Annotated in this window: 53 protein-coding genes (2 of these 53 cut by a window edge); 29 read left to right on the top strand and 24 right to left on the bottom strand. The window is 69.2% G+C overall.

All coding sequences use genetic code 11. From position 1 onward, the window contains the following. Positions 1-366, top strand: partial view of an HNH endonuclease signature motif containing protein gene (locus tag FQ137_RS04960; protein WP_149291406.1) — the end only. It extends 1,170 nt beyond the left edge of the window; only the last 366 of its 1,536 coding nucleotides appear in the window; the start codon falls outside the window, past its left edge; it ends in the stop codon at positions 364-366. A gap of 16 nt (positions 367-382) precedes the next feature. Here FQ137_RS04960 and FQ137_RS04955 read toward each other — a convergent pair whose 3' ends face one another. Further along, positions 383-1,819: an NYN domain-containing protein gene (locus FQ137_RS04955; protein ID WP_149291405.1), complete on the bottom strand. Its 1,437-nt coding sequence runs from the start codon at positions 1,817-1,819 to the stop codon at positions 383-385. Positions 1,820-1,918: 99 nt separating this feature from the next. Between FQ137_RS04955 and FQ137_RS04950 the strand changes: the two genes are divergently transcribed. Continuing rightward, entirely contained in the window at positions 1,919-2,779 is an 861-nt protein-coding gene (locus tag FQ137_RS04950; RefSeq protein ID WP_149291404.1) for a mycofactocin-coupled SDR family oxidoreductase, read from the top strand. A gap of 98 nt (positions 2,780-2,877) precedes the next feature. Here FQ137_RS04950 and FQ137_RS15525 read toward each other — a convergent pair whose 3' ends face one another. Beyond that, entirely contained in the window at positions 2,878-3,006 is a 129-nt protein-coding gene (locus FQ137_RS15525) for a hypothetical protein (RefSeq protein ID WP_255583643.1), read from the bottom strand. A 301-nt stretch (positions 3,007-3,307) separates the two neighbouring features. On the opposite strand from FQ137_RS15525, the gene FQ137_RS04945 reads away from it, so the two are divergent. Both FQ137_RS04945 and FQ137_RS04940 read left to right on the top strand, forming a co-directional pair. After that, positions 3,308-4,543 (top strand): acyl-CoA desaturase, encoded by a 1,236-nt coding sequence (locus tag FQ137_RS04945; RefSeq protein ID WP_149291403.1) that lies wholly within the window; start codon positions 3,308-3,310, stop codon positions 4,541-4,543. Between the two features lie 195 nt (positions 4,544-4,738). Further along, the gene (locus FQ137_RS04940; RefSeq protein WP_149291402.1) at positions 4,739-5,338 is read left to right on the top strand and encodes a TetR/AcrR family transcriptional regulator; all 600 of its coding nucleotides are present in this window, start codon (positions 4,739-4,741) and stop codon (positions 5,336-5,338) included. Here FQ137_RS04940 and FQ137_RS04935 read toward each other — a convergent pair. From FQ137_RS04935 to FQ137_RS04925, 3 genes are all read right to left on the bottom strand, one after another. Next, the gene (locus FQ137_RS04935) at positions 5,335-7,899 is read right to left on the bottom strand and encodes an FtsX-like permease family protein (protein WP_255583642.1); all 2,565 of its coding nucleotides are present in this window, start codon (positions 7,897-7,899) and stop codon (positions 5,335-5,337) included. The genes FQ137_RS04940 and FQ137_RS04935 overlap by 4 nt on opposite strands. Continuing rightward, entirely contained in the window at positions 7,899-8,669 is a 771-nt protein-coding gene (locus FQ137_RS04930) for an ABC transporter ATP-binding protein (RefSeq protein WP_149291401.1), read from the bottom strand. The genes FQ137_RS04935 and FQ137_RS04930 overlap by 1 nt, the downstream gene beginning before the upstream one ends. Positions 8,670-8,748: 79 nt before the next feature. Then, positions 8,749-9,693, bottom strand: a complete 945-nt coding sequence (locus FQ137_RS04925) for a pseudouridine synthase (RefSeq protein ID WP_149291400.1) — start codon at positions 9,691-9,693, stop codon at positions 8,749-8,751. A 258-nt stretch (positions 9,694-9,951) separates the two neighbouring features. On the opposite strand from FQ137_RS04925, the gene FQ137_RS04920 reads away from it, so the two are divergent. The 5 genes from FQ137_RS04920 to FQ137_RS04900 all read left to right on the top strand — a co-directional run bounded on the left by FQ137_RS04920 (position 9,952) and on the right by FQ137_RS04900 (position 12,592). Next, positions 9,952-10,848, top strand: a complete 897-nt coding sequence (locus tag FQ137_RS04920) for a universal stress protein (RefSeq protein WP_149291399.1) — start codon at positions 9,952-9,954, stop codon at positions 10,846-10,848. After that, positions 10,845-11,135, top strand: coding sequence for a GNAT family N-acetyltransferase (locus FQ137_RS04915; RefSeq protein ID WP_149291398.1), 291 nt, complete (start codon positions 10,845-10,847; stop codon positions 11,133-11,135). Before FQ137_RS04920 ends, FQ137_RS04915 begins: the two co-directional genes overlap by 4 nt. A gap of 161 nt (positions 11,136-11,296) precedes the next feature. Beyond that, positions 11,297-11,575, top strand: coding sequence for a GlsB/YeaQ/YmgE family stress response membrane protein (locus FQ137_RS04910; RefSeq protein ID WP_149291397.1), 279 nt, complete (start codon positions 11,297-11,299; stop codon positions 11,573-11,575). A 91-nt stretch (positions 11,576-11,666) separates the two neighbouring features. Further along, positions 11,667-11,933 (top strand): antitoxin, encoded by a 267-nt coding sequence (locus FQ137_RS04905; protein WP_149291396.1) that lies wholly within the window; start codon positions 11,667-11,669, stop codon positions 11,931-11,933. A gap of 56 nt (positions 11,934-11,989) precedes the next feature. Next, the gene (locus FQ137_RS04900; protein WP_149291395.1) at positions 11,990-12,592 is read left to right on the top strand and encodes a TetR/AcrR family transcriptional regulator; all 603 of its coding nucleotides are present in this window, start codon (positions 11,990-11,992) and stop codon (positions 12,590-12,592) included. Positions 12,593-12,640: 48 nt separating this feature from the next. Here FQ137_RS04900 and FQ137_RS04895 read toward each other — a convergent pair whose 3' ends face one another. Then, a complete protein-coding gene (locus FQ137_RS04895) occupies positions 12,641-13,189 on the bottom strand; it encodes a DUF2020 domain-containing protein (RefSeq protein ID WP_149291394.1) in 549 nt (182 codons plus the stop codon). Between the two features lie 94 nt (positions 13,190-13,283). On the opposite strand from FQ137_RS04895, the gene FQ137_RS04890 reads away from it, so the two are divergent. The 8 genes from FQ137_RS04890 (at position 13,284) to FQ137_RS04855 (ending at position 21,806) form a co-directional block, all read left to right on the top strand. Continuing rightward, on the top strand, positions 13,284-13,874 hold the full coding sequence (locus tag FQ137_RS04890; protein ID WP_149291393.1) for a TetR family transcriptional regulator: 591 nt from the start codon (positions 13,284-13,286) through the stop codon (positions 13,872-13,874). 63 nt (positions 13,875-13,937) lie between these two features. Then, entirely contained in the window at positions 13,938-14,756 is an 819-nt protein-coding gene (locus FQ137_RS04885) for a hypothetical protein (protein WP_149291392.1), read from the top strand. A 551-nt stretch (positions 14,757-15,307) separates the two neighbouring features. Beyond that, positions 15,308-16,231, top strand: a complete 924-nt coding sequence (locus FQ137_RS04880) for an Ig-like domain-containing protein (protein ID WP_149291391.1) — start codon at positions 15,308-15,310, stop codon at positions 16,229-16,231. A gap of 119 nt (positions 16,232-16,350) precedes the next feature. Next, complete coding sequence (locus FQ137_RS04875; RefSeq protein WP_149291390.1) at positions 16,351-17,292, top strand: Ig-like domain-containing protein; 942 nt, start codon at positions 16,351-16,353, stop codon at positions 17,290-17,292. A 113-nt stretch (positions 17,293-17,405) separates the two neighbouring features. After that, complete coding sequence (locus FQ137_RS04870) at positions 17,406-18,395, top strand: carbohydrate ABC transporter permease (RefSeq protein WP_255583636.1); 990 nt, start codon at positions 17,406-17,408, stop codon at positions 18,393-18,395. Next, on the top strand, positions 18,392-19,231 hold the full coding sequence (locus tag FQ137_RS04865; protein WP_149291389.1) for a carbohydrate ABC transporter permease: 840 nt from the start codon (positions 18,392-18,394) through the stop codon (positions 19,229-19,231). Before FQ137_RS04870 ends, FQ137_RS04865 begins: the two co-directional genes overlap by 4 nt. A 65-nt stretch (positions 19,232-19,296) precedes the next feature. Next, the gene (locus FQ137_RS04860) at positions 19,297-20,622 is read left to right on the top strand and encodes an ABC transporter substrate-binding protein (RefSeq protein WP_149291388.1); all 1,326 of its coding nucleotides are present in this window, start codon (positions 19,297-19,299) and stop codon (positions 20,620-20,622) included. A 119-nt stretch (positions 20,623-20,741) separates the two neighbouring features. After that, complete coding sequence (locus tag FQ137_RS04855; protein ID WP_149291387.1) at positions 20,742-21,806, top strand: ABC transporter ATP-binding protein; 1,065 nt, start codon at positions 20,742-20,744, stop codon at positions 21,804-21,806. Positions 21,807-21,816: 10 nt separating this feature from the next. Here FQ137_RS04855 and FQ137_RS04850 read toward each other — a convergent pair whose 3' ends face one another. The 7 genes from FQ137_RS04850 to FQ137_RS04820 all read right to left on the bottom strand — a co-directional run bounded on the left by FQ137_RS04850 (position 21,817) and on the right by FQ137_RS04820 (position 30,138). Then, a complete protein-coding gene (locus tag FQ137_RS04850) occupies positions 21,817-22,788 on the bottom strand; it encodes a triacylglycerol lipase (RefSeq protein ID WP_149291386.1) in 972 nt (323 codons plus the stop codon). After that, entirely contained in the window at positions 22,785-23,780 is a 996-nt protein-coding gene (locus tag FQ137_RS04845; RefSeq protein WP_149291385.1) for a triacylglycerol lipase, read from the bottom strand. Before FQ137_RS04845 ends, FQ137_RS04850 begins: the two co-directional genes overlap by 4 nt. Beyond that, complete coding sequence (locus tag FQ137_RS04840; protein WP_149291384.1) at positions 23,777-24,853, bottom strand: diacylglycerol kinase; 1,077 nt, start codon at positions 24,851-24,853, stop codon at positions 23,777-23,779. Before FQ137_RS04840 ends, FQ137_RS04845 begins: the two co-directional genes overlap by 4 nt. Before the next feature lie 67 nt (positions 24,854-24,920). Next, positions 24,921-26,681, bottom strand: coding sequence for a cytochrome c oxidase subunit I (ctaD, locus tag FQ137_RS04835; RefSeq protein WP_149291383.1), 1,761 nt, complete (start codon positions 26,679-26,681; stop codon positions 24,921-24,923). Positions 26,682-26,850: 169 nt separating this feature from the next. Then, on the bottom strand, positions 26,851-28,857 hold the full coding sequence (locus tag FQ137_RS04830) for a M13 family metallopeptidase (protein WP_149291382.1): 2,007 nt from the start codon (positions 28,855-28,857) through the stop codon (positions 26,851-26,853). Positions 28,858-28,972: 115 nt separating this feature from the next. Next, complete coding sequence (locus tag FQ137_RS15435) at positions 28,973-29,521, bottom strand: hypothetical protein (protein ID WP_223146490.1); 549 nt, start codon at positions 29,519-29,521, stop codon at positions 28,973-28,975. A 104-nt stretch (positions 29,522-29,625) separates the two neighbouring features. Next, complete coding sequence (locus FQ137_RS04820) at positions 29,626-30,138, bottom strand: DUF4395 domain-containing protein (RefSeq protein ID WP_149291381.1); 513 nt, start codon at positions 30,136-30,138, stop codon at positions 29,626-29,628. A gap of 104 nt (positions 30,139-30,242) precedes the next feature. Between FQ137_RS04820 and FQ137_RS04815 the strand changes: the two genes are divergently transcribed. Further along, positions 30,243-30,932 (top strand): pentapeptide repeat-containing protein, encoded by a 690-nt coding sequence (locus FQ137_RS04815; protein ID WP_149291380.1) that lies wholly within the window; start codon positions 30,243-30,245, stop codon positions 30,930-30,932. 7 nt (positions 30,933-30,939) lie between these two features. On the opposite strand, the gene FQ137_RS04810 is transcribed toward FQ137_RS04815, so the two are convergent. Beyond that, a complete protein-coding gene (locus FQ137_RS04810; protein ID WP_149291379.1) occupies positions 30,940-31,212 on the bottom strand; it encodes a hypothetical protein in 273 nt (90 codons plus the stop codon). A gap of 222 nt (positions 31,213-31,434) precedes the next feature. Here FQ137_RS04810 and FQ137_RS04805 point away from each other — a divergent pair, with 222 nt between their 5' ends. Continuing rightward, positions 31,435-32,424 carry a glycoside hydrolase family 25 protein gene (locus FQ137_RS04805; RefSeq protein WP_149291378.1) on the top strand — a complete coding sequence of 330 codons (990 nt, stop codon included), beginning with the start codon at positions 31,435-31,437 and terminating at the stop codon, positions 32,422-32,424. Here the strand turns inward: FQ137_RS04805 and FQ137_RS04800 are convergent. The 5 genes from FQ137_RS04800 to trmB form a co-directional block, all read right to left on the bottom strand. Continuing rightward, a complete protein-coding gene (locus tag FQ137_RS04800) occupies positions 32,421-32,792 on the bottom strand; it encodes a DUF3054 domain-containing protein (RefSeq protein ID WP_149291377.1) in 372 nt (123 codons plus the stop codon). The two genes, FQ137_RS04805 and FQ137_RS04800, sit on opposite strands and share 4 nt — an antisense overlap. Positions 32,793-32,797: 5 nt before the next feature. After that, on the bottom strand, positions 32,798-34,120 hold the full coding sequence (locus FQ137_RS04795; protein WP_149291376.1) for a YbhN family protein: 1,323 nt from the start codon (positions 34,118-34,120) through the stop codon (positions 32,798-32,800). Between the two features lie 64 nt (positions 34,121-34,184). Next, on the bottom strand, positions 34,185-36,569 hold the full coding sequence (locus FQ137_RS04790; protein ID WP_149291375.1) for an MMPL family transporter: 2,385 nt from the start codon (positions 36,567-36,569) through the stop codon (positions 34,185-34,187). 10 nt (positions 36,570-36,579) lie between these two features. Then, on the bottom strand, positions 36,580-37,254 hold the full coding sequence (locus tag FQ137_RS04785; protein ID WP_149291374.1) for an NYN domain-containing protein: 675 nt from the start codon (positions 37,252-37,254) through the stop codon (positions 36,580-36,582). A gap of 47 nt (positions 37,255-37,301) precedes the next feature. Then, entirely contained in the window at positions 37,302-38,042 is a 741-nt protein-coding gene (gene trmB, locus FQ137_RS04780) for a tRNA (guanosine(46)-N7)-methyltransferase TrmB (protein WP_149291373.1), read from the bottom strand. Between the two features lie 146 nt (positions 38,043-38,188). Here trmB and FQ137_RS04775 point away from each other — a divergent pair, with 146 nt between their 5' ends. From FQ137_RS04775 to FQ137_RS04745, 7 genes are all read left to right on the top strand, one after another. Continuing rightward, positions 38,189-38,851 carry a hypothetical protein gene (locus FQ137_RS04775; RefSeq protein WP_149291372.1) on the top strand — a complete coding sequence of 221 codons (663 nt, stop codon included), beginning with the start codon at positions 38,189-38,191 and terminating at the stop codon, positions 38,849-38,851. Further along, the gene (locus tag FQ137_RS04770) at positions 38,848-40,176 is read left to right on the top strand and encodes a hypothetical protein (protein WP_149291371.1); all 1,329 of its coding nucleotides are present in this window, start codon (positions 38,848-38,850) and stop codon (positions 40,174-40,176) included. The genes FQ137_RS04775 and FQ137_RS04770 overlap by 4 nt, the downstream gene beginning before the upstream one ends. Then, entirely contained in the window at positions 40,173-40,580 is a 408-nt protein-coding gene (locus FQ137_RS04765) for a DUF6802 family protein (protein WP_149291370.1), read from the top strand. The genes FQ137_RS04770 and FQ137_RS04765 overlap by 4 nt, the downstream gene beginning before the upstream one ends. 113 nt (positions 40,581-40,693) lie before the next feature. Continuing rightward, a complete protein-coding gene (locus FQ137_RS04760; protein ID WP_149291369.1) occupies positions 40,694-42,520 on the top strand; it encodes a phosphoenolpyruvate carboxykinase (GTP) in 1,827 nt (608 codons plus the stop codon). A gap of 162 nt (positions 42,521-42,682) precedes the next feature. Then, positions 42,683-42,955 (top strand): hypothetical protein, encoded by a 273-nt coding sequence (locus tag FQ137_RS04755; protein WP_149291368.1) that lies wholly within the window; start codon positions 42,683-42,685, stop codon positions 42,953-42,955. Continuing rightward, complete coding sequence (locus FQ137_RS04750) at positions 42,952-44,523, top strand: cell wall metabolism sensor histidine kinase WalK (RefSeq protein WP_149291367.1); 1,572 nt, start codon at positions 42,952-42,954, stop codon at positions 44,521-44,523. The genes FQ137_RS04755 and FQ137_RS04750 overlap by 4 nt, the downstream gene beginning before the upstream one ends. Positions 44,524-44,630: 107 nt before the next feature. Beyond that, complete coding sequence (locus FQ137_RS04745) at positions 44,631-45,293, top strand: response regulator transcription factor (RefSeq protein ID WP_149291366.1); 663 nt, start codon at positions 44,631-44,633, stop codon at positions 45,291-45,293. A gap of 126 nt (positions 45,294-45,419) precedes the next feature. Here FQ137_RS04745 and FQ137_RS04740 read toward each other — a convergent pair whose 3' ends face one another. After that, on the bottom strand, positions 45,420-46,904 hold the full coding sequence (locus tag FQ137_RS04740; RefSeq protein WP_149291365.1) for an aldehyde dehydrogenase: 1,485 nt from the start codon (positions 46,902-46,904) through the stop codon (positions 45,420-45,422). An 83-nt stretch (positions 46,905-46,987) separates the two neighbouring features. Continuing rightward, positions 46,988-47,794, bottom strand: coding sequence for a class I SAM-dependent methyltransferase (locus FQ137_RS04735; RefSeq protein WP_149291364.1), 807 nt, complete (start codon positions 47,792-47,794; stop codon positions 46,988-46,990). Positions 47,795-47,849: 55 nt separating this feature from the next. On the opposite strand from FQ137_RS04735, the gene FQ137_RS04730 reads away from it, so the two are divergent. Continuing rightward, positions 47,850-49,106, top strand: a complete 1,257-nt coding sequence (locus FQ137_RS04730; protein ID WP_149291363.1) for a glycosyltransferase family 4 protein — start codon at positions 47,850-47,852, stop codon at positions 49,104-49,106. Here the strand turns inward: FQ137_RS04730 and FQ137_RS04725 are convergent. Beyond that, on the bottom strand, positions 49,087-51,024 hold the full coding sequence (locus FQ137_RS04725; RefSeq protein ID WP_255583633.1) for a hypothetical protein: 1,938 nt from the start codon (positions 51,022-51,024) through the stop codon (positions 49,087-49,089). The genes FQ137_RS04730 and FQ137_RS04725 overlap by 20 nt on opposite strands. Positions 51,025-51,107: 83 nt before the next feature. On the opposite strand from FQ137_RS04725, the gene FQ137_RS04720 reads away from it, so the two are divergent. Beyond that, the gene (locus tag FQ137_RS04720; RefSeq protein ID WP_149291362.1) at positions 51,108-52,364 is read left to right on the top strand and encodes a polysaccharide biosynthesis protein; all 1,257 of its coding nucleotides are present in this window, start codon (positions 51,108-51,110) and stop codon (positions 52,362-52,364) included. A gap of 272 nt (positions 52,365-52,636) precedes the next feature. Here the strand turns inward: FQ137_RS04720 and FQ137_RS04715 are convergent, their stop codons facing one another. After that, on the bottom strand, positions 52,637-53,941 hold the full coding sequence (locus FQ137_RS04715) for a DUF3068 domain-containing protein (RefSeq protein WP_149291361.1): 1,305 nt from the start codon (positions 53,939-53,941) through the stop codon (positions 52,637-52,639). A 103-nt stretch (positions 53,942-54,044) separates the two neighbouring features. On the opposite strand from FQ137_RS04715, the gene FQ137_RS04710 reads away from it, so the two are divergent. Continuing rightward, the gene (locus FQ137_RS04710; RefSeq protein WP_149291360.1) at positions 54,045-55,313 is read left to right on the top strand and encodes an acyltransferase; all 1,269 of its coding nucleotides are present in this window, start codon (positions 54,045-54,047) and stop codon (positions 55,311-55,313) included. Here FQ137_RS04710 and FQ137_RS04705 read toward each other — a convergent pair. Beyond that, on the bottom strand, positions 55,211-56,802 hold the end of the coding sequence (locus FQ137_RS04705) for an alpha-(1->3)-arabinofuranosyltransferase (RefSeq protein WP_149291359.1). It continues 2,941 nt past the right edge of the window; the window shows 1,592 of its 4,533 coding nt (coding positions 2,942-4,533); its start codon lies beyond the right edge, outside the window; the stop codon is at positions 55,211-55,213. The genes FQ137_RS04710 and FQ137_RS04705 overlap by 103 nt on opposite strands.

Here is a 56,802-nt window from a genome sequence, read left to right as displayed (position 1 = left end):
AACCCCACCGCCGGCGGCCTCACCACCGAGGGCAACCTCATGTGCCTATGCCGGCAACACCACCGCTTCAAAACCTTCCACGGCTGGCGCTACCACCTCAACCCTGACGCCACCCTGACCGTCACCACCGACACCGGCCACACCATCACCACCAACCCCGACGGCCCCCTGGCCCGCTGGCGTCACCACACCACCAGCTCCCCAGACACCGACCCCAACATCCCGCCCCCACGACGCCCCTGGCTCAACCCCCATCCACACAGCACCCACTGGCACCGCCGAGCCCAACGCCTCGCCGCCGAACGCAAAGCCAACGCCACACCACCACCCGCCACCAACCCCGACCCCGACCCGCCGCCGTTCTGACGGGAACGGAGCCGAGTCAGCGTTGCTTGAGTAGGACCGCCCTGATCCCCTCGTGGAATCCGTCGCGCAGGCGCACTCGCTGAGCTTCTGTCAGTGTGAACTCGTTGAGCATCTGACAGGCGAACTGCAGTAGTGGGCGGTCAATCACAGGGGGCAGCACGCCGCCCGACAGAAGGTGCGCCTGGTCCCGCTGCTCATCGGTAGCGGCCCGCTCGTACCACCACGCGGCGTACTGCTGACCCACGTCAAAGGGCGTCTGCTCGCCGGAGGAGGTCCAGACCTCGTTGGGCAGCGGCACGAACTTCGACCGCAGCGGGCGACGATGAGGAGCCATCATCGACGGGTTCGGCCGGGACGAATTATCAGTCTGAGCCCCCGTGTCCGAGGACGCGGGGGCCTCGGGCACCGAGCCAGGCTGAAGCGCGCGTTCGGCCTCGCCACCCTTCTCGCTCCCACCGGCCTGCTCGTCGTGCCCAGCCTGCTTGGCCAACTGAGCAGGCGACGGCGCCGATGCCTGCTTGGGTGCCGGTGTGGGTGCCGGTGTGGGTGTTGGCGCCCCCGCGCGGTCCGTAGTGCGAAGCGATTCGTCCGCAGTGGCCGCGGGATCCGCGGGGGCCACGGGATCCGCCGTGGTCGCGGGTTCCGCCGCATCCGATGTGTGCTGCTCGGACTCGACCCGTGCGGCACACTCCTGCTCGTCCGCGGCCAGTTCCTCCGCGTCGGCGACACGCTCCTCCTCGGCGGCGGTGAGGCGGGTTTCGTCAGCAACAGATGCAGCCGAGGCGCGGTCTGAACGTAGCACCACGTCGGCCATGCCCACCGCTTCCTCGGGTTCCGTCTCGTTTGCGTCCTCCCCGGGGTTGACCGGGGGCACCGTCGGGGTGCGGACCTTCGGGGGAATGGGTCCCTCCAGAACCCTGATCTGCATCGCGTCATGGAAATCAGTGCGGGGATCGAGCACGGTCGTGGTGTCGCAGGCGTGACGTAGCGCCGAGGAAATCGAATCCCACCCGAAGCCCACGAGGTGCATGCGGACACCGGCGTCCACGGCGACCCGCACCCCGGGGATCATGTCCGCATCCCCGGTCACCAGGACCATGTCCGAACAATGCCCCTTGTAGGCGGCCTGGATCATGTCCGCCACGAGGAGCGTGTCGACGGCCTTCTGGGTCCGGCGCTCGCCCCACTCGATCAACTGGCCGGCGCGCAGCTGCACGCCTTCGATAACGCGAAGAGTGCGCTGATAACGGTGGGGACCAGAATCCGGGATGCCGTCGTACCAGTTCTGGCGCTGGACCGGCTGGTCCACCAGACCGTGAGCTACATGGTCTAAACGGTGCACAACCGTGGCAAGCGATATCTCTAGCTGGCCGCGCGCACCCTCCTCCCAAGAATTGTAAAAACTAGCCAGTAGATACGACGTATCCACGAGGACCAGAGTCCGTTCAAGCATGATGATCACTACCTGTTCTGTTTGTTTACGTTGACTTCCAGCATGCCGCAGGGCGAGCGGCCCCGCAGGGCCCGCCGCCGAACACCGTCAGGAGCACCGATGTCGCACCCCGCCCCCACCCACGCCGATCTCAGCGGAAGGGTCGTGCTGGTCACCGGCGCCGCGCGCGGCCAGGGCCGAGCCCACTGCGAGGCGTTCGCCGCAGCCGGCTGCGACGTAATCGCCCTGGACCTGTGCCGGGACATCGACACCGTCCCGTATCCGATGGCAGATCCAGAGGACCTCGAGGCCACCGCCGAGGCCGTGCGTGCGCTCGGCCGCCGCTGCATCACCGGCGAGGTGGACGTCCGCGACCTCCCCGGGATGCGGGACGCCGTCGACGCGGCGGTCGCCGAGCTGGGCGGCCTCGACTTCGTCATCGCCAACGCCGGCGTCTCGCCGCAGCCCGCCCCGTCGTGGGAGCGCAGCGAAGAGGAATGGGATACCACGCTCGACATCAACCTCAAGGGCACCTGGGTGACGACGACCGTCGCGATCCCCCACATCCTGTCGACAGGACGCGGCGGGTCGGTGGTACTCGTCAGCTCGATGGTCGGCCTACGTGGCGGCTCGTTCACCGCCAGCTACGGCACATCCAAGTGGGGCGTACGCGGACTCGCCAAGGCACTAGCCGGGGAGCTGGGCTTCTCGAACGTCCGGTGCAACTCGATCCACCCCGGCAACGTACGCACGCCGATGATCGACAATCCATCGATGATCGCGATGATGACCGGCGGCGAGGGGACCACGCTGGAGGACACGGCGGAGACGTTCAGCAGCATGACGCAGATGCCCCAGCCGTGGGTCGAGCCGTCTGCCATCGCATCCATGGCCGTCTACCTGTGCAGTGACGCCGGTGCCGGGATCACCGGGGCGTCCATCCCCATCGACCTTGGCGGCAGCGAGAAGTTCGGACGCTGAGCCGGACGGTATAGCCGAACCCAGACGACACCGGCCCGCTCCTCAGACGAGGAGCGGGCCGGTGCGGTGCGGGCCGGGCGGTGGCCCGGCGTCTCGAATCAGAGAGCCTCGGGCTTGTTCGGACGCGGCACACTGAGGGTCGAGCCGGTGGCGCTCCACACCAGCGACCAGAAAATGTCGACGACGGGCTGGATCGCCCGAAGAAAAATGTCGTTGGCGTTGCTCATTGTGTGTGTCCCCTCGTATGTCTTGCTACTGCGTACTGAGTCGTACCGCTGTGTCTGTCATTCAGTCTTGTTCCCTCAAGACGACCACTATGTCGTCACGAACCCGCTCGACGTTACACAACCGTGATATCTAGCACGACACCGTCGCCTTCCGGCGCACGCCAGAACCACCCCGGCCCCCCGCGAACGGTCCCGGCCGCGCCCGTCGAGCGCATCGGGCCACCGATCAATCCGACATCAAATATGTGACCCACGCAACCGAATCTACCTACGCGACCGTAAGTTACGGTACCGTAGCTTTATGGCAATCACGGACATCCCGGAATTCGCACACCTCACCGAGGACGACATCGAGGCTCTCGGCACAGAGCTCGAGCAGATCCGCCAGGACATCATCGGCTCACTCGGCGAGCGAGACGCCGCCTATATCCACAACACAATCCGCTTCCAGCGCGGACTCGAGATCGCGTCCCGTGGACTACTGCTCGTGGGCTCGCGAAACCGCACAGCCTGGGCACTCGGAGCCGGCGCGCTGGGCGTGTCCAAGATCATCGAGAACATGGAGCTCGGCCACAACATCATGCACGGCCAGTGGGACTGGATGAACGATCCGGAGATCCACTCCACCACGTGGGAGTGGGACATCGTCGGGACGGCCGAGCACTGGAAGCAGACCCACAATTACATCCATCACAAGTACACGAACATCGTCGGCATGGACGACGACGTGGGGTACGGCCTCCTGCGGGTGACGCGTGACCAGCGCTGGTCGCCGTTCTTCTACGGAAACGTCGCCTACAACACGATTCTTGCGCTGATGTTCCAGTGGGGCGTCGGCATCCAGCACCTCGAGCTGGGCAAGATGGCCAAGGGTCGCGACGACCGCCCCGAGACCAAGCGCAAGATCGCGAAGTTCGCCAAGAAGGCGTCGCGCCAGCTACTCAAGGACTACGTCCTCTACCCGGCCCTGTCAGGCCCAGGGTGGAAATCCACTGCCAAGGCGAATCTCGTCGCGAACGGGATCCGCAACGTGTGGACGAACGCAGTGATCTTCTGCGGCCACTTCCCCGACGGCGCGGAGAAGTTCACCAAGAAGGCCGTGGAGGAGGAGACGAAAGCCGAGTGGTATCTGCGGCAGATGCTGGGCTCGGCCAACATCACTGGGGGACCGGTCATCGACTTCATGTCGGGAAACCTCTCGTACCAGATCGAGCACCACATCTACCCAGACATGGCGAGCAATCGTCTGGCAGAGGCGTCGATCCGCGTGCGTGAGGTGTGCCGCAAGTACGATCTTCCCTACGTCGCCGGCCCGCTGCCTGTGCAGTACCTCAAGACCTGGCGCACCATTGCCAAGCTGTCCCTGCCCAACCACATGCTCCGCGACACCGCTGACGATGCGCCGGAGACCCACTCCGAGCAGATGTTCGCCGACCTGCCCAAGCCCCTGCCGGCCACCAACGGCCAGCGGGCGGGCCTGAAGACCGCGCTCAAGCACCATCGTGCCAACCGGCGGGCCCGGAAGGTCGCCGCCTGACCAACGGCCTCCGAATCGACGCCACGGACGCCACGACGCCCCGGCACCGGACAACGGTGCCGGGGCGTCCGTGATTCCGTCGCCCACGATCCCGTACGGCGATAGGCTGACGCTCGAGTCGGCGGGACCCGTCGACCTCCCGGCACTACAGCGGTCGAGCCGAATGCCTGGTGGAAAACGACGACGGGAGCCCACATGGAGGACCGGCGCATGCTCATCGCCGATTCCGCGATCGAGGTCGTGGCGAGGGACGGTGTCCGCGCGCTAACCCACCGCGCCGTGGATTCGGAGGCTGGCCTGCCCTCGGGCTCCACCTCCTACTACTGCCGTACCCGCGCGCAGCTCCTGGCACTCACCGTCGATCGACTCACGTCGCTGCTGCGGGGGTTCGTCGAGGTCTCGGGAATCCAGGAACTGGCGTCCTCCGACGCCGACGACGTGCTGGCGATGCTCACGCGCATGGTCGACGGGCTGCTGGCCGACTACCGCGGCGAGCTGGCCGCCAGGTCGGCGTTGATCGTCGAACTCGCCGGCAAAGCGGACACCACAGACCTCGTCGCCGCCCTGCTCGACCCGAGCGACCTCGTCGGCGCGCTCGACGCCGCCGGGCTACGGGACCCGGCGACCGCCGCTGTCGACCTGTTGACCGTGTACGAGGGCCTGCTGTGGGAACGCACGGTCGGCCGCCTCGCCGACACCGAAATTGACGAGAAGCACGACGCCGACATGCTGGGAGCGGTGCTCGCCCGACACGAACACCGCGGACCCCGCAACCTCTTCGGCCGGCGCCGCTAGTCCGAGATCGCCTCGAGCGGGCCGGTCTTGGCGGCCCGGTGCGCGGGCCACAGCGACGCGAGCACCCCGACGACGGCCGACGACGCCAGCACCACACCGATGCTGCCCCATGGGATCGTCGTCTCGGTCAGACCGCTGTCGGCGAGCACCGTGACAAACGCCCAGCCCAGGTAGACGCCCACGGCTGCGCCGACCAACGCGCCGAACACGGCGATCTGCGTGGACTCGAGGTTGATCGTGCGGCGGACCTGCGAGCGTTGCATACCCACCGCGCGGAGCATGCCAATCTCGGTACGACGTTCGATCACCGACAGGGCGAGGGTGTTGACGATGCCAAGTACCGCGATCACGAGGGCCAACCCGAGCAGCGCGTAGATGATCGTCAGCAACTGGTCGATGCCGCCGGTCTGGGTGTCGATGTACTGCTGCTTGCTCTGCACCGTGGCGATGGGGATTCCGACGAGGTCGTCGGTCACCGCCGCGAGGACCTCATCCTGGCTGACTCCATCGGCCGCCGAGACGAGCACCGTGAAGGTCGACCGGAGGTTCTCCGGCACCAGGCGCTCGTAGACGTCCATCCCGGTAAAGAACGGCCCGAGGACCTGGGAGTCCTCATAGACCCCGGTGACCCGCAGGGTGCTCTCGCTGCCGTCGGGTCCGATGAGCGGGACGGCCGCGCCCATCGACCAGCCGCGGTCTCTGGCTACCGTCCGGGATACGACGAGCGAGTCGGGACCCGGGTCGATCGAGCCGTCGATCACGGTGGCGTCGATCATCTCGTCGACGGGGCCGCCCGCGGCGGTCACTGCCTGTGGTTCCCCGGCGAGCTGGCCGAACGCGAACGCCAGCCAGGCCACGTTTCCGACCTCATCGAGGCCCGCGATCTGCTTCTCGATTCCGCCGGGCAGCGGGGTAGGCGGCCCCTGGGAGGCAACGCCCTGGACCACGACGTCGGCGTTAATGTCCTGGTTTATGACGCCGCTGATGCTCTCCTTGGTGGTGGCACCGAGGGTGCCGAACGCCGCCACCAGGGTCAGTCCGAGTGTCAGTGCGAAGGCGGTCGCGGCAGTCCGGCGGGTGTTGCGCCCGGCATTGGTGGCGGCGAGTTTGCCTACCGCACCGAACGGTGCGCCGATCACCCTTCCGATGCCGCCGGCGATGGGTTTGGCCAGCGCGGGCATCACCAGGAAACTGCCGATGATCAGCGCGGCAGCGCCAACTCCGACGGTGATCGCGCCGTCCCGGGTGGTGTCTTGCCACGTGCCGATCAGCGCCAGCATGAGGCCGCTCACCACGGCGAAGAGCCCGACCGAGGTGCGCCAGCCGCCACCGGCCTCGGTGGACACCGAGCCGACGCGCATGCCCTGGACCGGGGCGACACGTCCGGCGCGCCGGGCGGGCGCCCAGGCGGAGAAGACGGTGACGACGAAGCCCAGCACGAGCGGGGTGATGATCGACATCGGCGTGAGCGCGAGGGCCCCGGACGGGATGCCCAGGTCGAATGCGTCGAGCACCACGAAGATCAGCTGGGCCAGGCCGAAGCCCGCCACCACGCCGATGGCGGAGCCGACGAGCCCGGTGACGGCGGCCTCGGCCATCACCGAGCGGGTGAGCTGCCCGCGGGACGCCCCGATCGCTCGCAGCAGTGCGAGTTCCCGCAGCCGCTGGGCGACGAGCATGGAGAAGGTGTTGTAGATGATGAACGTGCCGACCAGCAGGGCGATCAGGCCGAACGCGACGAAGAAGTAGTTGACGAAGTCGAGGACGGTCGACAACTGCCCGGATAGCCGTTCCTTGACCTCGTCGCCGGTGCTGACGCTGTACTGGGGAAATTCGGCCGCGATAGCGTCGCGAACCTCTTCCTGGCTCACGCCCGGTGCGGCGCGAACGGAGATCTTGGAGGCGTTCTCGCCGTCGGTGAACAGGGCCCGGGCGCGGTCGGAGGAGAACGCGACGCCCACGTATCCACCGACGTCGGTCTCACTGGAGTAGGCGCCGACGACGGTGACCTCGAGCATGCCCTGCCCGGGGGTGTAGACCTCGGCGGTGCCTCCGATGGACAGTCCGGACTTGGCGAGCACGGTTTCGGGCAGGACGACCTCGTTGTCGGCGACAGGGGCGCGACCGTCGGTGATCCAGTCGCTGTTGCCGACCGAGCGCTCGGGATCGACCCAGGCCAGGCCCTCCGACGGGGCCCCGCCGGACTGGTACGGCGTGCCGTCTGCGTTGAACAACACCACGGTGCCGGAGATGCCCGGAGTGGCCGCCTCGACGCCCGGCAGCGCAAGTACTTGTTCGGCCACCCCGAACGGCACCCCGGCCCCGCGCGGGTCCTCGGGTTCGATCATCGCGGCGAGGTCCTCGGTGTCCTGGTTGAGCAGCCCGTCGAACGTGCTTTTCAGGGTGGAGGTGAACACGAGCGAGCCGGTGACGAACGCGGTGCCCAGCACCACGGCCAGTACCGACAGCACTAGGCGGAGCTTGTTCGCGGCGATGTTGCGCAAAGAGACCCGCAGCATCGGCCGCGTGTGGCGAGGGGCGGAGGCGTGCCTGGGCGCCATCATCGCTCCTCGAGGGCGCCCATGGCGGACAGGATCTCGTCGGCTGTGGGGCGCTCGAGCTCGCGGACGACCCGGCCGTCGGCGAGCAGCAGCACGCGATCGGCGTAGGTGGCGGCGCGCGGGTCATGGGTGACGATGACCACGGTCTGCCCGAAGTCGTCCGCGGCGCTGCGCAGGATGGACAGCACCTCGGCGGACGAGGTGGAGTCGAGGTTGCCGGTGGGCTCATCTCCGAACAGGATGTCGGGTCGACCGACCAGCGCGCGGGCGCACGCGACGCGCTGCTGTTGCCCGCCGGACAGCTCGGACGGGCGGTGCGAGAGCCTGTCACCGATCCCCAGCCTGCCGATGACCTCGTCGAACCACGCGCGGTCGATGGGGTGACCGGCGATGTCCTGGGGCAGGGTGATGTTCTCCTCGGCCGTCAGGGTCGGGACGAGATTGAAGGACTGGAACACGAAGCCGATCCGGTCGCGCCGCAGGGCGGTGAGTTCTTTGTCCGCCAGCCCCACGATCTCGGTGTCGCCGATGCGCACCGAGCCGGAGGTCGGCCGGTCCAGGCCGGCCATGCAGTGCATGAGTGTCGACTTGCCCGAGCCGGAGGGGCCCATGATCGCGGTGAACCGCCCGCGTTCGAAGGTCGCGCTGACGTGGTCGAGGGCGCGGACCTCGGTCTCACCCTCCCCGTAAGTCATGACGAGGTCGGTGGCGACGGCGGCTGCGGAGTCCGGCGCGCCGGCGTGCTGGTGGGTCTCGGCCTGGGTGGTCATGTGCTCCCTCGGATCATGGTGGTCAACCTAAAGCTTGCAGGAATTCGGAGCGGATGCCGATAGGGGATTGCCCGGATGTTCACAGATCGTTCGCACCGGGCCAGGCGTCGAGGGTCCGCCGGGTCGTGAAGCGGCGTTCCTCGCCGGAAACGGGGTCGGTGAAGGCGATCGACGAGGCCAGCAACTGCAGGGGGGCCGAGTAGTCGCCGGGGGTCACGTCGAGCACGCGGGGGTAGAGGTCGTCGTCGAGGATCGGGGTTCCGAGTGCGTTCATGTGCACGCGCAGTTGGTGGGTGCGGCCGGTGGTGGGTTCGAGCCGGTAGAGCCCGATCCGCGAAGCCCCGGTACCGCGGGTGTCCAGGAGTGTGATCCGGGTGTGGGCGTCGGGCTCGCCGTCGACCTCGGCCGCCTGGAGGGTGCCGCGGGTCTTGACGATGCGGCTGGAACGCTCCTGGACGTCGGGGGTCCCGTCGGGGGCGGCGGCGACCGCCAGGTAGGTCTTGGTGACCCGGCGGGCGGCGAAGAGTTCCTGGTAGGCGCCGCGGTGTGAGGGGTCGACGGTGAACACCAGGACCCCGGCGGTGAGCCGGTCGAGGCGGTGGGCGGGCGCCAGGTCGTCCAGCGCGAGGTCGCGCCGGAGCCGGACGAGCGCGGTCTCGGTGACGTGGCCCGCGCGGGGGGTGGTGGCGAGGAAGTGGGGCTTGTCGACGACGACGAGGCGGTCGTCGCAGTGCAGGACCTCGATCTCGAACGGGACAGGGATCTCGGGCTCGGGCGTCCGGTACATCCACACGTCCATGCCCCGGTGCCGCCGGGTCGCTGGGGTCACCGGCGCCCCGTCGGCGGTGACGACCTGCCCGGCCTCGAGGGCCGCGGAGAGTTCCGTGAGCCGGTCGGGGAACCGTCGGCGCAGCTCCTCGACGATGCTGCGGGGCCCCTGCCCGGGGTCGGCCAGCCGGATCCGGACCGGGTCGACCCCGTCCCGCAGTGGCAGTGGCCGCCCGCGACGTCTGGAACTGGACATGTCCACGAGCCTAGTCGCTGAGCTACACTCACTCCCGCCTCATCTGTCCCTCTCGCCACTCTGGGGGACAATCATTTCGAGAACTCGGGAGCACTCATGATCGACGCAGTCGTCGACTTCTTCCTCTTCGGGCCCGGCCGCGCCATCCTCCCGGCGTTCCAGGGCAGCTTCAACCTGGCGTACCCGCCCAACGCGCCCTTTCCGGACCAGCTCTAAAACCGCCGACCTGTGTCACACCCCGGCGGTAGGGTCGGAGCCATGGCTTCTTTAGAGAACACTGTCGTCGTCGGTGTAGATGGCTCCGCTGCTGCCCTCGGCGCGGTGGTGTACGCCGCCACCACCGCCTCCGCCCGGCGCATCCCGCTACTGCTCGTGACCAGTTACACGATGCCGGCCGCGATGTTCGCCGAGGGGATGATCCCGCCTCAGTCCGTCTACGACGAGCTCGAGCGCGAGTGTCATCCCATCATCGAGAAGGCCAGGGAGACTGCGGCCAAGGTCGCGCCTGGCATCGAGGTGTCGCACGCGATCGTGGAGGGCAACCCCGCGCAGGTACTCATCGACTACTCCCGCAAGGCCAAACTCATCGTCCTGGGCTCCCGCGGTCTGGGTGGCATCAAGGGCATGGTGCTCGGTTCGGTCTCGGCCTCGGTCGCCAGTCACGCGTTCTGCCCAGTCGTGGTGACCCGCGAGGACACGGACGACCCTGCACGGACCGGTCCGGTAGTGGTGGGCATCGACGGGTCGGAGATCAGCGCCAAGGCCACCGAATGGGCGTTCGCCGAGGCCTCCGCCCGCGCCACCCCCCTCATCGCCGTACACACCTGGATGGATCCGCAGGTCCAGGCTGCGGCAGCGGGGATCTCCCTCACCGATGAGGACTGGAAACAGCTCGAGCAGCAGCAGCTCCAGACGCTGTCGGAACGGTTGGCGGGGTTCTCCGCCCGCTACCCCGATGTCGAGGTGCAGAGAGTCGTGACCCGCGACCGCGCGGTCAGGGCACTGGTCGAGCAGTCGGAGAACGCCCAGCTCGTCGTCGTTGGTTCCCACGGGCGGGGCGGATTCGTGGGCATGGTCCTCGGTTCCACCTCCCGCGCACTCCTGCAGGCGGCGCCGTGCCCGGTGATGGTCGTCCGTCCGGAATCGCACTCATGAGCGCTTCGGAGAACGTTCGGGTCCGGCGCGATGCCGCGGCCGGGCGTTTCGAGATCCTCGTGGACGAGGTCGTGGCGGGCTACACCGATTACTCCGACGGCACCGATGGTGTTCGGGAGTTCCCCCACACAGTGGTCGCCTCCGAGTTCGGCGGGCGAGGACTCGCCGGGAAACTGGTCGGCGAGGCACTACAGGTGACGAAGGACGAGGGCCTGCGCGTTCGCCCGTCGTGCTCGTTCGTCGCGGGATACATCGACAAACACCCCGGCTCCGCCGAGGTCGCCTGATCGAGCCCCTACCAACATCCGGATAGTCACGGGCCGGTAACGAGTGGGCGACGGTTGACGGCGCGCCGCGGGCCAACGGGAATATTCGTGTCGCCATCGTGTTTACCTGAGAGAGCGGCCCGTCCCGGGCCGAGTATCACTCTCGGGAAAGGACAACCACAATGCTGTGGAGCATCATCTCCTGGATCATCGTTGGTGGCCTGGCTGGCTGGATCGCCTCTATGATCATGGGCAAGAACGCGCAGATGGGCGCGGTCGCCAATATCCTGTCAGGTATCATCGGCGCCTTCGTCGTGGGCCTCATCGTCTCGCTGATCACCGGAGGCGGTGGCATGCCGGAGGCCTTCTCCATCTGGGGCTTCGTCGCGGCCATCATCGGCGCGTGCCTGCTCATCTTCATCGTCTCTGCCGTGCGTGGGCGCGGACGCACCAGGGTCTGACCTACCCCCTACCCGTACTCACTGGCCGGCCCGGTCCCCATGCGGGGGCCGGGCCGGCCGCGTAAAGAACCACGATTGAATGGAGCACCCGATGGGACTGTTCGACAAGGCCAAGGACCTCGCACGCAAGAATCCGGACAAGGTGGAGTCGGCTCTGGACAAGGTTGGCGACGCGTTCGACAAGCACACCGGCGGTAAGCACGCCAAGCACACAGACACCGCCCAGCAGAAGGCCGGCGAGTTCCTCACCGGCCGCACCGCGGACGCGCCCGGCGCGCCTGATGCCCCGGGCGGCACCCCCGGCCCGGCCACCACCCCGCACGATGGTCCGTCCACCGAGGGCCGGCCACCGGCCTGACGTGGCGCACCCCGGCCACCGTCGTGTCGACGGTCACTGCCGATAGGCTGTCACACGTGACGAGCACACGGTCGACCAAGCCCGGGCCGCGGGAGCGGCTTCTGGCGACGGCGACCCGTCTGTTCTCCTCCGACGGGATCCGGGCGGTGGGCATCGACCGGATTCTGCGGGAGGCCGGGGTGGCCAAGGCCAGCCTTTACAACACCTACGGCTCCAAGGACGAACTCGTCGTGGCCTATCTGCGCTCGGTGGGCCAGCGGGACCGCGAACTGTGGCGCCGCCGCGCAGACCTCGCCCCGGACTCACGGGGGCGCATCCTCGCACTCTTCGACATCGTCCGCGAGCAGGTCGAGCCTGCAATGCCCGGTTCGTGCCACCTGGCGGCGGCGATCGAATTCCCCAGCCCGACGACAGACGGCGAACGCGCCATCCGCGCCGCCGTGGCCGATCAACGGCAGTGGGTCGCCGAGACGCTGCACTCCGAGCTCGCCGGGATGGGCTTGCAGGACCCAGAGAACATCTCCGACCTGGCCGACCGGCTGGCGCTCCTCCACGACGGCTCGGTCACGGCCGCGATGCTCGGCGAGGTCCGGACCACAGCGATGACCGCCCGCAGCATGGCCGAGCTCATCCTGGGGATGATCACCGACCCGACGTGAGCCCCTCCACGGACAGCACCACGGAAGGCACCGCCCGTGGCGGGCCGGTCAGTCCGCGACCCGGGGCCCGACGAGCTCGGCAATCTGCTGAACGGTGACCGAATCCTCCTGCGTGGACTGCACAGCCAACACCTGCGCGCCGCGGGCCAGCACCAGTAGGGAACCGCCCGGGCCTCCAGTGCGGCCGCCACTCCAGCCGCCCTCCGCTTCCGAGGGATCGGACTCACCCGCGGGCGCCGACTCCTCCACCAACTCCGCCGCTCGCTCCGCGGAGGCGACCGAATACACGGTGGTCGTGAGCTGCACGGCCCCCTCGGCGTCGTAGAAGAAGCAGGCCGCAGGGTCCACGCCGTCGTCGATCCGCACGTCGGTGGCGGGCACACCGTTCAGTCGCGACACTTCCTCGGCGGACAGATACGGGCACTCGGCATCCGCTACCGGATCGACCCGCGGCAGTTCGGGCTCTGTGGCCTCGGGCGGGGCGGTTCTGATGGTGCCCATCTCCGCCGCGGGCTCGGAGGCTCCGCCGCAACCGGCGAGCGCACCGACCAGGACCGCGGACACCGTGGCGAGAACTGGGGAGACGGATCTACGCATGCGGCCAGGATAGATGCCGGACCGGTCGGTAATGTTGGCAGCAGTGACGACGTAGACGAGAGCCGGACACGGTGTGGTCCCCGGGAGGTGGGCGATGGGCGCGGGCTACCGCCGACGGGACCTGCGCAAGGCCATCTCCGCAGCCGCCGTCGACCTGGTCATCGAGCGCGGACTCGACGCGGTGACGGTCGACGAGATCGCCAAGGCTGCCAGCGTGTCGAGGCGGACGTTCTTCAACTATTTCCCGTCCAAGGCCGCCGCCTGCATCCCGGACACGCCCCCGGCCGGGCGCGACGCCGTGGAGGAGTTCCTCACCGACCGCAGTGTCTCGACGATGACCGCCCTGGCGCGGCTCATGTGGCACCAGGTCTCCACTGCGCGTCGACAAAGCCCCTCCTTCGACCGCTTTCACGACATGTGGCGCCTGGAGCAGGGCGTCCGGGTCCAGGTCCACGAAATCCTCGCGATGACCGAGAAGGAACTCGCGTACCTGGTGGCCCGCCGTGAGGGCCGGGCACCCGATTCCGTGGAGGCCGCCACGGTTGCGGCAGCCTCCATCGCGATCCTGCGGGTCGCCGTGGAGCGGTGGCGCACCGACGAACCCGGTTCATTGCTGGAGTACCGCATCAAGGAGTCGTTCGACGCGATCCGGGCCTCGGTGTCCGAACCGGCCGACGGGGCCTGACGCCGCTGCCGGGGCACCCGTGCCCAGGAACCTGGCCACCGGCCCGCCCCGTAGGATCGGGCCATGCGAACGCAGCGCTCCGGCCCGGCCCACGGGCGTCGTCTCGCCCCCGGGTTCGTCGCCGTCGCAACTGCGCTGACCGTGGCTGGGTGCACAGTCATCGGCTCCGACCCCGCCGATTCGGGTCCGCCGAGGCTGAGCCCGGTCCCCCAGCCCGAGGTCGCGGCCAAGATGGTCGAGGGCCGGTCCGCGCCGGAGGAGCGGCTCAACGCCTGCGAACTGCTGGGCCTGACAACCGACGAGATCATCGACCTCACCGGCGCCGACATGCCGGATGTCGAACCGACCGGCTCCGGCGACCTAGGCCTGCTGTGCACCTACGGTGGCCCGGGATCGCCCGAGAGGTACGAGGCCGGACTGGAGAGTGCCGCCGCCGACTCGGCCGCCACGACCACGCCAGAAGAGACGCCGAGTGACACAACTCCTGCGCCGGCGCTCGATCCGGACCTCGTCCCGGACACCTTCGCTGCCGGGGTCGTGGTGCCGCGCGGCGGCGCGGAGGCCGCGCTCGCCGGTCAGTCCACGTTGCTGGGCGACCGGTACGCATGCTCGGCGATCCGTGGGACGGGCGCGGGAAAGACAGGGCGGTCGGCCCCCGGAGCTCCCGAGGCGCCCGCGGTCGTCGACCCCGAGCCCGATGCGCTGTACATCGACTGTGTGGCCGCACCCACCGGAGGCGGCGTCGAGGTGCACACGATCCTGGTGTCCGGCAAGGAATTGTGGCACATCACCCTGCTCAGACCCGAGACCCCCCGATCACCCGAGGCCGAGGACTCCGCACTGGCCGGGCTGCACCGGGTGGCGGACGAGATCCTCGCCTAGAACACGCGGAAGAAATCACGGGTAAGAAATGACGGGAACGGCGCCGGAGCCCCTCAGCATCCGACGCCGTTCCTCAATCCGGCAGATCGCACATCCCGCGATCCGGCCTCCACGCCGCCCTTCAAGGCTGCGGGTCAGCACCCCCCCAGGTGCCCCGGTCTACGACCGGCCCCTCTTTGTGTGAAGTAGCAGCCCCTCAGCAACCACTTCACTTCGCCACCAACCCCTCGGCGGTGACTGAGTCGACCCTATGTTGCATCCGATCACCAAGCAAGGCCATGAACAGGCATTTCTCCGCTGACTTTGGCTCAACTAGGGGCTCTGGAAGCATCTACCAGCGGTTCTTCCCTCACTGTTACCAACGAACATTGGAAGAGTGACCGATCGCACCCGCCGCCGGACAGGAGCCCCGAAGAACCTGCGGGTGTACACGCGGCACGAGGCGGCGGTAGTGTTGCAAATGTTACTGAAGTGACGGATGTGGCTTGCTCTCTCCGTCCCGCCGCCCCCGTCGTCGCCGCCCCGACGCGGTACACGCACCGAGGAGAACGATGTCGCGCCGTAGTCGGTTCATCGCAACGCTTCTGGCCGCGGCCGGCCTCGCCGTCGTCGGCCCATCCCCAGCCGTCTCCGCGCAGTCCCTCATTGGCTCCACCGGCTCCACCGGATCGGTCGGCGCGCTCGGCCTGGAGTCAGCCCCGCTCCCGACGCCCGCGATCCCGGGACTGTCCGGGGTCCTCACCATCCCCGTCCCCGCCCCGACGCGACCGCAGGCCGAGGCCGAGGTGTCCTCGGTCTACCCCACCCACGGCGAAACGGTGGGTGTCGCGCAACCGGTGATGATCCGGTTCGACCAGCCCATCACCGATCACGCCCGCGCCGAGGCCGCGGTGGGGATCCGGACCGCGCCCCCGGTCGGCGGCAAGTTCTACTGGATCAGCGACACGGAACTGCGGTGGCGGCCCCACGAGTTCTGGCCCGCGGGCACCTCCGTCACCGTGTGGGCCGGCGGACGCGAGACCGCCTTCCGCACCGGCGACGCGGTCGTGTCCACCTACGATGACAACACCCACACCGTCACCGTGACCCGCAACGGGCAGGTCGTGCGCACGATGAGGGCCTCCGCGGGCCGCGACGCCTACGCCACCCACAACGGCATCTACTACAACGGCTGGCGCGCCCGCGAGGTACGCATGGACTCGTCGACCTGGGGCTTGTCCAGGACCGACGGCGGGTACGACACGACCGTCGAGAACGGCGTGCGGTTGAGCTACGACGGCATCTTCATCCATTCCGCGCCCTGGTCGGTGGCCGACCAGGGCGTCCGGAACGTCTCCCACGGCTGCCTCAACCTCAACCCCGAGGACGCTGCCTGGTACTTCGACAACACCCGCAACGGCGACCCGTTCATCGTGATGAACGGCCCCGGCCGGCAGCTCGGGGCCTTCGACGGCCAGGGCGACTGGAACTACTGACCGGGCGGGGTGAGCGGACCACTGCGAATGCACCGCTTCGGTTGTGGCGTGCGACAGACCCGGGTAGAAACCTGTCGTAACGCTTAGAGAATCCACCGCCGCCCCTCAGGAGCCATCTCGTGATCCGTTCCACCCGCTCCTCGGCCGCCGCCGCGACCCTCGCCGCGATCACGCTCGCACTGGGCGTGGCCGCCGGCGCCGCCTCGGCCCCGACCGCCCGGGCACAGTCCGTGATGCCACTGAGCCCTCCCGGGGTACCGCAACTCGAGAACGCCCCCCTGCCCACCCCGCCGGTCCCGGGACTTGCCGCGATGCCCGTACTCACCTACCCGGTCATCGGGCCCGAGCGTCCGGCGCCCGAGTACGGCGACGTCAACATCTTCCCCACCCCGAACGAGGTCGTGGGGGTGGCGCAGCCGGTCATGTTCTTCTTCGACCGTCCCATCACCGACCGGGCGCGGGCCGAGGCCACGCTCGGCGTCCGGACCGAACCGCCCGTAGCCGGCAAGTTCTACTGGGTGAACGACCGCGAGGTGCGGTGGCGTCCCCACCACTTCTGGCCCGTCAACAGCTCGGTGACCGTGTGGGCCGGCGGAAAACGCCAGCAGAACTTCCGGACCGGCGACGCCGTGATCGCCGAGTTCGACGACCGCACCAAGCTCGTCACCGTCACCCGCAACGGACAACACAGCCGCACGATGCGCGCCTCCGCCGGAAGGCCCAGCTGGGACACCTACAACGGCGTCTATTACACCGGTCAGCGCGGACGGGAGGTCCGCATGAACTCCGAGTCGTTCGGGCTGAGAATCGAAGACGGCGGGTACAACTCCATCGTCCATGACGCGGTCCGGCTCAGCTATGACGGCATCTACATCCACTCCGCACCGTGGTCGGTCGCTGACCAGGGCGTCCGCAACGTCTCCCACGGCTGTCTCAACGTCAGTCCGGAGGACGCCCGCTGGTACTACGACTCCACCCGCAACGGCGACCCGTTCATCGTTAAGAACGGCCCCGGGCGCCCCTTCGGCGGCTTCGACGGTCAGGGCGACTGGAACTACTGACGCGGTCGCCGGTGCCCCGACCGAGCGCGTAACGCGGTGCGGCACGGCTTTTTTCAACATCTGTACCGTTTAGCCCTCAACCGGCCACCGGTGGTCTATCGTCCGGACAAGATATGTTCATCCATGACGACGAGGCTTCCACCGTGCAGACATCGTCCTCCCCACCGGCCGAGAGGTCGGACTCCGCCGCGCCACCCGAGCGCAAGCTGCAGCGACACCGCGTCCGCCGGGGCGGATCCACGGGCGAAAAACTGTTGTTCCTCGCGCTCGTCCTTCCCAACCTCGCCCTCCTCGGGATGTTCGTCTACCGGCCGCTCATCGACAACATCCGGTTGAGCTTCTTCGACTGGAACATCTCCTCGCCCACCTCGACCTTCATCGGCTGGTCCAACTACATCGAGTGGTGGAACCGGGGCGACAGCTGGGTGGTCGTGCAGAACACGGTCATCTTTACCCTCGCCGCGGTCGTCGGATCAATGGTGCTGGGGTTGGCGCTGGCGCTGCTGCTGGACCAGCAACTGGTGGGTCGGGGCATCGTCCGCTCTGCGGTGTTCGCGCCGTTCGTGATCGCCGGAGCCGCCATCGGCGTGGCGTTCCAGTTCATCTTCGACCCGCGATTTGGCATGATCTCCGCCCTGCTCACGATGGTGGACCTGCCGGTACCGAACTTCTACCAGGACCCGGACTGGGCACTGTTCATGGTGACCGTGACCTATATCTGGAAGAACCTCGGCTACAGCTTCGTCATCTACCTCGCCGCACTACAGGCCAAGCCCGCCGAACTCTACGAAGCTGCCGAGATGGATGGCGCCGGGCAATGGGCGACGTTCCGCTCGGTCACCCTGCCGTTGCTGCGACCCACCACGTTCTTCCTGTCGATAACCGTGATGCTCAACTCTCTGCAGGTGTTCGACATCATCTACGTGATGACCCGCGGCGGGCCGCAGGGCAACGGCACCACCACGATGGTGTTCCAGGTGTACCAGGAGACGTTCCAGAACTTCCGCGCCGGCTACGGCGCCACCATCGCGACCATCATGTTCCTGGTCCTGCTCGTCATCACCGCGATCCAGGTGCGCGTGATGGACAGGAAGACGATATGAACCCGATCTCCGGCCCGTCGCGGGCGATGAAGGTGGCCGGTTACCTGGCCATGCTCCTGGTGCTCGCCATCATCGCGTTGCCCCTGTACTGGGTCATTGTCACCTCGTTTAAAACGCCCGACATGGTGTACATCCAACCGCCGGCCTGGTGGCCGGACCCGGTCACCGCCGACCCGTACTCGCGGGTCGTGGAGCAAGTGCCGTTCCTGCGATACTTCGCCAACTCGCTGATCATCACCGGCGCGCTGGTCAGCGCGAAACTCGTCCTGGGAATCCTCAGCGCATACGCGTTCGTCTACCTGCGCTTTCCCGGCCGCGGCGTCGTCTTCATGCTGGTGTTGGCCGCACTGATGGTGCCCAACCAGATCACCGTCATCTCCAACTATGCGCTGATCTCCCAACTGGGCTGGATCAATACGTTCCAGGGCATCATCTTCCCGCTCGCCGGCGTCGCGTTCGGCACGTTCCTCATGCGCAACCACTTCCTCACGCTGCCCTTCGAGATCATCGAGGCCGCACGAATGGACGGCTGCGGCCACATGAAGCTGCTGCTGCGGGTATTGCTCCCGATGAGCTGGCCCACCGTCGTGGCGTTCGCGCTCATCACGATCGTCAACGAGTGGAACGAATACCTCTGGCCGTTCCTCGTGGCCTCCGACGAGACGGTGGCCCCGCTGCAGGTCGGCCTGGCACGCCTCATCTCCACCGACGCCTACATCGACTGGCCGATGGTCATGGCCGCCACAATCCTCACCATCACCCCGATCCTTATCGTGTTCCTGCTCCTGCAGCGCCACATGATCAAGGGCCTCACCTCCGGCGCGGTCAAGGGCTGACCGCCCCGCCGCCATCCACCCGTCCACTGTCCGTCAGGTTTGATCTAGAGAAAGGCATCACCGCCATGAATCCCCTGAACCGCAGGCTATTCCTGGGTCTCCTCGGCGCGTCCGCCGCCACCGTCACCGTCGCCGGCTGTGCCGGGACCGGCGGCGACGACTCCGCCGACAGTGCCGGTGGCTCCGGCGGCGGAGGTGGAGCCGGCACCATCACCTTCTGGTCCAACCACCCCGGCGACTCGAAGGCAGTCGAAGAGCAGCTCATCGGCAACTTCCAGAACGAGAACCCCGACCTCACCGTCAACCTGGTCGACGGCGGCAAGAACTACGAGGAGGTCGCGCAGAAACTCAACGCCGCGCTGACCGGCAACGACGTCCCCGACGTCGTCGTGGTCTCCGACGTCACCTGGTTCAACTTCGCGCTCAACGACCAGCTCACCCCGCTGAACGACCTGTTCGCCGAGGCCGGGGTGGACACCAGCAGCTACGTCGACTCCCTGTTCGGTGACTACGAGCTCCAGGGCCAGACCTACGGCCTGCCATTCGCCCGCTCGACGCCACTGTTCTACTACAACAAGCAGATCTGGAATCGGGCCGGCCTGCCCAACCGCGGTCCCGAGAGCTGGGACGAGTTCATGGAGTGGGCCCCCCGCATCCAGGACACGATCGGCGACGGCAAGCACGCGATCGCCATGTACGACGGCTCCAACTACCTCGACTGGACCATGCAGAACATGGTCTGGGACTCCGGCGGGGCATTCTCCCGCGACTGGGAGGCCACCTTCACCGACCCCGGCACCATCGCCGGCGTCGAGCGGCTCAAGCAGATCAACGACGAGGGCTTCCTCGTGGTCTCCGCGGACTCCATCACCGAGTTCGGTTCCGGGCTGGCCGCCTGCGCCATCGCCTCCACCGGCTCACTGCGGACCGCCACCGAGAACGCCCAGTTCGACTTCGGCACCGCCTTCCTCCCCGGCGCGGAGGCCAAATCCTCCTGCCCCACCGGTGGTGCCGGACTGGCCATCCCGGCCAAGATCTCCGACGAGCGCAAGATCAACGCGCTCAGGTTCATCGACTCCATCACCTCCACCCAGAGCACCGCGATCTTCGCCCAGGCGACCGGCTACATGCCGGTCCGGAAGAACGCGCGCGAGGCCAAGGAGATCCGCGATTACCTGGCGGAGACCCCGCAGGCCGGTACCGCGATCGATCAGCTGAAGTTCACCCGCCCGCAGGACAACGCCCGGGTGTTCGTCCCCAACGGCGGGAACCGGATCGGCGGCGGCCTGGACAAGGTCCTCTCCGGCCAGGACGTCCGCGCGGTGATGGAGGAACTCCAGACCGAGACCCAGCAGATCATCGATTCGCAGCTCAAGCCGAAGCTCGGCTGAGCGGCTCACCTCCCGCCATCCCGGCGGAAGCCCGAGCCTGTGGGCGGGGGTCGGCGAGACCTCTCGTCGTCGTCGACCCCCGTCCTTCCATCGCCCCCGCCCCAGGAGACCCACCGACCATGGCCACCGTCCGCTTCGACCGCGCCACCCGGCGCTTCGACACGTCGTCAGCCCCCGCCGTCGACGCCCTCGATATCGACATCGCCGACGGCGAGTTCCTCGTCCTGGTGGGGCCGTCCGGGTGCGGCAAATCCACGAGCCTGCGCATGCTGGCCGGTCTCGAGCCGATCGACGAGGGCCGGGTTCTCATCGACGACCACGACATGGGTCGCGTCGCCCCGCGAGACCGCGACGTGGCCATGGTCTTCCAGAACTACGCGCTCTACCCCACCATGACCGTCGCCCAGAATATGGGTTTCGCCCTGCGTAACGCGGGTGTCAACAAGGCCGACACCCGGCGGCAGGTCGAGGAGGCCGCCCGGGTCCTGCAACTGGAGGAGCTGCTCGACCGCAAGCCGTCGCAGCTGTCCGGTGGTCAGCGGCAACGCGTGGCGATGGGACGGGCGATCGTGCGTCGCCCCAAGGTCTTCTGCATGGACGAACCGCTGTCCAACCTCGACGCCAAGCTCCGCGTCTCCACCCGTGGCGAGATCGCCGGCCTGCAACGCCGGCTCGGGGTCACCACCGTCTACGTCACCCACGACCAGGTCGAGGCGATGACGATGGGCACCCGGGTCGCCGTGCTCAACGCCGGCGTCCTGCAGCAGGTGGCCGCCCCGCGCGAACTGTACGACCGGCCCGTCAACGCGTTCGTCGCCGGGTTCATCGGCACACCCGCCATGAACCTCATCGAAGTGCCGGTCGAGGGTCGCTCCGCACGGGTGGGCGACGCCGAGGTCAGTGTCCCCGCCACCCTCGGCGGCCGCGACCGGATCATCCTGGGCGCCCGGCCCGAGGACATGCGACTGGTCGGGGCGGGCGAGCCGGGGCTCGACCTCACGGTGAGCCTCGTCGAGGAGCTCGGCGCCGAGGCCTTCGCCTACGGACACACAGCGGGCGGAGAGCGGATCGCCGTCCGCCTCGACCGCGCGCACGGCACCCGCGTCGGCGACCGGGTCACCGTGCGATACGTCGACTCCGCGACTCACGCGTTTGACGTCGAGACCGGCCTTCGCCTGGACTGACGGTGCCCGGCTACCGGGGCGGGACCGGCGCGAGCACCCCGTGCAGTTGGTCCGAAGGCACACACCGCGGCGGCTGGTCGTCCGGCCCGCCCAGCGCGTCGACCACCAGATCCACCGCCCGCGGCGATGCCAGAACCGTCAGATGTCCCGAGCGGTCGATCTCGCAGCCATCCTGCAGCCGCAACACGCGCAAATCCACGAAGTCCGGCACCTGCGGTGTCACGACCGGCCCGGTGAGCTCGTCGTAGTCCGAGGACACGGCCACGTACCGCACGCCGCGCGCGAACGGCACGCCCTCCTCCCCGAGCCATGCGCGGGTTGCTTCGGCATCCTGCCGAGCAGTGTCCGGCGACAGCACGCCGAGGAGGTCGGTGACGAACTCCGGTGGCCCCTCTCCCGACCGGGCGGGGTCGGCGCCCAGCGTGACGACGGTCCGCACGGCGTCGGCCCGGGTGGTCGCGGTGACATAGGAGGCGGTGATCGCGCCCTGGGAGTGCCCCACCAGGTCCACCTCCGGCGCCCCGGTGAGGGCGCGGACGCGGTCGATCTCGGCGGCGAGCTGCGGCGCGGAGGCCGCGGTGAGTGAGTCGATCCCACCGACCGATCCGGGCCCGCCGCCCGGCCCGGGTGGCGCGCCCACGGTCGGGGCCCACACGCAGTACCCCTCGGCGGCCAGCGCGGCGCCGAACGTAGCCCACGAGTTTCCGCCGTTGAGCCCGGTTCCGTGAACGAGGATCACCGGCACGGGTCGATCGGCGGCCGGCTGGCAGTCGTCGCGGTTGATGCCGGGCGGGTCGGCCAGGCCGTGGGTGAGTTGGTACGCCGCGCCATCCCACCACCGCCACGGGACCTGTTCCGCTCCGGGTGCGGGTGTAGCCGCCGCCGTGGGTACGGGGGCCACGTGGCCGCCGACGACGAGGGTCACCGCCGCCAGCAGGCCCGCCATCGCCGACCCCACGAAACCAGCCACGGTGCGGCTCATGATCCCAGCTGCGGCAGGGCCATCGGACCAAGGTACGGGGCTACGGCCTCGCAGCGCGGTTGGCGCGGATGGGCTGGGTCGAGCGCCTCGAGGACGAGATCCGCCGCTCGACGGTCGGCGGCGATCGCGACGTGCTCGGCGTGGTTTTGCTCGCACCCGTCCTGCAGGACCACATTGGTGGCCAACGGCCCGGCGACCACCCCAACGGTGTACGGGGTGACGAGCTGGTCGTATCGCGTGACAACATTCAGATACCGCACGCCCGGCGCGTACGGCGTCCCGCCCTCCCAGAGTTGCGTGAACGCCGCGGATTCCGGTCCGAGGTCGCTCATCGCGGGCGGCAAGATCCGGTTGACCTGCTCCGCCAATCCGGGGACGGACTCCAGGGACGCCATCCTCTCGGAGCCGTTGCCATCCCAGAGCGGCGCCAGGGATGCCACCGTGTGCACCTTGCCCGGCCGGTCGACTTTCGCCACCAGTCCCGAGACGAGCGTGCCCTGCGAGTGACCCACCAGGTCCACTTGGTCGGCGCCGGTCGCCTCCAACACGCGGTCGACGAACTCGCTGACCTGCGGCATCGACACCTCGAGGATGCTCGACAGGCCGCCGAGCTCGCTGAACGGCCACGGCTGCCCGGGAAGTGCGCCATAGGTGAGGGTGAAGACGCAATAGCCTTCGTTGTGTAGAAGGGGACCGTAGGTGGCCCAGTTCGTCACCGCGCCACCCGCGGTGCCGTGGACCAGGATCACGGGGCGGGGCTTGTCCGGCGTCGGGCGACAGGACCAGTCGTTCGCCCCGGGCAGCTCCGCGCCCGGGGCAGTGAGTGCCTGGGCGGCCCCGGCGAAGAACGACTCCGGCACGGGTAGCGGGGCTCGCGTCGAAGGATCAGTGGTGGGCTGGGGGCCGGCGGGCTGAGCGTGTACGGCGCCCACGCCCGTCACCCCGAGGATCGCCGCGGCAGTGAGACCGAGGGCAGCGCGCAGGATGTTCATGTTGTCATTAAGCCACGCCCGGTAATCATCGGCAGGTCCTTTGCGAAGGCCAGTCCGGGCTCCGCGGCCACCACGGCCTCAACAGCGTTGACCAGCCGCATCGCGGTGATGAGCATGCCGGAGACATTGTGGTCCCCGTGCTCCGCGTGGTGGCCGAACTCCACCCGCATCGTGGGCTCGCCGGTGATCTCGATGCGGTAGCAGCCGTCCCCATGGTCGGGCCGGGGCCAGTCGGGGGCCTGGTCGGCCGCGGTGCGGGTGACGTGTTCCAGCACGATGCGGTCCTTGCCGTCGACCTGCCCCACCAGCTCGAACCGCAACGCCGCCTGGGTTCCCGCGGGAACCTCGCACGCCAACAGGGAGAGGTCCCGCTCCGCGGGCAGTCGCTCGTGGCGTTCCACCAGCGGTTCATCCAGGGTCACGTCGAGCGCGGCGGCGAGCTGGCGGACCACTGACCCCCAACCGGCCGCGAGCATCCCCGGTCGCAGCAGCGGTGGCAGCGTGCCCATGGGCCCGCCGAAGCCGAACAATCGTCGCATGGTCTCGCCCTGGTGATACACGGAGTAGTCGGCGATCTCGCCCACGCGGATGTGATCGATGCGTCGGGACAGACTCGTCATGGCCAGCGGCAGCACGTCATTGGCGAAGCCGGGGTCGATGCCGTTGACGTGGAGCGTCGCGCCGCCCTCGCGACCGGCCGCGACCACCGTTTCGATCATCTCGTTGGGCAGAGTGCCGTGGGGGTACTGGAACAGGACGGGACCTGAGGCGACGACATCTATCCCCGCTCGGAGGAACTCGGTGAAATCCTCGATCGCGGCCGTGAACCGAGTTTCGGTCTCGGCGGTGTAGACCACGACGTCGGGTTCCAACGCGAGCAGCGACGCGCGGTCGTCGGTCGCTGCCACACCCAGATCCCGGTCCAGCCCGGCGAGTCGACCGGCATCCACGCCGACCTTGGCCGGATCGGAGACGTGGACGCCTACCAGCTCCAGCTCCGGCCGGTTGTCGATGGCCTCGATCGCCATCGCCCCGAGGTACCCCGTCGACCACTCCACAACACGGATCGTCATGGTCAACGACCCTATCCGTCGGCGCTTACCGGCGGCTGTCGCTTCTGCGCAACCCGGCCGCGAGTAATCAGCGTTCGGTCGGCGACGGCCCGCGTTGGGCGGCGTCCGCCGGGACCCGCGGGTCCTCGACCTTGGCGCGGCCCCCGATGTGCGCCTCCTCCCGCATCCTCTCGCTCAGGTGTGGGTGGTGCAATTCAAACGCAGGCCGCTCGGATCGGATCCGCGGCAGGGTCACGAAGTTGTGGCGCGGCGGCGGGCACGACGTCGCCCATTCGAGGGAGTTGCTCGCGCCCCACGGATCGTCGACGGTCACGATCTCCCCGTACCGCCAACTCTTGATGATGTTCCAGATGAACGGCAGCATCGCGATGCCCAGGAAGAGCGACCCAACTGTCGAGATCTGGTTGAGCACCGTGAAGTGGTCGGTCGCCAGGTAGTCGGCGTAGCGCCGCGGCATACCCTGGTTACCCAGCCAGTGCTGGACCAGGAATGTGGTGTGGAAGCCGAGGAACATCAACCAGAAGTGCCACTTGGCCAGGGTTTCGTCGTACATCCGGCCGGTGATCTTGGGGAACCAGAAATACACTCCGGCGAAGGTCGCGAAGACAATCGTGCCGAAGAGCACGTAGTGGAAATGCGCGACGATGAAGTAGGTGTCGTGCAGTTGGAAGTCCACGGGCGCGGAGGCCATCATGACTCCGGTCAGGCCACCGAAGAGGAAGGTCACGAGGAAGCCGAGCGCGAACAGCATGGGCGCTTCGAAGGTGAGCTTTCCGTGCCACATGGTGCCGATCCAGTTGAAGAACTTCACGCCCGTGGGCACGGCGATGAGATACGACATGAACGTGAAGAACGGCAGGAGAACTGCTCCGGTGGCGAACATGTGGTGCGCCCACACGGCCATCGACAGTGCCGTGATGGCCATGGTGGCGAAGACCAGACCGGCGTAGCCGAACAGCGGCTTGCGGGAGAACACTGGAAATACCTCTGACACGATGCCGAAGAACGGCAACGCCACGATGTAGACCTCGGGATGGCCGAAGAACCAGAACAGGTGCTGCCACAGGATCGGGCCACCATTCCCGGCGTCGAAGATGTGGCCGCCGAAGGTGCGGTCGTAGAACACGCCCATACCCGCCGCGGTGAGCAGGGGGAACACCAACAAGATGAGCACGCAGGTGAACAGCAAGTTCCAGGTGAAAATCGGCATCCGGAACATCGTCATCCCGGGGGCGCGGAGGCAGACGATCGTCGTGACGAAGTTGACGGCACCGAGGATGGTGCCGAGGCCACCCACGGCGACGCCCAGGATCCACAGATCGGGGCCGACACCCGGCATGTACTCCGAATTCGACAGCGGGGCGTAGAAGGTCCAGCCGAACGATGCGGCGCCACCCGGCGTGACGAACCCGCTCAGGATCAGGAAACTCGCGGAGACGAACAGCCAGAAACCCATCGCGTTGAGACGCGGGAACGCCACGTCCGGGGCGCCGATCTGCAGCGGCATGACATAGTTTCCGAACCCGATCACGATCGGTGTCGCATAGAACAGCAACATGATCGTGCCGTGCATCGTGAACAACTGGTTGTACTGCTCGTTCGACAGGAACTGCAGACCTGGTAGGAACAGTTCGGCCCGCACCATCAACGCCATGAGGCCACCCGCGAAGAACATCACGAAGCACACGATGATGTACATCACGCCGATCTTCTTGTGATCAGTCGTGGTGAGTATCTCCCATGCTGAGAATCGGAATGGCCGCCGTAGCGCCGGGGCGTCGGCGGCGGCGGTGACGACCTGCCCGCGTGGCACGAGAGTTTCCGACATGATTCCCCGTCCTCTGCGGCCGGGGCGGGACAACGTCGTCGCCGTTACCAGACCTTTCGATGGGCACTTCTATGTGATTAACCTCACCGTACTCGGGCGGGCGCCGCTGCGGAAGGGCTGTCGGCCGCCGGGAAAACCCCGGCGGCCGACAGTTCGCGCCTGTGTCAGGTCACCAGATGGTGACGCGCTCTTCGGGGGCGAGCCACAGCCCGTCACCCTCGGTCACGTCGAAGGCCACGTGGAAGTCGTCGAGGTTCTTGACCACCTGGTTGCAGCGGAACTCCGGCGGGGAGTGCGGATCCACGGCGAGTCGGCGGGCCGCCTCCTCGGCGCGGGTCTTGGTGCGCCAGACGATTGCCCAGGAGGTGATGAGTCGCTGGACGCCGGTCATCCCGTCGATCTCCGGGCCCACGTCGGCGCCCTCGGCCGGTTCGCTGTCGGTGCCGTGCGCCAGCCGATAGGCCAGCAGGGCGATCGTGAGACCGCCCAGGTCGCCGATGTTCTCCCCCACTGTGAAGGCGCCGTTGACGTGGTCCTTGGCCGGGTCCAGTCCGTCCGGGGTGAGGCCCTCGTATTGGGCGATCAGCGCCTCCACGCGGGTTCCGAATGCCGCGCGGTCGTCGTCGGTCCACCAGTCGACCAGGTTGCCGTCGCCGTCGTACTTCGATCCCTGGTCGTCGAAGCCGTGGCCGATCTCGTGCCCGATCACGGCGCCGATCGCACCGTAGTTGGCGGCGTCATCGGCGTCGGCGTCGAAGAACGGGGGCTGGAGGATCGCGGCCGGGAAGACGATCTCGTTCATCACCGGGTTGTAGTAGGCGTTGACCGTCTGCGGCGTCATGTGCCACTCGTCCCGATCGACCGGGCCACCGAGCTTGCCCAGCTCGTAGCCGTGCTCGAACTCGGCGGAGCGGCGCACGTTCCCGATGAGATCGTCGGCGCGGACCTCGAGCGCGGAATAGTCTCGCCACTTCTCGGGGTAGCCGATCTTGGGCACGAATGCCTCGAGCTTGGCCAACGCCCGCTCGCGGGTGGCCGGGGTCATCCACGGCAGGCGACCGATCGAGTAGCGGTAGGCGGCGGTGAGGTTCTCCACCAGCTCGACCATCCGAGCCTTGTGGCCGGGCGGGAAGTGCCGGGCGACGTATTCCTTGCCCACCTCCTCGCCGAGGGCGGCCTCGACCGCGCCGACGCCGCGCTTCCACCGGGCCTTGATCTCCTCGGTGCCGGACATGGCGGTGCCGTAGAAGCGGAAGTTCTCGTCCACGAGCTCACCGGTCAGGTAGGGCGCGCGGGAGGAGACGGTCCGCCAGCGGAGCCACTGCTTCCACGTCTCCAGCGGCTCGGTGGCCCACAAGTCGGCCACGGCGGTGAGGAAGTCCGGCTGCATCGCGACGAGTCGGCCGAACGTCTCCTCGGTGCCACCGAGCTCACGGGCCCACGCGTGCCAGGGGAACCCGGGCGCCAACTGGGGCAGCTCGTCCCAGGTGACCGGGTTGTACGTCTTGTCGGCATCGCGGCGGGCCACCACGTCCCAGTGTGCGCCGGCGATGCGGGTCTCCAGCGCGACGATGTTCTCTGCCCGGTCTCGGGCGTCGTCGGCGCCCCCGAGCCCGGCCAGGTCGAGCATTCTCGCGATGTGCTCGGTGTACTGCTCGCGCATCTCCGCGTACTGGTCCTCGCGGTAGAACGACTCGTCGGGCAGGCCGATGCCGTATTGCACCAGGTAGAGGATGTACTCGCTCGAATTCTTGGCGTCATTGTTGACGTAGGCACCGATCAGGCCACCGACGCCCACCTTCTCCAGCCGCGCCATGGCCAGGGCCAGCGAGTCGGCGTCGCTTGCACCGTCGATCTCGGCCAGGTCCGGCGCGAGAGCGGACACACCGGCGGCCTCAACTGCGTCGGTGTCCATGAATGAGGCGTAGAAGGCGCCGATCTGCGAGTCGACCGGGGCGTCGGTGATGATGTCGCGCACCCGCTCCTCCGACAGGTCGCGCAGGGCGAGGAACGCGCCGTCGATCGGCCGGTCGGCGGGGATCACGTGCTCCCGGATCCAGGTGCCGTTGACGTGCTGGTAGAGGTCGTCCTGTGGCCGGATGTCCTGGTCGACGTACTGCAGGTCCAGGCCCGAGGGGCGGGGGGCGTTGGTGGTGGGAATCTCGGTCGCGGTCATGTGACCAGGTTACGGAACGGCCGCAGGGTGAGCGGTCGGCTCGATTGCCACCCACGTCGGCGGCGGGAGGGGAGTGTCGTGAGGATCAGACGACGAGGCTGGCTGGCGAGGCGGCTCAGGGCAGGCCGTGGCGGGCGTTGTGGTCCTTTGCCCCCTGATAGGCATCGATCATCCCCCAGATCCAGAACCCGAACATGATCGGCAGGCCGATCAGCACGACCGACAGCACCAGCCCCACGAAGTAGCCGCCGAGGATTCCGAGTCCTTTCCCCACCCTTCCGTTGAGAATGGTCCCCAGGCCGGGCACGAGCAGCGATGCCACCAGCATCAGCGCTGGCTCCTTGCGTGCCGCGGGCGGGTACTGCCCGTACGGCTGCACCCCGTACTGCTGCATCGCTCCGTACATCTGACCATAGGGCTGCGTTCCATACGGCTGCGCTCCATACGGTTGCGCTCCATACGGTTGCTGTGCCCCGTACGCCTCGTCGGCCCCGTAGAACGACTTCTCTCCGTACTGGCCGGGCTCGAATCGTCCGCTGTATCCACCGGCCCCGAAATGCTGGGCGCCGTAGTTCGAGCCGTAGCCGGGCCACTGGTCGTTCTCCCGGCCGCCGAACGGGCCGTCGGGCCGGTCAGAGGCGTTGCCGTCAGCGGGTGTGCTCATGAATCCACACTAACGCGCTCGTACGACAGTCCGTCCGCGTCGACATCAGAACTCGCTGCCCTGTCGCCCCGCCGACCCTCCCTCTGTGCAACTCGCCGGGCAGGTCAGTGACGTGCGGTCATCCCGGGCCGCGCCCAGATGTTCGCGCAGTCCACGCACGCGTCGTCAGAGACGACGCCGGCCCGTTGAAGCGTGCCGTAGATCCAGCAGCCCAGACAAAATCCGAGCGCCGCCTCCGCGAGCGCGGCGACGACCAGCACACCCAGCACCACGCTGCCCGCCGTGGCCAGGCCGGCGAGGAAAAGCCCCAACGCGATAGAGGACATCACCAGGCCGATCGATTGCGCGAAACGTTTGGGTGCGCCGGCCACCATCCTTGGCTCGTCGCTGACCCGCGGCGCGAGCACGTGCACCGAGAGCCTGCCGAACGGTGAGTACCGCGGCCCCCCGGCCACACGGAGCACGAAACCCGCCATCAGCGCCGCTGCCAGCCAGGTCTGGGCGGGCGCGGGGACGACGACCGTGATCACCGCCAGCGCCACCACGAGGGCGGCCGTGCACCGTGCGGCGTAGTCGTTGACGATCTCGGGGAAGGCGAAGGCCTCTCGCACACTCACAGTTCTCGCTCCTCAAATACCCAACAATAGACCGATCGGTCTACGCATGGGGCAAGCGTACGCCTGTCCCGCCGCGAAGGTCAGCTCCGCCTACGCTGGCCCCCGTGTCCACCCCGTTACGCCGCCGCTCCAGCTCACCCCGTCCACCCGCCGCGCCAAGAATTCCGCGGCGGGAACAACTGGAGCCACCTCGCACCGAACTCGAGACGGACGGACTCTGGGACGGGGTGGCGGCCGCCGCCGAGCACGCACCCGACCCCGATGAGGGCCCCGCGCAGATCGGCGGGATGGAGATCCGGGAGTCCGTGCTCGAGGACCTGCGCCTGAGCGGGGCTCGCGCCGACGGCATACGGCTTACCGATGTTGTACTCAGCGGTTGCGACCTGTCAGGACTGGTGGCGGACGGAGCCTCCCTGAATCGGGTGCGGTTCGTGGGATGCCGCCTGACCGGGATCGTCTTGTCCGACGCGCGGCTGACCGACGTGACGTTCGAGGACTGCCACGCTGACATGGCCAACTTTCGGATGGCGCGACTTCAGCGGGTCCGCCTCGCCTCGACCCGGTGTCGACAGGCAGACCTACTCGAGGCCCGCGTCGCCGACCTGACCACCGAGAGCACGGACCTACGCGGGGCCGCATTTGAACAGGCGAGCTTCTCGGCCGCGGACCTGCGGGGCGCGGACCTGGAGGACATCCGCGGGGCGTCGGCACTGCGGAGCGCACTCATCTCCCCCGAGCAGGTCCTGGGCGTCGGACTGGCGCTGATCGGCGAGATGGGGATCCGCGTCGAATAAGGCGGAGTCAGACCAGGTGTGAGGCGGACTCGCGCCACTGGTTGACGGCTCGGTTGATGATCGCCTGGAGTTGGAGGATCTGGTCACGATCGGTGAGCGTGATGCCGTCGGCACCAGTGCGCAGCCGCAGTTCGGGAACCCCGCGTCCCGCACCGTGCTCGTCCAGCATCACGGTCTCGGCGACCGACACCTCCACGAAGGGGTCGTCGCCCGGGCCGTCGACCTCGGTAACGAGATCGCGGCAAAAACGAGGGGTGGTCAGATCGATCGCATTGTTCATGAGGGGCACTCCCGACTGGTCGGTGGGATTGCCTTAAGCGTAGGTGAGAAAACCACGTCGACACACCTGTGGGACAGCGTGTTACAGGTTGTAATGAACCCGTGACCCACTCCACTCTTGGGCCCGATCACCAGGACGCTTGACCACTCCCGTACTGGGCGGATGTGAAGAACGATGCGCGAGTTGCTTGTGTGACTGCAGGGGTTGCAACATACTCGGCCCATGACTTCTGCCGGACCGTTGGCCCGACGCGCTCTCCTCCCCCGCCTTCTCGTCACTCTGGCCTCTGCAGCCTCCCTGACCGTCGGCCTCCTCGTCGTCGTCATCTCCCCCCGTGCGGACGCCGAGGTCCCGCTGGCTCCCGCCTTCCACGGCCTCGCGCACGGAGTCGACGCGGCGAGTTGGCAGCACCCGCACGGTGCTGACGTGGACTGGCACGCGGCCTCCGCCTCGGGGCAGTCCTTCGCCTTCATCAAGGCCACCGAGGGCACCGGGCCCGCCAACCACCACTACCAGTCCGACGTCGAGGCTGCTCGCGCCGCCGGCATGCTCGTCGGCAGTTACCACAAGGCACGGCCCGCGATGGATCCCGCGCAGCAGGCCCATGCCTTCGCCGATCGACTGCAGTCCGTCGGCGGCCCGCAGCTCCCGCCGGTGCTGGACCTCGAGGTCGACGAGGGCCTCGACCCCGCCGAACTGGCCGAATGGACGCAGGACTTCCTTGACACTCTCGACCACCGCACCGGTCGTGCGCCGGTCATCTACACCTACCGCTACTTCTGGATCGACCGGATGGCCAACACCACCCGCTTCGCCGAGTACCCGCTGTGGCTCGCCGAGTACGGGGTCTCCGAGCCCACGCTGCCCGTGATCGGCGGCTGGAGCCAGTGGCTGTTCTGGCAACGCTCCGAGACCGGCGAGGTGCCCGGCTTTGACGACGCCGTGGACCTCAACGTCTTCGCCGGCACGCGCGCGGACCTCGACGCCTGGACCGGCCCCGTCGAGCCGGCACGGGAACCGGCGCCCGAGCCGGCCGCCGACCACCTGACCGCCGAGGCGCCCGCCGAGATCCCGCCCGAGGTGCCGGTGCCCGTCGAGCCGGTCGCGCTCACGGTCCCGGGCGACCTGCCGACGCCGGACGAGGTGCAGCTACCGGACACCATCGAGGTCCCCGCCGGAGTCGTGTCCGAGCTGCGGTCCGGGCTGCGCTAGCGGGCGGCCGCCCCCCGCCGCCGTACGATCGCGGCACGTACGGCCCGCCACCCGATGAGGAAGACCGCGGTGACGACGCCCGCCACCACGATGAAGCTCCAGTGCGGCACCCGCCCGTCACTGAGCCCACGAATCACCATGCCCACCGCGAGCGTGGCCAACCACACCAGCACGCCGGACCTGGTGGCGGCTGGCGCACGGCGGGTCGTCAGCAGGATCATCCACCCCACGGCCAGGCCGATGAGGAACGGCCACGCCGTGCCCCACACCTGCGCCACGCCAAGCCCCTCGGAGTGTGCACCCCGGCCGAAGGTGGAGAACACCACCACCAACACCGCGTCGAGCACGATCATCACCGGTACGGTCACCGGACTCACCGACCTTTCTCGTCACGCCGGTCACTGCCGCCGACCGAGCAGGAGGAACTACCGGCTTCGTCGTCCACGACCCCGTCCTCCCGGACACGCAGGAGCGGAATGGGGCCGGAATCGTGGTGGATCGTCGGGCGCCACGGCGAACCCTTGAGCGGCCACATCGCCACAAGTCCGGCCGGCGGGGCCGCCGCGATGGTCGTCTGCTGTGCTTCCGGAAGCGCCGACGGTGTGGATGACGACGACGAGGAGCTCTCCCCCGTGTCGGCAGCATCAGCCGAGTCGGCGTCGGGGTCGATGTCCACGGCACCCCGGTAGAAGAGGAAGAAGATCACCCACCCGGCCAAAGCGACCAACACGAAGCTGACGATGCGGTAGACGAACACCGTCGCGAACGCCTGATGCGCGCCGAGCCCGCCCGCTGTCAGTGCCGTGATGAGCGCGAGCTCGACGGTGCCCAGACCGCCGGGCGTGATGGGGGCGGTGGCCACGATCTTTCCGGTGACGTACGCGATGCACAGGCCGCCGATGCTGTGCTGGGCGCCGACCGCGTTGGCTGCAGCCCACAGGCAACCGATGTCAGCGACCCAGTTGAGTAGGGAGAAGACGAAGGCCTGGGACAACTGCCGCTTGCTCAGGTCGACCGCCTCGGCCTGTTCGACAACTTTGCGTACCCCGGCGGCGCCGTGGTCGGCGGGCTTGCGACGCCGAGCGTTGACCCACCCCAGGACGGACAGCAACGCGCCCTCGATCTTGTCCGGGTGGCGGGCGGCCCACTGGACCACCACGACGATTCCTACGAGTCCCAGCGCCGAGAACACCAGCAGGAACGGGTTGGACACGGACCCCACCAGGAAGAAGCCCAGCAGTGCGAGGAGCACGATGCCGACCGTCGACAGGACACCGGAGATGACGAGCTGCCACGACGCCACCACCCGCGAGGCTCCCCACTGGCGGGTCTTGCGGTAAGTCAAGGTGGTGCCGAATACCTGCCCACCGGGGATGCAGGTGGAGAACGCGTTGGCGGAGAACACCAGGCCGACGCTGGCCCAGTACCCCACCCTGACGCCGGCGGATTGCAGCAGCACCTTTTGCACGGAACCGTAGCTGGACATCGACAGGTAGGAGAACACCAGCGCGATGGCCACCCAACCCCAGTGTGGTCGGGTGACGGCGTCGAAACCCTCGGCGAAGAACGGCATCTGACCGCGGAGCCAGTACAGGATCAGACCCAAGACAGTGAGGGTCGCGATGGCCTTGAACCACGGATTGCCCAGGACCATCCGGATGCGACGCCGCGCAACAGCGCCCCGCGTCCCCGTCATTGCCCCACCATAACCAGTCCATCCGGCCCGGCCCAGGCCCCACACCGCCGGGCCCGGGCGGGCGTCACGCGTCGTGCCCCTGCTGACGTTCCCGCATCAGGCGGGCGATCAGCTCCGCCGCGGGGATCTTCCCCTCGGCGGCAGGATCGGGATCCTCGTCGTACTCGGTATCGTAGACCGGCTCGAACTCCGATTCCGGTTCCAACTCCGGGTCCGATTCCGGCTCTAATTCGGGGTCCAGGTCGGACTCGCCCTCGAGTAGGCCGACCGCTGCGGCGGGTCGGCCGGTGAGCAGCTCGACCTCGTCGTCGATCTCCGCCTCGCCCAGCCCGATCCGCTCCTGGATCCGCTTCATCCACCCAGGCGCCCACCAGTTGTCGGTGCCGAGCATCTGCATCACCGCCGGCACGAGCAGCATGCGGATGACCGTCGCGTCGATGATGAGCGCCGCGATCATGCCGAACGCGATGTACTTCATCATGACGATCTCGGAGAACGCGAACGCACCGGTCACCACGATGAGAATGAGTGCGGCCGAGGTGATGATCCGGCCGGTGTTGGCCACGCCGCTTCGGACAGCCTCCGCGGTGCGGGCGCCACGCGAGCGGGCCTCGACCATCCGTGACACCAAGAACACTTCGTAGTCCGTGGACAGGCCGTAGATGATCGCCATGAGCAGCACCACGACCGGCGAGGTGAGCGGGCCGGGCGTGAAGCCGAGCAGCCCGGACAGGTGCCCGTCGACGAAAATCCAGGTGAGGATGCCGAGGGTGGCGCCCAGTCCGAGCAGGTTCATAATCGCGGCCTTGAGCGGCAGCACCAGCGAACCGAACGCCAGGAACATCAGGATCGTGGTGGCCAGCAGGACGTACAGGACGAACCACGGCAGTCCGTCGACCAGGGCCGCGACGGAATCGCGTTCCATGGCGGGGTTGCCCCCGACGTACACCTCGGTGCCGGCGGGGATCGGGAACGACTGCAGGTACTCGACGGTGTCGGAGGACGCGTTGCGGTCGACCACGCCGGTCTGCAGCACCACCACGTCTCGGCCCTGCGCGTCCTGCTTCCCCGACCGGGAGAACTGGAACGGACCGGTCAGACCCGGCGCCTCGTTGGCCGTCGAGCGGATCTGCGACAGGGTGGCGCCGTCGGAGCCGATCACCACGAGTTTGACCGGGTCGGTGCGGGTGCCGGGGAAGTTCTCGTCGTACTGCTCCTGCGCGACACGCGTGGCGTTGTCCGGCGGGAGGTAGGTCTCATTGATACCGCCGAACTTCACGCCGGAGAACGGGATGATGAGCGCAACGAGCACCACCACGACCGGGATCGCCACGGCCACGGGGCGCTTCATGGAGAAGTCGGCGACGCGCCCGAACAGGCCGTTCTCCACTTCCTCGCGGGAGCGGTGGCGCTGGAGGCGTGCGATGCCGAGCATGTCCACGCGGTGACCGAGCAGTACCAGCACTGCCGGCAGCAGGGTCACTGACAGGATGGCGGCGAGAACCACCGCGGCGATCGCGCCGTACGCGACGGACTTGAGGAAATCCTGGGGGAAGATCAGCAGCCCCGACAGGGTCACACCCACCATGACCGCGGAGAAGACCACGGTCCGCCCCGCGGTGGCCACCGCCCTGCGGACGGCCGCGTCCGGCGGATAGCCCTCGGCCATCTCCTCCCGGAACCGGCTGACCACGAACAGCCCGTAGTCGATGGCCAGGCCCAGACCGATCAGTGTCACCACGTTCTGGGCGAACGAGTTCACGGGTGTGATCAGCGACAGCAGGTGCAGCGCCCCGAGCGATCCGAGGATCGTCAGCACGCCCACCGCGACCGGCAGGAACGCGGCCACGACACCGCCGAACACCACGATGAGCAGGACGAACACCAGCGGCAGCGCGATAAGCTCGGCGCGCACCAGGTCCGCGTCCATCCCGTCCTGCAGAGCGCCGGCGACGGCCTGCACGCCCGCGACATCGGTCTGGATGCCGTCGATGGCGATCCGGTCCTCGATCACCCGGAAGTTCTCGAGAATCTCCTCCTCCTCGCCTGCGATCTGGATGGAGGCCACCGCGACGCCCTCGTCCCGGTTGACCAGGGCCGGAGACTGGTTGAACACGAAGCTTGTGACGCCGGTGACCTGGTCGGGGAACTCGGTGCGGATCGACTCGAGCGAGGCGCGGATCGGCTCCTGGAACGCCGGGTCATCCACCGAGGTGCCCTCGGGAGCGTGATAGGACACCACGACGTCGCCGAGGGCGTCCCTCCCGTAGGCCTCCTGCTCGAGCTGCTCAGCGGTCGCCCACCCGCTCGCGGGATCCTCGAAGCCGCCCTGGCCGAAGGGGTTGCCGAACGCGGTGCCGGCGAGGCTGATGAAGGCCATGACCAGTACCGAGCACACCAGGACCAGGGCGCGGCGGTGGGCGACGAACCGCCCGAGTGAGTTGAACACCGGGTAACTCCTAGCGCGAGGTGAGCAGTGCCGTGAGCGGCCGCAGCGGCTGCAGCCAGGCACCCTCGTCGGGCAGGTTCTCAAGGCTGACCCGGGGCAGCGGCTCGCGGAACACACCGGGGATGTCCTCGAGGTCGAGGAACGTGATGGTGTCGTGTTGGACGGCCCACGCGGCGTGCTCGCGGAACCCGATCACCGCGACCGGGATGTCCCGGGCCAGGTCTTCCAGCGGCTCGCGGAACGCCTGCCCGTCGGCTGAGGCCACCACGACGCCGGCGAGGCGCCCGGAGGCTGCACGTCGGTCGATGTGTTCGAGCATGTCATCGTCGACATCGGAGTCGTCGCTGGTCTTGGGCTTGGCGAACACCGCGAAGCCGACGTTTCGCAGCGCCTCGACCCACGGTCGGACGTTGTCGGAGGTGCCCTGGACGATGTTGGTGAAGACCGTCGCCTCGGCCTCGAGGGTGTCCTCGGTCTGCAGGGAGAGGTCGGCGGTGTATCCGAGCAGCCACCGGCCGAGCGCGTCGAAGCGCGGGCGGTACACCGCGGTGGGACGGCCGCCGAGGATCGAGCCCAGGCCCATGTCGACGTTGGGCGCATCCCACACCAGGAGCACCACTCCCGGGGCGTCGGGCGTGACCACGTCCGCCGTGTCGTGGGTGCTCGTCTCGTCTGGTGGGGTCATCGGTCCGCCTCGGTTGTCGTCGTCGGGGGGCTGGTGGAAAAGGGGCGTCAGCTCTTGCGACGCCAGAGGAATTCGTTGATCACTCGCTCCTCCTGCAGCCCCTTGCCCTCGAACTTCGTCACGGGTCTGTCCAGACTGAACGGTACGTGCCCGAGGTCCGTCGCGGGGTCCAGGCGCATCAGCTCGGGCTCCGCGTCGCCGGTCTCGCCGATCCACTCGGCGTAGTCGGCGTGGTCGGTGGCCACGTGCAGCACGCCGCCGGGGGCCAGGCGCGAGGCGATGAGCTCGAACGTGCCGGACTGCAGCAGCCGCCGCTTGTGGTGGCGGGCCTTGGGCCAGGGGTCGGGGAAGAACACGCGGACGCCGGTCAGGCTCGCCGGCGCGATCATGTTGGTAAGCACGTCCACGCCGTCGCCGCGGATCATCCGGACGTTCTCGAGACCCTCCCGCAGGATCATCCCGAGCAGTTGGGCCAGCCCAGGCTGGTAAACCTCCACCGCGATCACGTCGACGCCCGGCTCGGCGGCGGCCATCGCGGCGGTCGAGGTGCCGGTCCCGGAGCCGATCTCCACGATCAGCGGGGCCCGCCGCCCGAACATCGTCTCCGGGTCCACGATCTCGTCCGAAACATTGCGCCCGTAGGTGGGCCAGTGCTCCTCCCAGTTTCGTTGCTGCCCCGGCCTCAGGGTGCCGCGCCGAAACCGGTAGGCGGTCACCCTGGGGAACAGTCGGGCACTGTCGTCCGGGGTCACGCCGGCCGCCGGGGCGGGGTTTTCGCTCTGGTTCACCCGGCCATCATCCCGTAAGCCGTGTTCGGGTTACGAATCCGATCGGTGACCCCGCCCTCACCTCGTAGCCGGTAGCCCTACCGCAGAGGCAACCCTGCCTGGGGGAAGGCCTTGCCGCGGGCGGGTCGCCGGGCCACGATGAGCGCGTGCCGACAGTGACCCACGACACCAAGCCCCCGGCCCCGGTGCAGCCCGAGAGCCCGGATCCCGCCGCTCGGGTCCGTCGCCTGGTCGGGTCCGCCCGGGAGCGCTCCGGAAAGGCTGTCGACGTCGCCGTCGGTTCTGACTGGTGTGCACCGGTGGAGGCGGCGCTCGCCCGCTTCGATGCGCCCGTCGACATCCGGATCCGCGGCGGCCTGGGATCGGGGCGGCGCACCCTCGCCGCGGCGCTTCGGGTGCGTCGCGGGTGGCACGCGCAAGTCGACGACCTGGACGAGATCGCGGCCCCCGGCGCACCGGCCACCGCGGCCCCCGATGTGGAGATCGTATGCCTGCGCACCGCCCCCTGTCGCCACGAGGAGGCGTGGGTGCGGCGACCGCGTCGGCACGCCCTGCTGGTGGTGGTCACGGGTATCGACGACGAGGTGCCGCCACGGTGGGCCCGTGGGCTGCACTCCGTGGATGCGCGGGAGCCGGAGCACCGGTCGGTCGACGGCGTCGTGGACTTCCTCGAGCGCGCCCTGGACGCCTTGGCAGCGGTCCGGGTGGCCCGTCTCGAGGCGGAGTTGGAACGACTCGCGGTCCACGACGAGGTGGGAGACCTCGCCGAGGCCGCCCTGTGCGTGCTCGCCGGGTCGGTCCCGTCGTGACCACCGCGCCCGCCCCTACCCGCGAGTTGACGATCGCAGTCCTGGGCGCGAGGGAGTCCGCCGCACCCGCCGTGGCCGACGCGCTCACCGCGGTCGCGGGACCGGCCGCGGACGCCGGGGCCCGAATTCGTGTGCTCGTCGGCGCGACACCCGAGGACCGTCCTGATGCGGTGGTCCTCGTCGTCGACGCGGTATGCCCGGTGCGCCCCGATGACGTCGAGGTCGCACGCGGCGTGGCCGCCCGCCTGCCGATGGCCGTCGCGCTTGCCGGGCGCGCAGGGCAGTGCACGGGCGAGACCCTGTCGGAGATTGTCGACGTGACCACCCGTCGCCTGGCGGATGCGGGCGTGACAGCACCGGTCCACGTGGTCGACGAGGGCCATCCTGGCGCCCCGGCCGCGCTGCTCGCCGCGCTCGTCTCCGCAGTGCGCGGACTTCCGTCACCGCGCCCTGCACCCGGTGCCGGGGTCGGCGCCGGCAGATCCGTCGCCCCCACCGGTGACGCGTCGACGCCCGACACCGCCGTGGCCACCGTCGACTGGCTCCTGGCACGCCGCACGGAGGCCATCACCACCCGCTCCCAGGCCCTGCGCCAGGACGTCCAGGCGTTGCGTATGGAGGTCGTTCAAGATCTCCACCGGTCGGTGCGCGACCTCGGCGGACGAGTCCGCGAGGAGCTCGCCGCGGCCCCCCGAGCCCGTGTCGACGGGCTGGTCCACCGGTTGGCGGCCGACGCCGACGACGCGGTGGCGGGCACCATCGCCCGCGCGGACCGGCGCGCCGATGCCCTCGTCGCCCGGCATCTCGGCGCTGCCGCTCCGGTGGTTCCCCGCATCCCTCCGCCCACCAGCGGCATCACACCGGGTCGCCCGCCGCGCAACACGGGCGAGGAGATGCTCGTCATGGTCATGGGCGCCGCCGGAGGAACCGGGGTGGGGCGCATGCTGCTGTCCCCGCTCGCCGAGATCCCCGGCGTCGCCGCGATGGTCGTCCCACTGGCACTGCTGTGCGGGCTGGTGCTGGGGCGGATCACCGTCACCGTCCGCCGGACACAGGCGCTGCGCACGCACACCGTGGCGGCGGTCGCCGACCGGCTCGCAACTCTGCGCGCCGAGGCCGAACAGTCACTCGGCTCGAGAATCCTCGCCGCCGAGGCCACCATCACCGACGGTTTCGCGCACGACCCCGGCCCCCGGGTCGCCGATCTTGAGCGGCGCATCCGAGCCACCCGCGCGCGACAACCCGCCCCGACTGGTTCACCAACGCCCGGTGCCACACCGGTCGCCCCCCGCCCGTCCGCCCCCACAGCAGGGAGCCACCCATGACCGATCCATTGTTCAGTTCGGACTCCTTCGCGCCCGCGCCCGACGTGTGCGGCCTGCAGGGCGCCCCGCTCGCAGAGGCCTCGTCGCTGGGACTGCACGTGCCCGTCGGAGAGGACGTCCTCGACCTGGGGTCCCCCGAGGCCGATCTGGACGGCGACGGCTTCATGGAGGCGGTCACCCTCGGCGACGACCGGGGACTGACCGTGTTCACCGATGCCGACGGCGACGGCACCGTCGATCACGTCTCGACCGTGCGATTCGACGGCAGTTACGACTCGTGGCGCCTGGCCAATCCCACGGAGGGTGTGCCCTTCGGGGGCTTCACGAACGAGACCCGCGGCGACGCGGGCGGCGATCCCTCGGCCCCGGCCCGCTGGGAGCGAATCGACCACGGGCACATCTGACCACCTGAGGAATCCCTCACTTCTGGGTGTGCAAAGGGGGCTGCGGCGCGGCACTCCACAGCGCATGACGATACTCTGTGACCAACAACATGCACCACGCGCGAGGAGCTGTGATGACCACCACCACCATTCCCGGCCTCGAGGGTCAGGCACCAACCGATCACGCGGAGATGCTCGCGTGGATCGCCGAGGTCGCCGAGCTCACCCAGCCGGATCGGGTCGTCTTCGCCGACGGCTCCGATGCGGAGTGGGATCGCCTCACGACCGAAATGGTGGAGGCCGGCACCTTCGTCAAGCTGAACGAGCAGAAGAAGCCCAACTCCTTCCTGGCCCAGTCGGACCCGAAGGACGTCGCCCGCGTCGAGTCGCGGACCTTCATCTGCTCGGAGACCGAAGAGGGTGCCGGACCCACCAACAACTGGCGTGACCCGGCCGAGATGCGCGCCCAGATGACCGAGCTGTTCAGCGGGAGCATGCGGGGCCGCACGATGTACGTCGTGCCCTACTGCATGGGACCGCTGGAGGCGGAGGACCCCAAGCTCGGCATCGAGCTGACCGACTCCCCATACGTCGTGGTCTCGATGAAGATCATGACCCGCATGGGTGCGGAGGCGCTCGCCAAGATCGGCACGGACGGCGAGTACGTCAAGGGCCTGCACTCCGTGGGCGCCCCGCTCGCCGAGGGTGAGAAGGACGTGCCCTGGCCGTGCAACGAGGAGAAGTACATCACCCACTTCCCGGAGAGCCGGGAGATCTGGTCCTTCGGTTCCGGGTACGGCGGTAACGCACTGCTGGGCAAGAAGTGCTTCGCGCTGCGTATCGCCTCTGCCATGGCCCGCGACGAGGGCTGGATGGCCGAGCACATGCTCATCCTCAAGCTCATCTCCCCCACGGACGAGGTCCACTACATCGCCGCGGCATTCCCGTCGGCCTGCGGCAAGACCAACCTCGCGATGCTCCAGCCCACCATCGAGGGCTGGCGCGCCGAGGTCGTGGGTGACGACATCGCATGGATGCGTTTCGGCGCCGACGGTCGGCTGTACGCCGTCAACCCGGAGTTCGGCTTCTTCGGCGTGGCCCCCGGCACCAACTACTCGTCCAATCCCAACGCCATGAAGACGCTCGAGCCGGGCAACGCGATCTACACCAATGTGGCGCTCACCGACGACGGTGACGTCTGGTGGGAGGACCTCGAAGGCACCCCGGATCACCTCATCGACTGGCTGGGCAACGACTGGACCCCGACCGGGGACGGCAACGCCGGTAACGCCGCGCACCCCAACTCGCGCTACTGCGTGCCGATCAACCAGTGCCCGGTCACCGCGCCCGAGTTCAACTCGCCCGAGGGCGTGCCGATCTCGGCGATCCTGTTCGGAGGCCGCCGCGCCGACACCGTTCCCCTGGTCAGCGAGGCGTACTCGTGGAACCACGGTGTCTACATCGGCGCGACGCTGTCCTCCGGGCAGACCGCCGCCGCCGAGGGCAAAGTCGGCGCAGTCCGGCGCGACCCGATGGCCATGCTGCCGTTCATCGGCTACAACGTCGGTGACTACTTCCAGCACTGGGTCGACATGGGCGCCCGCGGCGGCGACAAGATGCCCAAGATCTTCCTGGTCAACTGGTTCCGCAAGGGCGCCGACGGCCGCTTCCTGTGGCCGGGCTTCGGCGAGAACAGCCGTGTCCTCAAGTGGGTCGTGGACCGCATCGAGGGACGCGTCGAGGGTAACGAGACCGCTGCCGGGCTCACCGCGCGCGCCTCCGACATCGACCTCACCGGCCTCGACACCTCGGTCGAGGACGTCGAGGCCGCCTTGGCTGTGGATCCCGAGGAGTGGCGCCGCGAACTACCGCTCATCACCGAGTGGCTCGAGTTCTGCGGCCCCAAGGTCCCGGCCGAGGTCCACGAGCAGTTCGCCGCCCTCAAGGAGCGGCTGGGCTGACACCAGCCACTGCAGCACAACAGCTACGCGGAAAGGGCCACACCGTTCACCGGTGTGGCCCTTTTCGCAATTTCAATCTGGTCGAAGACCTTCCTACGGCTCATGTTGATGTCACAGTAAGAGGCTGTGTGGATATCCCGTTCCCCCGCCGGAAGGAGTGGCATGAAAGCCAGTGTGATCGCCCTCATCGCGCTTCCTATCGCGGCGGGCGGGGTGGCCGCAGCCGCCGTGGTGGGCTTCCGGTCCGCTGAGCCCCCGTCCAGCCCTCCCGGGCCGACCGCCACCGCGGGGATATCCGGGGCGGCCACTGACGAGCCCACTGTTGCCGACGAGGATGGGGGAGGAACGACCATCAACGGGGCCAAGCCGCACCTCTCGATCATCGACCGCTCGGCGCGCCCACCTCACGCCAGCAGCACCGAACGGCAGAGGTGAGCGCCTCGATCCGGAAAGCGGCCCCGGTCCGATGGTGGCATTCCGCCCGTCTCCGCATCACCCTCGGCATCACACTCGTCACCGCCGCCGTGTTCGGGGCGATGATGGTGTTCACCTTCCAACTGCTCAACCTCAGCACCGACCGGGTGATGGACTCGAGACTCCAACGCGAGACCGCTGACTTCTCCACCTTCATGACAGCGGGCATCCTGCCGGCGTTCGAGTCGGAGGACCCCACCGTCGAGCAGCTCATCCGGGCGTACCTCGCCCAGCAGTATCCGTCGTCCGAACTTCTGCTCGTCGGGACCGCCAGCGAGTCCGGCACCCAGTTCACGCTGTCCCGGTTCGGACCTGACGAGGACACGCTCTTCCCACCGGCGATCAGATCGGAGGTCCAACTGATCGGCTTGGACTCGCCTGAGAGTTCGGGGATCCTGGACGGCTCGATTCGCTGGCGCAAGACCGCTGTCGAGAGCCCCGCCGGGATGGCGAACATCGTCGTGGCCGTCAACGATCGGGGTACCCACGAGGAGACCCGGCGCGTGGTCTTCTACATGCGCTGGGCCAGTGCCGGGGGCATGGTCGTCAGCGCACTGCTGGCGTGGTTGATCGCGGGACGAATGCTCGTGCCGGTCCGCCGGATCCGAGAGGCCGCCGAGACCATCTCCGCGGCCGACCTGTCGAGGCGGGTCCCCGCCGACGGACCCGATGAGATCGTCTCACTCGCCGACACCGTCAACGCCATGCTCGAACGCGTCGAGGACGCTTACCGGACCCAACGGGAGTTCCTCGACGATGCAGGACACGAACTGCGAACACCCCTGACCGTCGTGCAGGGAAACCTCGACCTCATGCCGGATGACCCCGAAGGTCGCGCAGAGGCCACCCGCCTCATGCAGGACGAACTGTCGAGGATGACTCGCATCGTGGAGGACCTGCTCACCCTCGCCCGGGCCGACCGGCCCGACTTTCTCCGGACCGTCCCCACCGACATCGCGGAACTCATACTCGACATCGAGGCGAAGGTCGAGGTGATCGCCGACCGCGACTGGCGGGTGCTGCCCTACGCCGAGGGACTAGCTCGACTCGACAAGCAGCGCATCACACAAGCCCTCATCCAGTTCTGCTCCAATGCCGTCCGGTTCACATCACCCGGAGACACCATCGAGATCGGCTGCCGCATCATCGAACCAGGGGACGCGACCTTGCCCGACGGTTTCTCCGCCGGCCCCGTCGCCACCCCACCCAATCGGGAGGCCTACCGTCGCCGTCTGCTGTGGTGGGTCCGCGATCACGGCCCGGGCATCCCACCCGGCGAGGAGGAGAGCATCTTCCAGCGGTTCCACACGGCCCGGGGCCAGCTGCGCGACGGCCGTGGCGGGACCGGCCTGGGTCTGGCCATCGTCTCCACCATCGCCAAGGCGCACGGGGGTCGCGCCTTCGCATTCAACGCCAAGGGCGGCGGCGCGGCGTTCTGCATCGTCATCCCCCTCATCGCCCCGCCGCCGGAGAAGCGCTCCCCTGGTGACGCGGAAAACGACGCGGTCACGTCAACCAGCACCCAATAGCATCGATCCTGCCCCTCGCCCACCGCGAAAGCCCGGACACGGACCGGCGGCAGTGTCCCGATGGCGCTCTCACGTGGAATACTCCGAGTCCGGAGAAGGAGGGTTGCATGACGAATGTTCTCGTCGTGGAGGATGATGACCTCATCCGTTCGGTGTTGGTAAAGGCGCTCGGCGGCGCTGAGTACACCGCGCTCGAGGCGGTGGACGGGGAGAGCGCCCAGGCCATCCTGTCGACCATTTCCGATATCGACCTGATGTTGCTCGACATCGGCTTGCCGGACACGGACGGGTTGACCCTCCTCCGCGAGGCCCGCGACCGCGGGTTCGCCGCGCCCGTCATCATCCTCACCGCCCGCGACAGTGTCGCGAACACCGTCGAAGGGCTGGACTCCGGCGCGAACGACTACATGGTCAAACCCTTCCGGGTTCCCGAATTGCTCGCCCGTATCCGCCTGCGGCTACGCGAACACGAGGCCACCGAGGACCCGGGAATCCTCGAGCACGCGGGCATGCGTCTGGACATCCGTACCCGCCGCGTCGAGGTGGACGGCCGGATCCAGGAATTGACCAACCGCGAGTACTCGCTGCTCGAGATGCTGCTGCGCAACAAAGGCGAGACCATCAGCCGGGAGCAGCTTCTCGAGAGCGTCTGGGGCATGGACTTCGACCCGGGCTCGAACATCGTCAACGTCTACATCCGGTCCCTGCGCCGCAAGATCGGCGAGAACAAGGTGCAGACCGTCCGGGGAGTCGGCTACCGAGTGGAGTGACCCCGGCAAGGTCGACTGCCCGCCGGGCTCGCTCGAGACGCGAAGACCCCCGGCCGGAGCCGGGGGTCTTCGCGTGATGCGGGTCCAGCGCTGGGCTCAGCCTGTGACGACGCTGCCGCTGCCGGATCAGCCCGCGGTGGGCTCCCAGCCGAACGGCATGAGCACACTCTGCAGTTCGCAAAACGCCTCGAGTCCCTCGGGACCGTTCTCGCGGCCCAGGCCCGAGTTCTTGAACCCGCCGAAGGGCGCGCTCGGGTCGAAGGCGTACCAGTTGATGCCCATCGTGCCGGTGCGCACCCGCTGGGCCACGGCGAGCGCGGCGTCCGGGTCGGCGGAGTACACGGCGCCAGCGAGGCCGTACTCGGAGTCGTTGGCGATCTGCACGGCCTCGTCGACGCTGTCGTAGGCGATGACCTGCAGGACCGGCCCGAAGATCTCCTCCTGGGCGATGGTCATGGAGTTGTCGACGCCGGTGAACACGGTCGGCTGCACGTAGGCGCCCTCGGCGACGGCGGCGGACAGTCCCTCGACCTTCCCGCCGCCGTAGGCGATGGTCGCACCCTCCTCGACGCCCTTGCGGATGTAGCCCTCGACGGACTCTTTCTGCTTGTGGTTCGCCAGCGGCCCGAAGGCGGTGCTCTCGTCGGCCGGGTCGCCCACGGGCATGGCCTTGACGTTCTCCACCAGCGCCTCGACGACCTCGTCGTAACGCGAGCGTGGCGCGAGGATGCGGTTCTGGGACACGCACGCCTGCCCGGAATTCATGAGCGCGGAGAACACCATGGTGCCGGCGTGTGCCGCGATGTCGGCGTCCTCGAGCACGATGGCAGCACTCTTGCCGCCCAGCTCCAGCGAACACCGCTTAAGGCTCTGGGCCGCGATGCCGGCGATGTGCTTGCCGACCTCAGTCGAACCAGTGAACGAGATCTTGTCGACGTCCGCGTGGGAGACCAAGTGGTCGCCCACGGAGCTGGGGCCGGTCACCACGGACAGCACGCCCTCGGGCAGCCCGGCCTCACGGAACAGGTCCGCCAGCCACAGCGCGGACAGCGGCGTGGCCGACGACGGCTTGAGGACCACCGAACTGCCGGACAGCAACGCGGGCGCCACCTTGGCGGTGTTGAGGTAGAGCGGGACGTTCCAGGCGGTGATGGCGGCGACCACGCCGACGGGCTGGCGGGTAACGACGGACGCGCCGAAGTCCCCGTGCCGCACCTCGGACCACGGGAAGGACTCCGACAGCCGGGCGTAGTAGCGCAGCACGCCGAGGGTGGGCGTCACCTGGATCATGGCGGCGGTGGACGCGGGCGTGCCCATCTCATCGGACAGGATCGTGCACACCTCGGCCTGGCGCTCCTCGAGCATGTCCGCCACGCGAGCCAGCAGCGCGCCACGCTCGGCGGGCGGGGTGGATCGCCATACACCGGACTCGAACGAGTCGCGCGCCTGGCTGATCATCTCGTCCAGGTCCTCGGTGGTGGTCTCGGCGACCCGGCCCACGACAGCGTTGGTGGCCGGCGAGGTCACCTCGAGGACACCGGTAGTGATGGGGTCGGTCCAGCGGGTGCCGGAGAAGAGTTTGTCATGGATGACGACCACGGGAACCTCCATGCGGTGGGAGATAGTGCGACAGGAAAACCAATAGGAACGTGTTCCATATCACTGTAGGCGAGTGCCCGGCCCGGCGTGGGCGCCTACTTCGCGCGCAGCACCAGCACGAGATTGGACACGAGTACCTCACGCACACCGGGCACTCGCACCAGCCACCACGCCCACCGCGGGTGGTAGCGCGGGAACGCCGCGAGCAGCTCGGCGGCGTCGGTGTCGCGCGCCCATGCGAGCCCCTCGGCGCACCCCACCTCAAACAGCGACTGGCCGTAGACGTTCTTCGGCGGGTGACCATGGCGTCGCTCGTACATCCGCCTCGCCCGGTCGCCGCCGAGGTAATGGGTCAGCCCCATCTCGTGGCCGCCGAAGGGCCCGTACCAGAGCGTGTAGGAGACGACGACGAGGCCACCCGGTCGCGTGACCCGGCACATCTCCTCCGCCATCGACCAGGGCTCCGGTACGTGTTCGGCCACGTTGGAAGAGATGCACACGTCGACGGAATCCGATCGGAAAGGCAGTGCCATCCCGCTGCCCCGGACCGAACCCGCCTGGTCCAGGCCGGCCGCCGACATTTCCCCGACGTCAGGTTCGACGGAAACGTACCGCGCCCCCTCGGCGGCGTAGACGTCGGAGAAGTAGCCCGGCCCACCGCCGACATCCAGCACCGTCAGCCCCGGCAGTCGGCCCACTCCCGGCTCGGCCGGCCGGTCACCGGAGCACTCCCACAGGTCGGCGACCAGTTCGACGGTGTCGTGGGCCAGGCCGGAGTAGAAGACATCCGGGTCGGCCTGCTCGAGCGGGAACGAACGCAGCAGCCCGAGCGACCGGCCGAGGCTGGCCCGGCGGGCCACCGAGCAGAGTGCGGTCGAGCGGTGGACGGGGTCGGTGATCACGGCGCTGACGATACCGACGGGTCGTGGCCGTCCCGCCGCTGCGTACAGTGTCCGCGTGGCTCGAATCCTGCTGTTGTGCTGGCGTGACAGCACCCACCCACAGGGTGGCGGCAGCGAACGGTACCTCGAACACGTCGCTGACGGCCTCGCCGCTGCGGGGCACACCGTCATCTTCCGGACCTCCCGCTCTCCGGGCGCGGCCCGTTCCACCACCACCTCCTCCGGGGTGGTGTTCAGCCGGGCCGGCGGCCGCTTCACTGTCTATCCGCGCGCCCTCCTGGCGATCCTGTCCGGCAGGATCGGCCTAGGTCCGCTCGGGTCCCTGCGGCGGCCCGACGTCGTCGTCGACACCCAGAACGGCGTCCCCTTCTTCTCCCGCCTGGCCACCACCGCTCCCGTGGTGGTGCTGGTCCACCACATCCACCGCGAGCAGTGGCCGGTGGCCGGGTGGTTGGTTGCGCGGATCGGCTGGTGGATCGAGTCGTGGCTGTCCCCCCGCGTGCACTCGCGCAGCCAGTACGTGACCGTGTCACTGCCCTCCGCAGACGAACTCGCCGGGCTCGGCGTAGATCCCGCACGGATCGCGGTGGTGCGCAACGGCCTCGACCCGCTGCCGACGGACATCGACGCAGGCGGCGCCCCGCGGGGCGAGTCCAGCGCCGACGCCCGCACCCGCGCCCCGCGCCTGGTCGTGCTCTCTCGCCTGGTGCCGCACAAGCACGTCGAGGACGCCCTCGACGTGGTCGGCACGCTGCGCGCGAGCCGACCCGGCCTGGTGCTGGACGTCATCGGCAGCGGCTGGTGGTCCGACCGGTTGCGCGACTACGCCGCCGAACGCGGGCTCCTCGGCGGTCCGGACACAGACGACTCCGGGCGGGGCCAAGAGCCCGGGCCGAGCGGGCAGTCCGGCTCGGTCGTCTTCCACGGGCACGTCGATGAGACCACCAAGCACCGGATCCTCGCCGCCGCCACGCTGCACCTCATGCCCTCGCGCAAGGAGGGCTGGGGGCTGGCCGTGTCGGAAGCCGCGCAGCACGGCGTGCCCACCGTCGGCTACCACCACGCCGCGGGACTGCGCGACTCGATCGACGACGGCGAGACCGGCCTCCTCGTGGACGATGTCGCCGCCATGACACTGGCCACCGAGCGACTGCTCGCCGACCCCGCCCTGAGGGACCGCATGGGTGAGGCCGCCCGCCGCAAGGCCGCGGGGATGTCGTGGCCCGCCACCGGATCGGCGATGGCGCAAGTCCTCCGTGCGGTCGCCGACGGGCGGCGCGTCAGCGGCGTGGTCAGCGGCGACCGCGGTTAGGCCTCGTCCCGGCCACCCTTCCGGTTACGGCCACTGCTGCGCTTCCTGCCAACGTGGCCAGCCACAGCGCGTGCGCCGCCAGCACCGCCGCGCGGGCCGGCGCCGGAGCCGCGGGCTCGGCGGCCGCCTCCCATCGCGCGTCCGCCTCACCCGGCCCGCTCGGTGGACCCAGCTCGTGGAGGACCAGTTCGGGGCCGGTAAACCTCGTCGTCGTCGGCGTGACAGGGGTCCCCTCCAGGGTCTGCGCCGCCTCCCCACGGGGGCCGACGGACGTGCGTTCGTCCAGTACCCACCGCACGCCCAGGTCGATCACCGCGCGCGGATCATCGCCACGCAGCAGCGCCTCGGTCGCCCGACGCGCGCGATCCCCCTCACCGGGCACCGCCGCCGCTCCGCCCCTCGCCGCGCCGCCCACAACCAGGTCGCCAGGCACCAACACGCGGGTGTCGAGTAGCCGGGGCGCCGGATCGAGCACCGCCGCCCCCCCGGCCCACAACGGCGTCGACCGGAAGGACCCGGCCGGCAGGACCAGCAGGTCCCCGGGCCGCTCGTCCACGATCCGCGCCACCTGTTCCCAATCCTCGCCGTAGGCGACCGGTCGTAACTGACCCCACAGTGCGCTCGGGGCGTCGGGGACGGCGGCCACGGCCACCGCGGTGATCACCAGGCCAGCCCCGGCCCGCGGCAATCCCCCGGCCAGCGCGCGGGCGGCAAAGACCAGCGCGAGCACGGTCGCCGGCAACGCCAGCGCGACAAACTTCTGGGTATCGCGCAGCAGACCCGCTCCCGGAACCGCGGACACCAGAGCGTCCATCACCACCAGTCCCGGGCCCGTCGCGGCGGCGGCCACCACCAGCCAGGCGCCGATCGCCAGGGGGACGGTCGCCCGCACGACCGGATCGCGGCGCGCCCGCCACAGGCCCCGGGCTGCCAGCGCCCACACCGCCAGCAGCAGCGCGAGCGCAACAACCGCCCACCACGTCGCGCGCGACGGCGGGACCGCCTCCGAGTTCCAGATCCCACCAAGCGCCACCACCGACCCGAGCGTGCCGAGCCCGGGCTCGGCGCGGGCGGCGAATGCGGCCACGCCGGCGTCCGTGCCTGAGCCCGCCAGTCCCGAGTTCCCCAGGCCCGGCGCGGTCCCGCCCCCGGCAGGGGCGAGCGCGGTCGCCACCAACCACGGCAGCGCCGTGACCACAGCCGTGACCGACAACGTGTACGCCGCCCGCCGACCGGACCTTGCGCCCCCCTCCGCGCCCGCGCCCGTGCTCCGACCGGCACTGAGCAACGACACCAGCGCCGCCACGACCGCCAGCACCCAGCCCGTCGGCGTGAGCCCGGCCGCGGCCAGCGCCGCGCACGCCGCCGCCACGCGAGGACCGGTGCGCGCCAGGAACAGCGGCATCGACATCACGGCCGCCACCCCGGCCAGCAACGACCAGTGCCCCTGCAGCAGACGCTCCACCACGTACGGGTTCCACACCGCCCCCACCACCGCGGGCAGACGCAGCCACACCCCGGCCACCCCGGCAGGCCCGGCAGGCCCGGCAGGCCCGGCACCGGGCAGGACCCGGCGGACCAGTGCCCCCGCCGCCACCGCGAGCCACACGCAGAACACCATGGTGAGCAGGCCTGTGAGCGGCCAGACCGGCAGCCCGACGGCGTCCAGCGTCCGGGTCGCCCACACCACCGCCACGTCCTGGGGCACCGCCCGCGCCGCCGACTCCCCCAACCCGAGCGCGGCATCCGGCAGTGGCGGCGTCGGCGTGGCCACCCAATCCCGCAACAACGGGAACCCGGGCCGCACCAACCCCGCCAGCAGCAGGGCCGTCACCACCGCCCCCACTGCCGCATCCACCGCAGCGTCCCTGCGGGCGAATCGCGCGAGAACGCGACGGGAGCCGGCGGCGGAGTCCATGCGCACATTCCACCACGACCGCGAGTGGACCCCTCCGCCACCGCACGGCCGCGCCGCCCGGGCGGCCCCCTACGATTCCCGGTGTGGACCATCAGGCGCGCGAGGCGACATCAGGTTCCGCCACCAGGCGTTTCCTGACGGGCGCGGGGGCGGTGACGGCTGGCTCGATGCTGGCCAACATCGCCGCCTACCTACTGCACCTCCCGGCCTCCCGGTGGCTGGGGCCCGAGGGGTACGGCGCCTTCGCCGCCCTGTTGTCCGCACAGCTCCTGGTGGCCGTGCCGTCACTGGCACTTCAGGCGGTGGTCGCCCGCGAACACGTCCGGGGCGTGCCCTACGACGTGCTGCGCACGGTCGGCAGGCGGGTCGCGCTGCTGGTCGCGGTAGTCGCTGCGCTGGTGGTTGTCCCGGTGTCACTCCTGCTGGACACCCCGGGCCTCGCCACCGCCGCCGCGCTGGCCCCCGGCCCCGTGCTGTGCCTGCTCGCCACCGAGCAGGGGCTGCTGCAGGGCGCCGAACGGTTCCGGGCCCTCGGTGCGGTTCTCGCACTGGCCGGCGTGGGCAAGGTCGTGCCGGCCGTCGCAGTGCTTGCTGCGGGCGGGGGTGTGGGGCCGGCGCTCGCCGCGGGGGCCGTCGGTGTGACCGTGGCGTGGGTCGTGGCGGCGAGGATCTCGACCTCCCCCTCTGGCGTTGGCGGGGGCGCTGGCTCTGGCGCTGGCGGGGGCGGGGCCGCTGGCCCTGGCGGGGGCGCCTTGACCGCACCCGGGGTCGCAGCCGTGCTCGCCGCCGGTCAGGTGCAGCTGGTGATGATGGCCTTGACCTCCGTGGACCTGCTCTTGGCGCGTGCCCTGCTGTCTCCCGAGGACGCGGGTCGCTACGCGCTCGGGGCGGTCGCGGCGAAGGCGGCGTTCTGGTTGCCGCAGGCGGTGGGAACAGTGCTCTATCCGCGGATGGCCGATCCAGCCGGCCACCGGGGCGCGGTCCGTTCCGCGGTAGGCGTCCTGCTGGGCATCGGTGCGATTGTGGTGATCGGTGCCGCGGTGGTCACGCCGCTCGTGCCGGTCGTCGTGGGCGAGGACTACCGGCCCGTCGCCGGACTGCTGTGGGCGTTTGCGGCCCTGGGCGTGACCTTGAGCGTCCTGCAGGCGTTCCTGTTGGCGAGCATCGCCTCCGACCGCACTATGGAGGCTGGCATCGCCTGGTTCGGACTGGTGCTCACGGCGGTCGCGGTCTGGATCGCCCCCCGCGAGGTCGAGGGTGTCCTCGGGGCCGCACTAGTGGCAATCGCGCTCACGACGGTCGCCGCCGGCTGGCGGGCCCTCCGGACCCGCCCGGCCTGACGCTCCGGGCCTTCGCCCCCTCCCCGTGGAGTCACTGCGTGCAGCGTTTACCCAGGAGGCCTCGCCCGGCCGGCTGACGGAGTGACTCCACGCAGACGGCGACAGATGGTGCGCGACCGGGCGGCAAGCGGGAGGCGGGAGGCGGGAGGCGCGGCCCGGGCAGCTCGCAAAAAGAGCGTCCCGCACACTCCCCTCTCGGGCGAAATGTGCGGGACGCTCTCGGCCGACTCTCGTGGCCGCCGTGGCCACTGGGGGCCGCGGCAGCCGTCGGATCAGGCGCGGGTCCGGTTGGTGCGTCCGCCGCCGCGGAGACCAAGCACGATGCCACCGATCAGCGTCAGCAGACCGAGGATGCCGAGGATCGCCGGGACGACGCGGCCGAACGTGTTGAGCGTGTCGGCGCTTTCCTGCGCAGCGGCCAGGGTGTTGTTCTGGGTCTCGTCGTTCCAGCCGGACTGGAAGCGGACGGCCGTGCGGGTCGGCTCGGTCTTCTCCTTCTCCATGCGGGCCTTGTCCGAGAAGAACGCCTCGGCCTCGGCCTGGTCTTCCGCGAAGAACTGGAAGATGTCCTCCTTGCCGTTGACGATCTGACCGGTGGCCGGGTTCACGTACACCGTGCGGGTGTTGGTGTAAAAGCGGCGCATGTCGACCTCGCGCTTCGGATCACCCTCGAGGCCCCACTGTCCCGCGGTCATGCCTTCGCGGCGGTAGCTGGCCAGGACCGACTCCACGGCGGGGTCGTAGCCGTCGGAGATCGCGGCGAAGTGGTCGCGGATCGAGGACCACATGTCGATCGGGCCGAGGTCCTGCTTGAACTCGTATGCGTCGATACCGCCGACGCTGGTCTCACCCACAAACTCGATCGGGTTGGTGGTGAAGGTGCTCGCATCGAAGTAGTCGTAGGCCCGCTGCTCGGTGTCGAACGGGAATTTGTACTGCAGCCCGTCGCGGACGAAACCCGCCGGAGCGGTGTCTCCGCCGGTGGCCACGACCTGGAGGGTGCTGGTGGCCTCGTCGACCGGCATGGCCGTGACGCGGTCCACGGTGATGCGGTCGATGGTGGCGTTGACCAGCGCGTCGACGTCGTCGCCGCCGGTCTTGTCCTCGCGCAGCAGCGACTGGGCCGCCTGCATGGTGATGACGTCGGCGTCCGACGGTTCCACTGCCATCACTCGACGCTGCGAGTACAGCGGGATGTCGTTGTCGATGAAGCAACTGACCGGGTACTGGCGCTCGGAGTCGGCGGCGGCCTCACTGTCTTCCGCCTGGGCGTCCTCGCCCTCGCCGCCTCCAGCCGGCTGCTCGTCGCCACCGGCCGAGCCCTCGGCACGGCACTCCGGGCGGTCCGAATTGAGTTCGGTGGGGGTGTTCGAGGCCAGTCCCTTACCTACGAGAACCGCCCCCGGCGCGGTCTCGGTGACAGTCGTGGAGTTGATGTCCAGCGGGGTCTTCTTCTGGCTCGGCACCACGAAGAACACGAGCGCGAGTGAGATAGTGATCAGGAATACGCCGAGGCCGACAAGGACCAGCGCGGGCACCAACGACCTCCGTCCCGCGGAACTGCTCTGTCGTGCCATCGGTTGTCCTCCTGGAGTCGCGCCCTTGGTCCGCCGGTCACTCCCGGGCTGGTGCCGGGGGCGCCGCCCCGGCCGGACCATCATCAGGAGAAGATTAACAGTGATGAAGAACGCATTCGGTACCCCCGACCATCGCGATGGAACTCTCCCCTCCGCGACCGGCTTCGTGCCGGCGCTCGAGGGGCTCCGCGCGCTGGCTGCGTTCGCCGTCCTCACCACACATGTGGCGTTCCAGACCGGGGCCTCCACCGGGTCGACCATCAACCGCATCTGGGGCCGGTTCGACCTTTCCGTGGCCGTGTTCTTCGCATTATCCGGCTTCCTGCTGTGGCGCGCGCACGCCCTGCACGCCCGCCGGGGTGGCCCGGGAACCGCGCGGCCGGCCCGCGCCTACCTGCGCTCACGACTTGTCCGGATCATGCCCGCATACCTGGTGCTGGTGGCCGCAGCGTTCCTTCTCATCCCCCGGAACGCGCGGAGCTCTGCCAGCACCTGGACGTCCAACTTGACGTTGACGCAGGTGTTCGTCCCGGATTCTCTGGTGGAGGGCCTCACTCACGCGTGGTCACTGTCCGTGGAGATGAGCTTCTATCTGGTGTTGCCGCTGTTGTGGTGGGCGCTCGCCAGGCTGCGCGGGCGAGCGGCGCGGTGGCGCATCCCGGTGATCGCCGGCGTGGGGGTGGCGAGTCTGGGGTGGGCGCTCGTGCCGTGGTATGAGCTGGGTCTGCACGAACGGATCAATGACCAGATTCTGCCGCCGGCGTTCGCGTCGTGGTTCGCGGCGGGGATGATCCTGGCCGAGCTCGCCTGCGCGCCGCCCGGTCGCGCGGCGGGGCTGGCCCGCCATCGTCACGCGCGGTGGCGGTGGTGGGCGGTCGCTGCGGCGGCATTTGCGGCGAGCACGGTACCGCGGTGGTTCACCGAGGGGTTTGTCCACCCGTCGGGCCCGGAGTTCGCGGCCCGCACCGCGCTCGGTGCGGTGGTGGCGTTCTGCCTGCTCGCCCCGGTCGTGCTGTCGCCTGCCGCGACGGCTCCCGCCGGGTCGACGCGTCTGGGACCGCACTTCCCCGTGCTGGGTTCGGGCGTGTTGACCACCCTGGGGCGCTGGTCGTACGCGGTGTTCCTGTGGCATGTACTGGTGCTGCACTTCGCGTTCCAGATCGCGGCGGTACCCATGTTCTCCGGGCAGATGCTGCGGATCTGGTTTGTCACCGTGGTGGTGACGACGGTGGTGGCGGCCGCCAGCTACGCACTCGTGGAGGTGCCGGCTCAGCGTTGGTTGGCGCCCCGGCGGGCACCCCGGGGGCGGCCGGTGGACGGCCAACTCGAGGCCAGCCCGGCGCAGATCAATCCCGTCACCGTCGCGACCTGAGGGCCCCACCCGTCGCCGGCGTAGCCCAGCGAGTCCGGCCACGGCGCGCGGGCCAGCAGCGCGGCGCCGGCGACGATCCCCACCCCGGAGCCGATCACCAGCAACTGCCGGGCACGGCCCGCCCCGAGGTGACGGCTCGCCATCAGAGCGCTGATCGTCAGCCCGAAGGTCAGCGCCAGCCCGACTGGACCGGCCACGACGAATCCGACCACGGCGGTAGTGGCGATCGTCAGTAGCCCGCGTCCCCGCCACTGGGTGGCGTGGGTGCCCGCCCGGTCGCGGCTGCCGCGCACCAGGAACAGCAGCAGGACCAACAGGAGCGCGATCGGCCCGGTGAGCAGGGCTGCGCGGTACGGGGCGTCGAGGGGCACCGTGAGCACCAGGGTGGCCCCGGTAGTGGTGGCGGGCAGCACCCAGCCCTGTTTCCACCCGTCGACGGTCACCGGGCGCGGGTCGCCCAGGTCGGTGCCGTCGTCGGCGACGAGCCGGGCCTGCCACGCGGGCGTGACGGATTCGGGGACCACCAGGACGCGCTCGCGGGGCGCGGACGGCACGTGCAGTTCGCGTCGCGAGTCGCCCCAGAGCGCGGTGGTGACGGCCCGGGTGGGTTGGGGCGCGCCGCCGAGGATCGGTGCGGCACTGCCCCCGGTTCCGCCGGTGCGGGCCCCGGTGCCGGGGTCGACGACGACGAGGCCCACCGTGTCCACGGAGAACGCCTGCCCCGGGTCGACAGAGACCTCCTGTGGTCCCGCGCTCAGCGGGACGGGGGTGTCGTCGCAGAGTTCGGCCGTCACGGCGCGTCCCTCGAGGAGTTCCCGTCGGGTGGCGGTGATCCGCGTCCGGACCACCCGGTCGCCGATGTGGAGTCGGGGCCCGTCCTGGCAGGTCAGAGTGACGGGGTCGTCGGCGGCGGCGGGCAGCGCGCCGATCCGGGCGCCGGCGGGGTCCTGGACCCACACCTCGGCGATGCCGGTGGGCAGCTGCGTACCGCCAGGGCCGCGCACGTCGCGGGCGTGGTCGACCCGGATGGTGATGCGGTCGGTGTGGTCGGCGGGGACGGCGACGACGACGGAGCCGTCGTCCTCTGGGGTGAGCGTGGCCAGGTCGACTCTGGTGCGTTGGACACCGGTGTCGATCGTGACGACGTCGGGCGCGGCGGGGGCGGCGGAGCGGGGTGGCCAGAGGCGGAGCGATCCGACGAGCTGCCGACCGGGCAGTCGCAGTTCCAGCGTCGGTGCTGGCACGTCCCGCGCGTGCCAGCTGGTGGAGCGGTCGCCGTCGACGGCCGCGGACGGCCCTCCCGCGGGGTCGGTCACGAGTGATTCGCCCGTCGCGCGGACCTGCCGGGCACGGGAGGTCGGGTCACCGCGCAGCACGTCGTCCAGGGCGGCGCCGGGCCTCGGGCGCACGAGCAGTTGCGGGGCTACGGCGGTCTGGGCGGGGACGTCGAGCAGGCGGGCGAATCGGGCCGGTTCCTCGGGGTCGATCG

Source organism: Dietzia sp. ANT_WB102 (assembly GCF_008369165.1).
Classification (GTDB): domain Bacteria; phylum Actinomycetota; class Actinomycetes; order Mycobacteriales; family Mycobacteriaceae; genus Dietzia.
This window is presented reverse-complemented; position numbering and strand designations above follow the sequence as displayed.

Bases quoted from the DNA above. Each gene is read 5' to 3' on its own strand.
- FQ137_RS04955 (WP_149291405.1), bottom strand. From the start codon at position 1,819: ATGCTTGAACGGACTCTGGTCCTCGTGGATACGTCGTATCTACTGGCT.
- FQ137_RS04950 (WP_149291404.1), top strand. From the start codon at position 1,919: ATGTCGCACCCCGCCCCCACCCACGCCGATCTCAGCGGAAGGGTCGTG.
- FQ137_RS15525 (WP_255583643.1), bottom strand. From the start codon at position 3,006: ATGAGCAACGCCAACGACATTTTTCTTCGGGCGATCCAGCCCGTCGTC.
- FQ137_RS04945 (WP_149291403.1), top strand. From the start codon at position 3,308: ATGGCAATCACGGACATCCCGGAATTCGCACACCTCACCGAGGACGAC.
- FQ137_RS04940 (WP_149291402.1), top strand. From the start codon at position 4,739: ATGGAGGACCGGCGCATGCTCATCGCCGATTCCGCGATCGAGGTCGTG.
- FQ137_RS04935 (WP_255583642.1), bottom strand. From the start codon at position 7,899: ATGGCGCCCAGGCACGCCTCCGCCCCTCGCCACACGCGGCCGATGCTG.
- FQ137_RS04930 (WP_149291401.1), bottom strand. From the start codon at position 8,669: ATGACCACCCAGGCCGAGACCCACCAGCACGCCGGCGCGCCGGACTCC.
- FQ137_RS04925 (WP_149291400.1), bottom strand. From the start codon at position 9,693: ATGTCCAGTTCCAGACGTCGCGGGCGGCCACTGCCACTGCGGGACGGG.
- FQ137_RS04920 (WP_149291399.1), top strand. From the start codon at position 9,952: ATGGCTTCTTTAGAGAACACTGTCGTCGTCGGTGTAGATGGCTCCGCT.
- FQ137_RS04915 (WP_149291398.1), top strand. From the start codon at position 10,845: ATGAGCGCTTCGGAGAACGTTCGGGTCCGGCGCGATGCCGCGGCCGGG.
- FQ137_RS04910 (WP_149291397.1), top strand. From the start codon at position 11,297: ATGCTGTGGAGCATCATCTCCTGGATCATCGTTGGTGGCCTGGCTGGC.
- FQ137_RS04905 (WP_149291396.1), top strand. From the start codon at position 11,667: ATGGGACTGTTCGACAAGGCCAAGGACCTCGCACGCAAGAATCCGGAC.
- FQ137_RS04895 (WP_149291394.1), bottom strand. From the start codon at position 13,189: ATGCGTAGATCCGTCTCCCCAGTTCTCGCCACGGTGTCCGCGGTCCTG.
- FQ137_RS04890 (WP_149291393.1), top strand. From the start codon at position 13,284: ATGGGCGCGGGCTACCGCCGACGGGACCTGCGCAAGGCCATCTCCGCA.
- FQ137_RS04885 (WP_149291392.1), top strand. From the start codon at position 13,938: ATGCGAACGCAGCGCTCCGGCCCGGCCCACGGGCGTCGTCTCGCCCCC.
- FQ137_RS04880 (WP_149291391.1), top strand. From the start codon at position 15,308: ATGTCGCGCCGTAGTCGGTTCATCGCAACGCTTCTGGCCGCGGCCGGC.
- FQ137_RS04870 (WP_255583636.1), top strand. From the start codon at position 17,406: ATGTTCATCCATGACGACGAGGCTTCCACCGTGCAGACATCGTCCTCC.
- FQ137_RS04865 (WP_149291389.1), top strand. From the start codon at position 18,392: ATGAACCCGATCTCCGGCCCGTCGCGGGCGATGAAGGTGGCCGGTTAC.
- FQ137_RS04860 (WP_149291388.1), top strand. From the start codon at position 19,297: ATGAATCCCCTGAACCGCAGGCTATTCCTGGGTCTCCTCGGCGCGTCC.
- FQ137_RS04855 (WP_149291387.1), top strand. From the start codon at position 20,742: ATGGCCACCGTCCGCTTCGACCGCGCCACCCGGCGCTTCGACACGTCG.
- FQ137_RS04850 (WP_149291386.1), bottom strand. From the start codon at position 22,788: ATGAGCCGCACCGTGGCTGGTTTCGTGGGGTCGGCGATGGCGGGCCTG.
- FQ137_RS04845 (WP_149291385.1), bottom strand. From the start codon at position 23,780: ATGAACATCCTGCGCGCTGCCCTCGGTCTCACTGCCGCGGCGATCCTC.
- FQ137_RS04840 (WP_149291384.1), bottom strand. From the start codon at position 24,853: ATGACGATCCGTGTTGTGGAGTGGTCGACGGGGTACCTCGGGGCGATG.
- ctaD (WP_149291383.1), bottom strand. From the start codon at position 26,681: ATGTCGGAAACTCTCGTGCCACGCGGGCAGGTCGTCACCGCCGCCGCC.
- FQ137_RS04830 (WP_149291382.1), bottom strand. From the start codon at position 28,857: ATGACCGCGACCGAGATTCCCACCACCAACGCCCCCCGCCCCTCGGGC.
- FQ137_RS15435 (WP_223146490.1), bottom strand. From the start codon at position 29,521: ATGAGCACACCCGCTGACGGCAACGCCTCTGACCGGCCCGACGGCCCG.
- FQ137_RS04810 (WP_149291379.1), bottom strand. From the start codon at position 31,212: ATGAACAATGCGATCGATCTGACCACCCCTCGTTTTTGCCGCGATCTC.
- FQ137_RS04805 (WP_149291378.1), top strand. From the start codon at position 31,435: ATGACTTCTGCCGGACCGTTGGCCCGACGCGCTCTCCTCCCCCGCCTT.
- FQ137_RS04795 (WP_149291376.1), bottom strand. From the start codon at position 34,120: ATGACGGGGACGCGGGGCGCTGTTGCGCGGCGTCGCATCCGGATGGTC.
- FQ137_RS04785 (WP_149291374.1), bottom strand. From the start codon at position 37,254: ATGACCCCACCAGACGAGACGAGCACCCACGACACGGCGGACGTGGTC.
- FQ137_RS04765 (WP_149291370.1), top strand. From the start codon at position 40,173: ATGACCGATCCATTGTTCAGTTCGGACTCCTTCGCGCCCGCGCCCGAC.
- FQ137_RS04760 (WP_149291369.1), top strand. From the start codon at position 40,694: ATGACCACCACCACCATTCCCGGCCTCGAGGGTCAGGCACCAACCGAT.
- FQ137_RS04755 (WP_149291368.1), top strand. From the start codon at position 42,683: ATGAAAGCCAGTGTGATCGCCCTCATCGCGCTTCCTATCGCGGCGGGC.
- FQ137_RS04745 (WP_149291366.1), top strand. From the start codon at position 44,631: ATGACGAATGTTCTCGTCGTGGAGGATGATGACCTCATCCGTTCGGTG.
- FQ137_RS04740 (WP_149291365.1), bottom strand. From the start codon at position 46,904: ATGGAGGTTCCCGTGGTCGTCATCCATGACAAACTCTTCTCCGGCACC.
- FQ137_RS04725 (WP_255583633.1), bottom strand. From the start codon at position 51,024: ATGGACTCCGCCGCCGGCTCCCGTCGCGTTCTCGCGCGATTCGCCCGC.
- FQ137_RS04715 (WP_149291361.1), bottom strand. From the start codon at position 53,941: ATGGCACGACAGAGCAGTTCCGCGGGACGGAGGTCGTTGGTGCCCGCG.
- FQ137_RS04710 (WP_149291360.1), top strand. From the start codon at position 54,045: ATGAAGAACGCATTCGGTACCCCCGACCATCGCGATGGAACTCTCCCC.